The sequence below is a fragment of the Haloechinothrix aidingensis genome (assembly GCF_013450155.1).
In the GTDB taxonomy this organism is placed as follows: domain Bacteria; phylum Actinomycetota; class Actinomycetes; order Mycobacteriales; family Pseudonocardiaceae; genus Haloechinothrix; species Haloechinothrix aidingensis.
This window is the reverse complement of record NZ_JACCKD010000008.1, coordinates 165,801-223,010: the sequence shown is the minus strand read 5'-3', so window position 1 is coordinate 223,010 and position 57,210 is coordinate 165,801. Positions and strand designations below refer to the sequence as shown.

At 67.7% G+C, this 57,210-nt stretch carries 52 protein-coding genes, 1 tRNA gene and 2 pseudogenes (2 of these 55 running past the window's edge); 29 read left to right on the top strand and 26 right to left on the bottom strand.

Annotated elements, in window-relative coordinates; translation table 11 throughout:
- On the top strand, positions 1-41 hold the end of the coding sequence (locus tag H0B56_RS20110; RefSeq protein ID WP_180894653.1) for a GAF and ANTAR domain-containing protein. 715 nt of this gene lie to the left of the window's left edge; 41 of the gene's 756 nt are visible here — the last part of the coding sequence; its start codon lies off the left edge, out of view; the stop codon is at positions 39-41.
- Between the two features lie 73 nt (positions 42-114).
- Here the strand turns inward: H0B56_RS20110 and H0B56_RS20105 are convergent, their stop codons facing one another.
- The 7 genes from H0B56_RS20105 to H0B56_RS20075 all read right to left on the bottom strand — a co-directional run bounded on the left by H0B56_RS20105 (position 115) and on the right by H0B56_RS20075 (position 5,591).
- A complete protein-coding gene (locus tag H0B56_RS20105) occupies positions 115-510 on the bottom strand; it encodes a hypothetical protein (protein ID WP_180894652.1) in 396 nt (131 codons plus the stop codon).
- A gap of 281 nt (positions 511-791) precedes the next feature.
- The gene (locus H0B56_RS20100; protein ID WP_180894651.1) at positions 792-1,778 is read right to left on the bottom strand and encodes an N-acetylmuramoyl-L-alanine amidase; all 987 of its coding nucleotides are present in this window, start codon (positions 1,776-1,778) and stop codon (positions 792-794) included.
- Entirely contained in the window at positions 1,778-2,653 is an 876-nt protein-coding gene (locus H0B56_RS20095) for an HhH-GPD family protein (RefSeq protein WP_180894650.1), read from the bottom strand. Before H0B56_RS20095 ends, H0B56_RS20100 begins: the two co-directional genes overlap by 1 nt.
- Positions 2,654-2,720: 67 nt before the next feature.
- The gene (locus tag H0B56_RS20090; RefSeq protein WP_180894649.1) at positions 2,721-3,212 is read right to left on the bottom strand and encodes a carbonic anhydrase; all 492 of its coding nucleotides are present in this window, start codon (positions 3,210-3,212) and stop codon (positions 2,721-2,723) included.
- A 153-nt stretch (positions 3,213-3,365) separates the two neighbouring features.
- A complete protein-coding gene (locus H0B56_RS20085) occupies positions 3,366-4,481 on the bottom strand; it encodes a LacI family DNA-binding transcriptional regulator (RefSeq protein ID WP_180894648.1) in 1,116 nt (371 codons plus the stop codon).
- 118 nt (positions 4,482-4,599) lie between these two features.
- A complete protein-coding gene (locus H0B56_RS20080) occupies positions 4,600-5,025 on the bottom strand; it encodes a VOC family protein (protein WP_180894647.1) in 426 nt (141 codons plus the stop codon).
- Positions 5,022-5,591: a DinB family protein gene (locus H0B56_RS20075; protein ID WP_180894646.1), complete on the bottom strand. Its 570-nt coding sequence runs from the start codon at positions 5,589-5,591 to the stop codon at positions 5,022-5,024. Before H0B56_RS20075 ends, H0B56_RS20080 begins: the two co-directional genes overlap by 4 nt.
- Before the next feature lie 62 nt (positions 5,592-5,653).
- On the opposite strand from H0B56_RS20075, the gene H0B56_RS20070 reads away from it, so the two are divergent.
- From H0B56_RS20070 to H0B56_RS20055, 4 genes are all read left to right on the top strand, one after another.
- Entirely contained in the window at positions 5,654-6,613 is a 960-nt protein-coding gene (locus H0B56_RS20070) for a WYL domain-containing protein (RefSeq protein ID WP_180894645.1), read from the top strand.
- A 199-nt stretch (positions 6,614-6,812) separates the two neighbouring features.
- Positions 6,813-7,805, top strand: a complete 993-nt coding sequence (locus H0B56_RS20065) for a metal ABC transporter solute-binding protein, Zn/Mn family (protein WP_180894644.1) — start codon at positions 6,813-6,815, stop codon at positions 7,803-7,805.
- On the top strand, positions 7,802-8,617 hold the full coding sequence (locus H0B56_RS20060) for a metal ABC transporter ATP-binding protein (protein WP_180894643.1): 816 nt from the start codon (positions 7,802-7,804) through the stop codon (positions 8,615-8,617). Before H0B56_RS20065 ends, H0B56_RS20060 begins: the two co-directional genes overlap by 4 nt.
- On the top strand, positions 8,617-9,537 hold the full coding sequence (locus tag H0B56_RS20055; RefSeq protein ID WP_180894727.1) for a metal ABC transporter permease: 921 nt from the start codon (positions 8,617-8,619) through the stop codon (positions 9,535-9,537). Before H0B56_RS20060 ends, H0B56_RS20055 begins: the two co-directional genes overlap by 1 nt.
- Here H0B56_RS20055 and H0B56_RS20050 read toward each other — a convergent pair.
- The 3 genes from H0B56_RS20050 to H0B56_RS20040 all read right to left on the bottom strand — a co-directional run bounded on the left by H0B56_RS20050 (position 9,500) and on the right by H0B56_RS20040 (position 12,960).
- A complete protein-coding gene (locus tag H0B56_RS20050) occupies positions 9,500-10,729 on the bottom strand; it encodes a DUF445 domain-containing protein (protein ID WP_180894728.1) in 1,230 nt (409 codons plus the stop codon). The two genes, H0B56_RS20055 and H0B56_RS20050, sit on opposite strands and share 38 nt — an antisense overlap.
- Before the next feature lie 88 nt (positions 10,730-10,817).
- The gene (locus tag H0B56_RS20045; RefSeq protein ID WP_180894642.1) at positions 10,818-12,050 is read right to left on the bottom strand and encodes a DUF445 domain-containing protein; all 1,233 of its coding nucleotides are present in this window, start codon (positions 12,048-12,050) and stop codon (positions 10,818-10,820) included.
- A 430-nt stretch (positions 12,051-12,480) separates the two neighbouring features.
- Positions 12,481-12,960, bottom strand: coding sequence for a VOC family protein (locus tag H0B56_RS20040; RefSeq protein ID WP_180894641.1), 480 nt, complete (start codon positions 12,958-12,960; stop codon positions 12,481-12,483).
- 393 nt (positions 12,961-13,353) lie between these two features.
- Between H0B56_RS20040 and H0B56_RS20035 the strand changes: the two genes are divergently transcribed.
- On the top strand, positions 13,354-13,917 hold the full coding sequence (locus H0B56_RS20035; RefSeq protein ID WP_180894640.1) for a dihydrofolate reductase family protein: 564 nt from the start codon (positions 13,354-13,356) through the stop codon (positions 13,915-13,917).
- Positions 13,918-14,461: 544 nt separating this feature from the next.
- On the opposite strand, the gene H0B56_RS20030 is transcribed toward H0B56_RS20035, so the two are convergent.
- The 7 genes from H0B56_RS20030 to H0B56_RS20000 form a co-directional block, all read right to left on the bottom strand.
- Positions 14,462-15,106, bottom strand: a complete 645-nt coding sequence (locus H0B56_RS20030) for a dihydrofolate reductase family protein (protein WP_180894639.1) — start codon at positions 15,104-15,106, stop codon at positions 14,462-14,464.
- A gap of 572 nt (positions 15,107-15,678) precedes the next feature.
- A complete protein-coding gene (locus tag H0B56_RS20025; RefSeq protein WP_180894638.1) occupies positions 15,679-17,112 on the bottom strand; it encodes an MBOAT family O-acyltransferase in 1,434 nt (477 codons plus the stop codon).
- A 135-nt stretch (positions 17,113-17,247) separates the two neighbouring features.
- On the bottom strand, positions 17,248-18,204 hold the full coding sequence (gene rlmB / locus H0B56_RS20020; protein ID WP_180894637.1) for a 23S rRNA (guanosine(2251)-2'-O)-methyltransferase RlmB: 957 nt from the start codon (positions 18,202-18,204) through the stop codon (positions 17,248-17,250).
- Positions 18,204-19,607, bottom strand: a complete 1,404-nt coding sequence (gene cysS, locus H0B56_RS20015) for a cysteine--tRNA ligase (RefSeq protein ID WP_180894636.1) — start codon at positions 19,605-19,607, stop codon at positions 18,204-18,206. Before cysS ends, rlmB begins: the two co-directional genes overlap by 1 nt.
- A gap of 104 nt (positions 19,608-19,711) precedes the next feature.
- Positions 19,712-20,185 carry a 2-C-methyl-D-erythritol 2,4-cyclodiphosphate synthase gene (gene ispF, locus H0B56_RS20010; protein ID WP_180894635.1) on the bottom strand — a complete coding sequence of 158 codons (474 nt, stop codon included), beginning with the start codon at positions 20,183-20,185 and terminating at the stop codon, positions 19,712-19,714.
- Positions 20,182-20,880 carry a 2-C-methyl-D-erythritol 4-phosphate cytidylyltransferase gene (ispD, locus tag H0B56_RS20005; protein ID WP_180894634.1) on the bottom strand — a complete coding sequence of 233 codons (699 nt, stop codon included), beginning with the start codon at positions 20,878-20,880 and terminating at the stop codon, positions 20,182-20,184. The genes ispF and ispD overlap by 4 nt, the downstream gene beginning before the upstream one ends.
- 50 nt (positions 20,881-20,930) lie before the next feature.
- Positions 20,931-21,422 carry a CarD family transcriptional regulator gene (locus tag H0B56_RS20000; protein WP_089301821.1) on the bottom strand — a complete coding sequence of 164 codons (492 nt, stop codon included), beginning with the start codon at positions 21,420-21,422 and terminating at the stop codon, positions 20,931-20,933.
- Positions 21,423-21,756: 334 nt separating this feature from the next.
- Here H0B56_RS20000 and H0B56_RS23075 point away from each other — a divergent pair, with 334 nt between their 5' ends.
- The 3 genes from H0B56_RS23075 to H0B56_RS19985 all read left to right on the top strand — a co-directional run bounded on the left by H0B56_RS23075 (position 21,757) and on the right by H0B56_RS19985 (position 24,867).
- The gene (locus H0B56_RS23075; RefSeq protein ID WP_180894633.1) at positions 21,757-22,371 is read left to right on the top strand and encodes a copper chaperone PCu(A)C domain-containing protein; all 615 of its coding nucleotides are present in this window, start codon (positions 21,757-21,759) and stop codon (positions 22,369-22,371) included.
- A 64-nt stretch (positions 22,372-22,435) separates the two neighbouring features.
- Positions 22,436-23,818 (top strand): DNA repair protein RadA, encoded by a 1,383-nt coding sequence (radA, locus tag H0B56_RS19990; protein WP_180894632.1) that lies wholly within the window; start codon positions 22,436-22,438, stop codon positions 23,816-23,818.
- A 125-nt stretch (positions 23,819-23,943) separates the two neighbouring features.
- The gene (locus tag H0B56_RS19985) at positions 23,944-24,867 is read left to right on the top strand and encodes a DMT family transporter (protein ID WP_180894726.1); all 924 of its coding nucleotides are present in this window, start codon (positions 23,944-23,946) and stop codon (positions 24,865-24,867) included.
- 124 nt (positions 24,868-24,991) lie between these two features.
- Here H0B56_RS19985 and H0B56_RS19980 read toward each other — a convergent pair whose 3' ends face one another.
- Positions 24,992-25,906, bottom strand: a complete 915-nt coding sequence (locus tag H0B56_RS19980) for an SDR family oxidoreductase (protein ID WP_180894631.1) — start codon at positions 25,904-25,906, stop codon at positions 24,992-24,994.
- A gap of 172 nt (positions 25,907-26,078) precedes the next feature.
- Here H0B56_RS19980 and H0B56_RS19975 point away from each other — a divergent pair, with 172 nt between their 5' ends.
- From H0B56_RS19975 to pdxR, 3 genes are all read left to right on the top strand, one after another.
- Entirely contained in the window at positions 26,079-27,161 is a 1,083-nt protein-coding gene (locus tag H0B56_RS19975) for a WD40/YVTN/BNR-like repeat-containing protein (protein ID WP_180894630.1), read from the top strand.
- A 5-nt stretch (positions 27,162-27,166) separates the two neighbouring features.
- Positions 27,167-27,442: a MoaD/ThiS family protein gene (locus tag H0B56_RS19970; RefSeq protein ID WP_180894629.1), complete on the top strand. Its 276-nt coding sequence runs from the start codon at positions 27,167-27,169 to the stop codon at positions 27,440-27,442.
- A 155-nt stretch (positions 27,443-27,597) separates the two neighbouring features.
- Positions 27,598-29,073, top strand: a complete 1,476-nt coding sequence (gene pdxR / locus H0B56_RS19965; protein ID WP_180894628.1) for a MocR-like pyridoxine biosynthesis transcription factor PdxR — start codon at positions 27,598-27,600, stop codon at positions 29,071-29,073.
- Positions 29,074-29,083: 10 nt separating this feature from the next.
- Here the strand turns inward: pdxR and H0B56_RS19960 are convergent, their stop codons facing one another.
- On the bottom strand, positions 29,084-30,097 hold the full coding sequence (locus H0B56_RS19960; RefSeq protein WP_180894627.1) for a YeiH family protein: 1,014 nt from the start codon (positions 30,095-30,097) through the stop codon (positions 29,084-29,086).
- Positions 30,098-30,168: 71 nt separating this feature from the next.
- Here H0B56_RS19960 and H0B56_RS19955 point away from each other — a divergent pair, with 71 nt between their 5' ends.
- The 6 genes from H0B56_RS19955 to H0B56_RS19930 all read left to right on the top strand — a co-directional run bounded on the left by H0B56_RS19955 (position 30,169) and on the right by H0B56_RS19930 (position 38,304).
- Positions 30,169-31,068, top strand: coding sequence for a LysR family transcriptional regulator (locus H0B56_RS19955; protein ID WP_180894626.1), 900 nt, complete (start codon positions 30,169-30,171; stop codon positions 31,066-31,068).
- 144 nt (positions 31,069-31,212) lie between these two features.
- Positions 31,213-32,583, top strand: coding sequence for an aspartate aminotransferase family protein (locus H0B56_RS19950; protein WP_180894625.1), 1,371 nt, complete (start codon positions 31,213-31,215; stop codon positions 32,581-32,583).
- A gap of 56 nt (positions 32,584-32,639) precedes the next feature.
- A complete protein-coding gene (gene ald, locus H0B56_RS19945) occupies positions 32,640-33,752 on the top strand; it encodes an alanine dehydrogenase (RefSeq protein ID WP_180894624.1) in 1,113 nt (370 codons plus the stop codon).
- A gap of 34 nt (positions 33,753-33,786) precedes the next feature.
- Entirely contained in the window at positions 33,787-35,538 is a 1,752-nt protein-coding gene (xsc, locus tag H0B56_RS19940) for a sulfoacetaldehyde acetyltransferase (protein WP_219632947.1), read from the top strand.
- Between the two features lie 126 nt (positions 35,539-35,664).
- A complete protein-coding gene (locus tag H0B56_RS19935; protein ID WP_343063972.1) occupies positions 35,665-36,729 on the top strand; it encodes a phosphotransacetylase in 1,065 nt (354 codons plus the stop codon).
- Between the two features lie 48 nt (positions 36,730-36,777).
- A complete protein-coding gene (locus H0B56_RS19930; protein WP_180894623.1) occupies positions 36,778-38,304 on the top strand; it encodes an APC family permease in 1,527 nt (508 codons plus the stop codon).
- A 57-nt stretch (positions 38,305-38,361) separates the two neighbouring features.
- On the opposite strand, the gene otsB is transcribed toward H0B56_RS19930, so the two are convergent.
- The 3 genes from otsB to H0B56_RS19915 form a co-directional block, all read right to left on the bottom strand.
- Entirely contained in the window at positions 38,362-40,896 is a 2,535-nt protein-coding gene (gene otsB, locus H0B56_RS19925; RefSeq protein WP_180894622.1) for a trehalose-phosphatase, read from the bottom strand.
- A 22-nt stretch (positions 40,897-40,918) separates the two neighbouring features.
- Positions 40,919-42,340: a trehalose-6-phosphate synthase gene (locus tag H0B56_RS19920; RefSeq protein ID WP_180894621.1), complete on the bottom strand. Its 1,422-nt coding sequence runs from the start codon at positions 42,338-42,340 to the stop codon at positions 40,919-40,921.
- 86 nt (positions 42,341-42,426) lie between these two features.
- Positions 42,427-43,941 carry a threonine/serine exporter family protein gene (locus H0B56_RS19915; protein WP_180894620.1) on the bottom strand — a complete coding sequence of 505 codons (1,515 nt, stop codon included), beginning with the start codon at positions 43,939-43,941 and terminating at the stop codon, positions 42,427-42,429.
- Positions 43,942-44,329: 388 nt separating this feature from the next.
- Here H0B56_RS19915 and H0B56_RS19910 point away from each other — a divergent pair.
- From H0B56_RS19910 to H0B56_RS19890, 4 genes and pseudogenes are all read left to right on the top strand, one after another.
- Positions 44,330-44,402: transfer RNA gene (locus H0B56_RS19910), tRNA-Thr, on the top strand.
- A gap of 130 nt (positions 44,403-44,532) precedes the next feature.
- A pseudogene (locus H0B56_RS23070) lies at positions 44,533-44,834 on the top strand (helix-turn-helix domain-containing protein); the annotation flags it as partial.
- A gap of 978 nt (positions 44,835-45,812) precedes the next feature.
- Positions 45,813-48,518, top strand: coding sequence for an ATP-dependent DNA helicase (locus tag H0B56_RS19895; protein WP_180894617.1), 2,706 nt, complete (start codon positions 45,813-45,815; stop codon positions 48,516-48,518).
- Positions 48,519-49,741: 1,223 nt separating this feature from the next.
- Positions 49,742-50,515, top strand: a complete 774-nt coding sequence (locus tag H0B56_RS19890; RefSeq protein WP_180894616.1) for a DUF5131 family protein — start codon at positions 49,742-49,744, stop codon at positions 50,513-50,515.
- Here the strand turns inward: H0B56_RS19890 and tcmP are convergent.
- Complete coding sequence (tcmP, locus tag H0B56_RS19885) at positions 50,493-51,674, bottom strand: three-Cys-motif partner protein TcmP (protein WP_246361370.1); 1,182 nt, start codon at positions 51,672-51,674, stop codon at positions 50,493-50,495. The genes H0B56_RS19890 and tcmP overlap by 23 nt on opposite strands.
- A gap of 1,295 nt (positions 51,675-52,969) precedes the next feature.
- Here tcmP and H0B56_RS19880 point away from each other — a divergent pair.
- The 5 genes and pseudogenes from H0B56_RS19880 to H0B56_RS23060 form a co-directional block, all read left to right on the top strand.
- Complete coding sequence (locus H0B56_RS19880) at positions 52,970-53,236, top strand: BrnT family toxin (RefSeq protein ID WP_180894614.1); 267 nt, start codon at positions 52,970-52,972, stop codon at positions 53,234-53,236.
- Positions 53,237-53,241: 5 nt separating this feature from the next.
- Complete coding sequence (locus H0B56_RS19875; RefSeq protein ID WP_180894613.1) at positions 53,242-53,640, top strand: hypothetical protein; 399 nt, start codon at positions 53,242-53,244, stop codon at positions 53,638-53,640.
- A 596-nt stretch (positions 53,641-54,236) separates the two neighbouring features.
- Positions 54,237-54,554 (top strand): hypothetical protein, encoded by a 318-nt coding sequence (locus H0B56_RS19870; protein ID WP_180894612.1) that lies wholly within the window; start codon positions 54,237-54,239, stop codon positions 54,552-54,554.
- Positions 54,555-54,708: 154 nt separating this feature from the next.
- Entirely contained in the window at positions 54,709-54,870 is a 162-nt protein-coding gene (locus H0B56_RS19865) for a transposase (RefSeq protein WP_180894611.1), read from the top strand.
- Between the two features lie 10 nt (positions 54,871-54,880).
- Positions 54,881-55,009, top strand: a pseudogene (locus H0B56_RS23060) (IS110 family transposase); the annotation flags it as partial.
- A gap of 84 nt (positions 55,010-55,093) precedes the next feature.
- Here H0B56_RS23060 and H0B56_RS19855 read toward each other — a convergent pair.
- Positions 55,094-56,068, bottom strand: coding sequence for a GlxA family transcriptional regulator (locus H0B56_RS19855; RefSeq protein WP_180894610.1), 975 nt, complete (start codon positions 56,066-56,068; stop codon positions 55,094-55,096).
- Between the two features lie 74 nt (positions 56,069-56,142).
- Between H0B56_RS19855 and H0B56_RS19850 the strand changes: the two genes are divergently transcribed.
- Positions 56,143-56,379, top strand: a complete 237-nt coding sequence (locus H0B56_RS19850; RefSeq protein WP_180894609.1) for a hypothetical protein — start codon at positions 56,143-56,145, stop codon at positions 56,377-56,379.
- A 437-nt stretch (positions 56,380-56,816) separates the two neighbouring features.
- On the opposite strand, the gene H0B56_RS23335 is transcribed toward H0B56_RS19850, so the two are convergent.
- A complete protein-coding gene (locus H0B56_RS23335; RefSeq protein ID WP_281373709.1) occupies positions 56,817-56,939 on the bottom strand; it encodes a hypothetical protein in 123 nt (40 codons plus the stop codon).
- 14 nt (positions 56,940-56,953) lie between these two features.
- On the opposite strand from H0B56_RS23335, the gene H0B56_RS19845 reads away from it, so the two are divergent.
- Positions 56,954-57,151, top strand: coding sequence for a hypothetical protein (locus H0B56_RS19845; RefSeq protein WP_180894608.1), 198 nt, complete (start codon positions 56,954-56,956; stop codon positions 57,149-57,151).
- On the opposite strand, the gene H0B56_RS19840 is transcribed toward H0B56_RS19845, so the two are convergent.
- Positions 57,148-57,210 carry the end of a cytochrome P450 gene (locus H0B56_RS19840; RefSeq protein ID WP_246361369.1) on the bottom strand. Its footprint extends 1,236 nt past the window's final position, so the window shows 63 of its 1,299 coding nt (coding positions 1,237-1,299); its start codon lies off the right edge, out of view; its stop codon occupies positions 57,148-57,150. The genes H0B56_RS19845 and H0B56_RS19840 overlap by 4 nt on opposite strands.

Sequence of the window (57,210 nt, the reverse complement as noted above, 5' to 3'; positions counted from 1 at the left end):
AGGCCGACGAGGTGGCCCGGTTCCAGGCGCGGCACCGGTGAATCAACGGGTCACACCCGTTCGCGCATCCCCCCGTCGACCCACGGCTCAGGTGTCTGCCGGCGCGAGGTGCGGCTATGACCGCTGAGCGGAGTCGGCCCGGGCGCCCATGCGCCAGCGGAGGGCCCGATCGAGCTGCGCGGACGTCAGGCCGGCGCGTCTGGCGAACTGATCGAGGGTCATGCGATGAGTGCGCCAGTACGCCGATACGCGTTGTACCCTCCGTGCCCAGAGCTGCTCATCGACCCACGCCCTGGTACCCCTCTCTACCAGCGCTTCGGCATGCTCGGTCGAGCACGCGTAGGTGACGCGGCGGCCGTCCTGGTCCCGATCATCCGGGTGCAAGTAGCCGGAGTCAGGAACCGTCACCTCGACGTACTCGTCCGCCGTGAGTCGTTTCGCGCAATGCTCGCAGGCCACCATCGAGAGCCGTGCCGTCGTACTGGGGGCCGGTAAGTCGGGGATGATCATGCCATACCTCCGGCGGAATCACGCACGTATTGACATACGGTGGCCGCCGGGGTCCGGAGCGACGCTCCTTGAAGTGACGAGCACAGTTGGCAAGGCCCATCGACAACGCTCATCCATTATAGCCTCGCGAGCCGGCACTGTATACGTGTACCGGGGCTGTCCGATGTGCCTGAACTCGGCGGATCCGCCGGTGCGGTTCGGCCGGGCCGGGAGGCAAGCGCTCGCTCGCCTCCCGGCCGAGTGATCACGCTCGGCCAGGCTCGCGGTCGTGCTCCGCACCCTCAGCGGGAGCGGGGGACCAGCCGGGCCAGGTGGTCCTTCCAGCCCACAGTGGAGCGCTGGTCGGTGACCAGCTTCGGCCACAGGTCCGCGCCGAGCATGCCCAGTTCGTCGGCGTGCGCGCTACCGCAGCAGGACCGGTCCAGCGTGCCGTGCTCGCGGGCGAGGTCCGCGACCGCGTCGCGTGTCGCGGAGTCGAAGATCCCGTGCGGCTGCACGTCCCTGGCACCCCTCGCGCGCAGCAGGCGCTGGGCGGTCCGCACGTCCTCGCCCTGGTCGCCCGGCCGGAGCAGCGGCCACTCGGTCTGGCTACCCACCGGCTTGCCCAGCCGGTCGCCGACCTCCTGCCGTAGCTCGTCGAGGCGGGCGTAGAGGACGTCCCCGGGACACTGCGTGCTGCTGAAGTCGCGGTGCCCCTTGATCAGCTCCGGTGCGATGTCGTACCGGTAAGCGATGTAGGTGACGAGATCGCTCAGCGCGTCCCACAGCGGCTCCGGTACGTCCTCGTCCCGGTAGTCGCCCTCGCATTCGATGCCGACGACCTCGTGGTTGTGCTCGGCGACGTTGGTGCCGTGCACGTGCTGCCTGCCGCGGCGCACGACCTCGAGGCTGCGGTGGCGCCCTTCGGTGAGGTACCCGCCCTTGCTGGCTGTGAACTGCTGGCCGGTGTCGATCCAGCCGCGCCCGTCCATGTGGAAGTTCTGGATGGCGCGGGAGATCTCGAACGCGCTGCCGCGGGAGGTGTCGGTCGAGCTGTTCGGCTTCACGGTGTGGTGCACGACGATGTAGGTGGGCGGGTGGTCGAGCACCGGGACCGGTTCCGCCGGCTCGCGGGCCTCCCAGTGCGTGGTGGTGTACACGGCTGGTTCTCGTGCCGTGGTGCCCGCCGTGCTCGCCGCCGGCACCTGCAGCGCGGTCGCGCCGACCGCCGTCGCGGTGAGACCGCCACGCAGCACCCACCGGCGGGTTCGTCGTGCGCCTGTGCCCATCATTGCTCCCCTGGCAGGGCGAACCTTCCGTCCTCTACCTGTTCGACCAGCCCATCCGCTAGCAGGGAGTCTAGGCACCGATCCCGCTGTCCGTCCTGTGGCCACACCGTGTCGAGGCGAGTTTTCGGAACGGGCTCATCGGTGTCCCGCAGGACGTCGAGCAACAGCCCGCGCACCTGCCTGTCGGTACCGGCGAAGCGCTGCACCGGCTTCGCGGGTCCGTCGTAGGCCGGCCGGCCCGCGCGCTGCCAGGCGCAGTCCGGCAGCAGCGGGCAGTCCTGGCAGCGCGGTGCGCGCGCGGTGCAGACCAGGGCCCCCAGTTCCATCAGGGCTGAGGAGAATCGCGCCGCGCGGCTGTCCGGAGTGGGCAGCAGCGCGTCCACATCGGCGAGGTCGGCCTTGCTTGCCGATGGTCCCGCGTCCGCGGAGCCGTGTACCGCCCGCGCGACGACCCTGCGGACGTTGGTGTCCACAACCGGAACCCGTTTGCCGTAGGCGAACGCGGCGACCGCGCGGGCGGTGTAGGTGCCGATGCCGGGCAGGGCCTCCAGCGTGGGCACGTCCTGCGGGACCACGTCACCGTGCTGCTCGGCGATGGCGGCCGCGGCCTCGTGCAGGCGCAGTGCCCGGCGCGGGTAGCCGAGCTTGCCCCATGCTCGCAGCACCTCGCCCTGGCTCGCGGCGGCGAGCGCCGACGGTACGGGCCAGCGATGCATCCACTCCTGCCAGACCGGCGACACCCGGGCGACCGGTGTCTGCTGCAACATGATCTCGCTGACCAGGACGCCCCATGCCGAGCAGTCGGGTGAGCGCCAGGGTAGGTCGCGCGCGCTGTGGTCGTACCAGTCGAGGAGGGTGTCGGTGTCGATGCTCATGGTAGGAGCGATGGTAGCCGGGCTCCCCTGACAGCCCGCCGGCGCTCCGGCCGGTCGCGGGCGGCGGTCAGCCGACCTCGGTGAGCTTCCCGGAGTGCACGTCGAGGACGAACCCGCGCACCAGGCCGGTGTTCGGGAGGAAGTCGCTGCGGCGGACGCGTTGCACGGAACGGCGGACGCTGCCGTGCACGTCGTCGAAGGCCTCCACGGCCCAGGTGGGGCGCAGCCCGGTGTCGGCCTCGAGCTCGTCCTTGAAGCTGTCCTCGGTGACCGTGTTGAGCCCGCAGCTGGTGTGCTGCACGATGACGACCTCGCGGGTCTGCAGCTTGCGTTGGCTCAGCGCGAGCGAACGGATCGTGTCGTCGGTGACGACGCCGCCCGCGTTACGCAGGATGTGTGCCTCACCCCGGTTCAGCCCGAACAGGTCAGGGACGCTGATACGCGTGTCCATGCACGTCACGATCGCCACGTGCAGTGCGGGCACGGGAGAGGAGTCCGCTGCCGGTTCGGCCTCGGCGCGTGCCTCGCTGCGGGCGATCAGCTCGTCGGTCGCTGTCACCGGAGTTCCTCCACGTTGCTGTTGTCCGGTATGGCTTCGACTACATATTGCAGCCCGTTGCGCGCGTCCCGGCAACCGTTTTAGACCTAGGTCATGTTCACCGGCGCATAACCCGGATCGGGACACGCCCCGCGACGGTGCCGTGCTGTGCGGTCAGGGGCCGAACCAGTGCTGCTCGGTCGTGCGCGGCTGCGCCGACGTCGTGCCGATCTTCAGCTCGGTGTCCAGCGTGATGACCTGGGCCGAGCCCGGCACCGTGCTGGTCTTGCGGGCGGGGTTGAGTAGCAGGCTGCCCGCGGCGTGCCCCTTGTCCTGGACGGGCTGGTGCACCGTGGTCAGCCCGGCTCGTTGCGCGTCGGCGATCCCGTCGAAGCCGGTGATGGTGAGGTCGGCCGGGACACGCAGCCCCCTGCGATGGGCCTCCTCGAGCGCGCCGAGCGCGAGGATGTCCGAGGTGCAGATCAGCGCGGTGACTTCGGGGTTGGCGTCGAGGAGCTCCGCCGCCGCGGTCGCGCCGTCCGAGACGGTGTGGTCGAAGCGTTCGATGACGGGCACCGTGGACCACTCGACACCCACGTTGCTGAACGTGGTGGCCAGTGCGTTGAGGCGGGTGCGCTGGGTGTGGTAGTGCGCCTGGTGCTGCCGCGACAGCGGCGCAGGCCCGTCGTTGCGGTCCTGGGACAGCCGCATGCACAGTACGCCGATCGAGCGGTGTCCGAGCTCGACGACGTGGTTGGCCATCGCGGTCATGGCGGCGGCGTCGTCCGGACCGACGCGGTCGACGCCGTCGATCAGCGGCTGGTCGATGATCACGGTGGGGACGGGGCGTTGCAGGACGCCGGAGAGGTGGGGGTCGTCGTCCGGGACGGAGTACACGACGAAGCCGTCCACCCCGGCCTTGTGCACGGTGGAGACGTCCTCGTTTCCGGGGCCTGCCGGGAGCAGCTGCAGTCCGGTGCCGGAGTCCTCACATGCCAGTGCGATACCTTCGAGAACCCCGAGCGCCACCGGGTCGCGGAAGGCGTAGGACAGGTTCTCGGTGAGCAGCAACCCGATGGCGCCTGCCTTGCGGGTGCGGAGGGAGCGAGCGACCGGGTCGGGCCCCGGGTAACCCAGCTGGCGCGCGGTTTCGAGCACCCGGCGGCGTAGTTCGGGGGAGAGCTGGTCGGGCCGGTTGTACGCGTTGGAGACGGTGGTGCGTGACACGCCGAGCTCGGCGGCGAGCGACGCCAGTGTCGCCTGCCGTCTGGTGCGTATCGGTCGGCTCATGTCTGGAACCGTAACGGTTCAGAAGGCGTTCCAGAAGCCAGACCCGCGTGATTCGTTCCCATAGGGTTATGCACAAGCCGGCAGACGGGGGATGGGTCTCCCGCCTGCCGGCGCCCTCCTACTGGAGGCAGAACTCGTTTCCCTCGGGGTCGGCCATGACCACGCAGTAGCCGATGACCTCGTCGACCTCGCGGAGCCTGGTCGCCCCGAGCGATCTCGCCCGCTCGACAGCGGTGGCGACAGCGGCCTTGCGGTCGTCGAGCGGGTCCGCGTGGTTCGAGACGTTGACGTCCAGGTGCACCCGGTTCTTGGCGCTCTTCGGCTCGGGCACCTTCTGCAGGAACACGCGAGGGCCGTGGCCTTCGGGATCGGTGATGGCATAAGCCCTGTCCCGCTCGTCGGCGGGCAGGCCGACGGAGTCGAGGAACGCGTCCCAGCTGTCGAAGCCCTCCGGGGGCGGTTGCTCCCGGTAGCCGAGAATCTCGGCCCAGAACGCGCCGAGAGCTCTCGGGTCGTTGGCGTCGAAGGTGATCTGCATGCTCATGGGGTGTCTCCTCGTCGTTGCCGGAAGAGGTCCCGGAGCAGCAGGATCTCCGCCCCGTGGTGGATGGCCTCCCGGTTGATGTGCAGTACGAGCTCCAGCATCGGACGCGCGGCCCACTCGCCCTCGGCCTCGCCGGCCGGTGCCGCGAGCGCGGCCCCGTCGAGCCCGCGTACGCCCGCCTGCCATGCGGCGTACGCCTCGTCGAGCTGACGCAGTGCCTCCCGCGCGCTTCCCGCGTAGGTAAAGCTCTGGTAGTCCACGGCGGGGCCACCGAAGTGCGATGCGGCCCGGACCCCGAACACTCCCACGATCACGTGCCCGAGCCGCCAGGCGATCGTGGTCACGGGTGGTGGGTCGGGTTCCGGGAACGCGAAGTCGATGGTGTACTCCCCGCTTCCCCCGGTGATCGGAGCTTGGCTCGTTCCCCGTGGCCGTACGTTCCAGCAGTCCGGGACCGGCTCCCAGAAGTACTCCTCGTCGGTGAGCCCGTCCAGCCGCGGCCGCAGGTGTTCTTTCCAGTGCCAGTCGAGCTGGCGATGCAGCTGGTATGCGGTGTCGGTGTCCATGGTGAGCACGTTAGACGCGATTGCGGACAGTTCCGGTCCGCAATCGGTGCCAGAATGGTGTCGTGCAGACCACGGCTGCCCGGTTGCTCCAGTTGCTGTCGCTCCTGCAGACGAGGCAGGAGTGGTCGGGCGCGGACCTGGCCGCCGAGCTCGGTATCACGCCTCGCACCGTGCGGCGGGACATGAACCGCCTGCGGGAGCTGGGCTACCCGGTGACGGGGCGGACCGGTGAGCACGGCGGGTACCGGCTCGGCCCGGGGGCCAGAATGCCGCCGCTGTTGCTGGACGAGGACGAGGCCGTAGCCGTGGCGGTAGCCCTCGCCTCGTCGCCCGGCGTGGCGGGCTCGGGCGACCGTGACTCGTCGGTACGTGCGCTCGGCAAGTTGGAACAGCTGCTTCCCAGGCGGCTCAGGAGCCGGGTCAGCGCCGTGGCCACCACGACCTCGGCGGTGACCCCGCACGGTGCGACCGTCGGCACCGCGACCATCGCGCTGATCGCGGGGGCGTGTCACCGGTCCGAGGCGCTGCGCTTCAACTACCGCGACGGTGCCGGGGTCGACACCTCCCGGCACGTCGAGCCCTACCGTCTCGTCCTCGCCGGCCGCAGGTGGTACCTGCTCGCCTGGGACGTGGACAGGCAGGACTGGCGGACGTTCCGGGTGGACCGTCTTGCCGAGCCGCGGCCCACGGGGCGGCGGTTCAGCGCGGTCGAGGCTCCGGATGCGGAGGCCTACGTCCACGAGTCGATCTCGATCCACCCGTACCGGTACCGCGTGCGCGTCCGGCTGTACGGCCCGGCCCCGACGCTGGCTGAACGCGTTCCGGCCGAGGCCGTGGTGCTGTCCGCCATCGACACCGAGACCTGTGAGCTGGTCGCGGGAGCGGACTCGCTCGACGTCGCGGCCATGCACATCGCGGTGCTCGGCGTGGACTTCGATATCCATGAGCCCGCCGAGCTGCGCGCCCACGTGTCGGCACTGGCCGAGCGGCTGGCCCGTGCGGGCGCCGGTGCGCCGGGCTGACGGCGTGGCGCGTTCCTCGGCCAACCGCGCCTGCGCCGGTGACCTGGCAAGTATCGCGGTCGCCCGCACAGGCTGTTGCGCCAACTCGGCATCGTCATCCGAATGAGGTACGCTGAATTGACAACCGTTTCCATTAATGCGCGTAGCCGGGTCGTCGGGGCGGTACCGGCACGCACCCGGACTGATGGAGTATGCAGTGGTGACCAGGATTGAACGCGTGGGCCGTGTGCGGGCAACGGCCGTGACGGTGAGCGTGGTGGCGCTCGCCGCCGCGGCGTGTGGCACGGACGAGGGCGGTGCGGCCTCCGGCGGGGACACGGTGCCGGTCGCGGCGTCCACCGACGTGTGGGGCAGCGTGCTCGACGCCGTGGGGGGTGAACATGTCGAGGTCACGTCGATCATTACCGACCCCGCGCTCGACCTGCACTCCTACGAGAGCACGCCGGAGGACGGGCTGATCATCGCCGAGTCCAGTCTCGTGCTCTACAACGGCGGGGGATACGACTACTTCGCCGAGCAGTTCGTCGAGCAGGAGGACGGCTTGGTGGCGGTGGATGCCCTCGAGCTGTCCGGCCATGCCCCGGACGAGGACGGCGACGAGCACGAGGACGAGGGTGAGCACGAGGAGGGCGACGAGGGCGAGCACGGGCATCACCACGACCTGCGCGTGAACGAGCACGTGTTCTACGACCTCGAGACCGTCCGGACCGTCGCCGGGACCGTGGCCGATGAGCTTGGAAAGCTGCGGCCCGAGAACCGGAAGGAGTTCGCCGAGAACGCTGCCGCGTTCGGTACCGAGCTCGACGAGCTCGCCGGGCAGGCGGAGAAGCTGGGCGAGGCACACCCCGACCTGACAGTACTGGCCACCGAGCCGGTCGCCGAGTACCTGCTGGAGCTGGCCGGAGCCGAGGACATCACCCCGACCGAGTTCACCGACGCCATCGAGACGCAGTCCGACGTGTCGGCCGCCGTGCAGGACGAGGTGCTCACGGCGCTGGAGAGCGGCGACGTCGACGTCGTGATCAACAACCCGCAGACCGAGTCGCCCGTCACCCGCCAGCTCGTGACGGAGGCGGAGAGCGCGGGCATCCCGGTCGTCGACATGACCGAGACGTTGCCGGACGGCGTTTCCGGCTACGCTGAATGGATATCGAACCAGCTGGACACGCTGGCGACAGCGGTGGAGGAATGACGGCAACAGCGGTTGAGATGCGGGACGCGGGCCTGGCGTTCGGGAAACGGTCCCTGTGGTCGGGCCTCGATCTCGACATCGGTGCGGGCGAGTTCATTGCGGTGCTCGGACCCAACGGGTCGGGGAAGAGCAGCCTGCTCAAGGTCCTGCTCGGGCAGCTGAGCCTGTCCGCGGGGTCGGTCCGCTTCCCCGCCCTGCAGCACCGCAGGCGTGGCCCGGCGATCGGGTACATCCCCCAGCAGGGCACGACCGAGGAGGCGCCCGCCGTCCGGGGGGTCGACCTCGTTGGGCTCGGACTCGACGGCCACCGGTGGGGACTGGGACTGCGTGGCAAGCGGGAGCGTGACCGGCGGGTGGCCGAGGCGGTGCGGGCTGTCGGTGCGACGCCCTTCGCCGAGCAGCCGATTACGCGCCTCTCCGGTGGGGAACGGCAGCGCCTGCGCGTGGCCCAGGCCCTCGTGGGCGAGCCGAGCGTGCTGCTGTGCGACGAGCCGCTGCTCTCCCTGGACGTGACGCACCAGGGGGTGGTGGGTGAGCTCATCGAACGCCGCAGGCGCAGTGCGGGCACGGCGGTCGTGTTCGTCACGCACGAGATCAACCCAGTGTTGCCGTATGTCGACCGGGTGCTCTACCTGCATGACGGTGACTTCCGGGTCGGCACGCCGGACGAGGTGATGAACTCAGCGACACTGTCCAGTCTGTACGGAACGAAGATCGAGGTCGTCCGGTTGGCGGGCCAGATCCACGTGGCCGGAGCGCACGTCGCGCTTTGCGAGGACGAGCCGCATCACGTCGAGGAACGGGTGCTGTGATGGAGAACCTTTTCGACATCGAGCTCACGCTGCGGCTGCTCGGCCTGGACTTCGTGCGGCACGCGCTGCTCGCCTCCGCGCTGCTCGGACTGGTGGCAGGCGCGCTCGGGCCGTTGATCGTCATGCGCCGGATGGCGTTCGCCGTGCACGGCACGGCGGAACTGGCCTTCACGGGCGCCGCGGCCGCGCTGCTACTCGGGATGGTGTTCGAGGGCGTGGCCGTCGAGTACGGTGCGATCGCCGGTGCGGTCCTCGCCGCGCTGCTACTCGGCATCCTCGGCGGCAGGTCCGCGGAGCGCGACTCGGTGATCGGCGTCGTCCTGGCGTTCGGTCTCGGGGTCGGGGTGCTGCTGCTGTGGTTGTACCCCGGTCGCGCGCATACGCAGCTGGGCCTGTTCATCGGCCAGGTCATCTCGATCGACCGCACCAACCTCGCCGTGTACGCGGTGAGCACGGTGGCCGTGCTCGGGGTGCTCGCGCTGCTGTACCGGCCGTTGCTGTTCGCGAGCGCGGACCCGGTCGTGGCGGCGGCGCGCGGGGTGCCGGTGTCGTTGCTGACTCCGCTGTTCGCGGTGCTCGTCGGCATCGCGACGGCGCTGGGGGTGCAGACGGTCGGGATGCTGCTGGTGCTGGCCTTGCTTGTGACGCCGGCGGCAGCGGCCTGCCGGGTGACGTCCAGCCCCACGCGTGCCATCGTGCTCGCGATCGCCTTCGCCGAGCTCGCTGTGCTCGGGGGAATCGTGCTTTCCCTGGCTCCCGGGGTGCCGATCAGCGCGTTCGTCACGGCGATCTCGTTCGCCATCTACCTGTCCTGCCGGCTGGTGGAACACCTGCGCGCCAGGGTGCGCAGGCGGAAGGATGCGGACGCTTCGGAGGGGGCCGCTACGGCAGGAGCAGCAGCGCCTGCAGCTGGCCGATGAGCCCGCCGATGACCCCGCCCGTGACGGTCAGTCTCCACTCGTGCCTGCGAAACGCCGGGCGGAGCAACGCCTCGTAGTCTCGCGGGCCGAGCAGGCGGGTGCGCCGTTCGACCAGGCCCGCGATGTCGGCTGCCTCGCTGAGGTAGCGCTCCGCGTGCCGTGCTGTCTCCTCGAACCGCGCCATGGCCTCGGTGGCGGCGGCGTAGGCGATCCGCCGCGCGCGTTGTTCACCGATCGCCAGCGTGGTCACCGGACGTGCCTGGTCGGCGTGCTCGGCGACGGCCGTGGCCGCGACCCGGTACAGCATGACGAAGACCCGGTCGGACTGCGGCCCGCGCAGCAGGGCGTGCATGAGCGTGCCGGTGGTGAGCACCTCGCGGGCGATCACCTCGGCGTAGTCCGCCGCGACCCGATCCTGCCTGCGGTGGAAGTGCCCGTGCAGGCGTACGGGTCCGAATCGGACGGGTGTGCTGGGGCGGAACACCATGGTTATGGCAAGCCGGTTGGTCGCGAACCCGATCGCGAACCCGATGACCGGCATGATCAGCGGCTCCTTGGTCACCGCGACGGCGACGGACTGGACGAGTCCGAAAAGGAATCCGAAGTAGAGTCCGGAACGTGCCATGTAGCTCAGTTCCGGAGCGCAGAGGTCACGCAGGATGCGCACCAGCACGCCGGGGTCGCGGCTGAGACGCTCGATGGCGATGTGCTGAAGGTCGAGCACATCGCCCGCGTTGTCGCGGAGTTGCTCGAGGAGGTCGGCGACCATCGCGGGAGCGGCGGCCTGCACCCGCTTGACCACCAGGTCCTGTGCCATCGGCGGCAGCGACTCCCACAGCCGTGGCTGGGTCTCGGCGAGCACGTCGCGGCAGATGTGATCGATCGCGTGCAGCAGCGGCTGCTCGATCTCCCTGGTGAGCCGGTTCGGGTCGACGGCGGCCATGACCTCACCGGGGTCGAGCAGCTTCCGGGTCAGCAGGTCGGCGGCGACGGCCGCGATGCCTGCCCTGTGCCGGGGCACCACCCCTTGCCAGCCGAGGAATGGCCGGACCCCGGTGAACTCCAGGGGGCGGAACATCATCTCGACGGCCACCCGGTTGGTGACGTAGCCGATCAGCGCGGCGATGAAGGGGATGGCGGCATAGACCGGCCAGTGCCCGGCGAGGTCGGTGACGACGGCGTCGACATTCACCTCGCTGCCTCCCTTGTAGCCGAGCTGCTCGCAGGTAGGACAGTATCCGGCAGGCGCAGGCACGGACCCGGCACCCCGCTGGTGGGTGTCAGTGCAGCATAAGCAGGACTTGCAGCTCGCCGACGAGCCCGCCGATCACGGCACCGACCATGATGAGCTTCCACTCGTCCTGGCGAAACGCCGGGCGGAGCAAGGCCTCGAATTGCATCGGCCCGAGGCCGCGCATCCGCTCGACGATGGTGTTGCGCACGTCCAGCGCACCGACGGCGTAGTCCTCCGCGTGGTGCACGGTCTCCGGTAGCCGGTCCATGGCCTTCGCCGCGGCGGCCCGCTTCATGTCCTGGAAGCGCCGCGTGCCGACGCCGAACGCCACGACCGGCTTGACGGCGCCTGCCTGGCCGTCGACGGTGCGCTGCACCTCACGCTGGATCATGTCGAAGAGCCGGTCCGACTTCGGGCCGCGCAGGATGGTCTCGAGGATGTTGGGCACGGTGATGATCCGCGAGGCGATCATGTCCCCGTAGTCGGCGGCTACCTGGTGGCGGCGTTTCTGGAACACGCCCTGCCAGCGGTAGACGCCGAGGAACGTCCTCGGCTCGCGCGGCAGGAAGATCATCTTCAGTGCGAGCCAGTCGGTGACCCAGCCGATGACGAACCCGGCGGCCGGCATGACGAGCGGTTCCTTCGTCAACGCCCACACGAACAGTTGGACGACGCCGAGCGCGAAACCGAAGTAGATCCCGGATCTGGCGATGAACCGCATCTCGGTCCGCGAGATGTCCCTGATCAACGAGTTCAGCAGTGCCTTGTCCCGCGCCAGGTTGGTCACCACCATGTGCTTGAGGTCGAAGACGTCCTCGATGTTGTCGGCGACCTGACGCATGATCTTGGTGATCGACCTGGGGGCCTCCGCGCGCACCCTGGCCAGCAGCATGCGCCGGGCGTTCGGCGGCAACGCCTCCCACACGTGCGGCTGGTACTGCTCCATCACCTCCCTTGTGATGTCGTCGACCGCCTCGAGCAGCGGCCCTTCGATCTCTTTGACGACCTGTTCGGGATCGAGGCGCGCGAAGATCTCCTTCGGGTCGACCAGGTCCCTGGTGAGGGTCTCGGTGGCGATGGCAGCCATCCGCTCGGCGTTGGCCGGTAGCACCCCTTGCCAGCCAAGGAAGGGTCTGACGCCGACGAACTCCAGGGGACGGAACATCATCTCGATCGCTACGCGCTTGGTGATGTAGCCGATCAGCGCGGCGATGAACGGGATGGCGGTGTAGACCGGCCAGTGCTCGGCGAGGTCGGCGAGGATGGCATCGGTGTCCACCTGGCGCTCCTTCGTCGCAGCCTCACGAGGCCGAGGTCCCGCCCGGCTATGCGGCGATCGTAGTACCGCGGCGGTGCCACCGGTCGGGCGGGAAGTTCGCCACCGTATGCGGCCCGCGGAGCAGGCACGTGGCGACTCCGGGTGGCCTCGCCGATCCCCCGTCCAGCGGTGTGGGCGCGCTGCCGGCGACAGGTAGTTTCGTACGCATATGGCGGTTGTCCATATACGTACGGTGACGGAGGCGCACATGGGTGGATGTGGATGTTGTGGTAAGTGCTCGGGCCCGGGCTGCGGCTGTTGCGGAAGCTGCGGCTAGCCGGCCCCGGGTAGCCACCGAGACGGGCGCGGGGTGGCGGCTCGCCGGGTGCCGCGACAGGATTGTGCGGCTCCGGGCGAGCCGCCACGGACCTACCAGGGCGTGGCCGCGCGCTCAGTTTCCCGCGTAGGCCTTCTGGAGCGCCGCGATGTCGAGCTTGGTCATCCCGAGCATCGCCTCGGTGGCGCGCTTGGCCTTCTCCGGGTCGGGATCGCTGACCATGTCCTCGAGCACGGCAGGGATGACCTGCCACGACACTCCGTACTTGTCCTTGAGCCAGCCACACTGCACTTCGGTGCCACCCTCGGTGAGCGCGTTCCAGTAGTAGTCCAGCTCGTCCTGGTCGTCACAGTGGATCTGGAACGAGACGGCCTCGTTGAACGTGAACTGTGGACCGCCGTTGAGCCCGACGAACTTCTGACCGTTGAGCTCGAACTCGACGGTCACGACCGAGCCTGCCGGCCCGGGACCGGCCTCGGTGTAGCGGGCGATCTTTCCGATCTTGGAGTCGGCGAAGATCGAGGTGTAGAAGTTGGCCGCCTCCTCGGCCTGGTCGTCGAACCACAGACACGTCGTTAAGCCCCTTGCGGTCATCGCTACCTCCTCTGCGCGCGAACAACGTCACCGGTACAGACCGATCCGCGGGCGAGAACTCATCGGTGACGGGCGGCAGCCGGCAGGCGAGGTGATTCCACGCGACGGACGGCGCTGTCGGAGATGTTGGACGCGGTCTACGGCACAGCGAAGCACGGATAGGCCATCGTGCAGAATTTCGGGCAATCCACGGGCGACCAGCCTCGGCTATCGGCTGGTCAAGCAGGACGAGTTCGACCCGACATCGGCGAGGTTTCCGATCTCACTCCGGAGCGCTACAACGCTGCGGCCAGCCGACGCTCGGCCGGTCGGCCCGCAGCGTGGCCCGACCGATGAGTTTTGCGCGCCGTGCTGGTCTGTACACCGAATACCGACTCACGGGAGGCTGACGCAATGCGCAAACTTGCCGTTGGCATGAATCTGAGCCTGGACGGCTACATCGCCGCGCCGGGCGGCGACCTCGGCTGGAGCGTGCCGAGCGACGAGCTGTTCCAGTGGTGGTCCGACCGGGTGGGCGCGACGGGCCTGGCGCTGTACGGGCGCAGGCTGTGGGAGACGATGAGCTCCCACTGGCCGACCGCCGACACGCGGCCGGGTGCCACACCGGCGGAGATCGAGTTCGCCGGCCGCTGGCGGGACATGCCGAAGGTGGTGTTCTCCTCGACGACCAGCACGGTCGACTGGAACGCCCGCCTGGTCACCGGCGACGCGGTCACCGAGATCACCAGGCTCAAGGCCGATGACGGCGGCCGCATGGACATCGGCGGTGCCACACTCGCCGCGGCGGCCATGCGGGCCGGGCTGATCGACGAGTACACGATCGTCACCCATCCGGTCCTGGTGGGCGGCGGCACGCCGTTCTTCACAGCCCTGGACAACTGGGTGAACCTGAGCCTGGTGGAGACCCGGACGTTTCCCGACGGCGTGATGCTGACCAGGTACGAGACCAGGCGCTGATTTCCGCGGGCGGTCCTGAGCGTCGCGCGGCTGCGGGGTCTACCTACTCGTCCCACTGCGACACGTCTCCCTACCGGTCAACGACGGACAGCCTCAGGCATCGCCATGATCGCCCCTGAATGCGAAAAGCCCGCCCCGACCTTCGGCAGGTGTTCGCGACCTGGCAGTCAGAACTGGTAGTAGTGGGTCAGACAATGGTTCTGACCTGCAGGAACGAAGATCATTGAGCATGTCAGGCCGTCGTCAGGCCGCATCGGCGAGGTTGTTACGGCCCTGACCAAATACCGAGTCGACAGCTCGGCGCGTACGTTCCTCGCCCGACGGCAGCAGTTGCGTGTATGTCTTCAACGTGAAGCCGGGGTCGCTATGACCCAGGTAGCTGGATAGCGCCGTGATCGTCTCCCCGGCGTCCAACAAGGGCGCCTACGGCGTCGCTACGCGATGAGCAAAGCTCACCCTTGACCCGGCCGACACGGCGCTACGGATCGGCAAGGGCGAAGGGGACGGGAAAGTGTGGCAACTACCGATAGACCTTACGATCTTCTCATCGGCGCCAGAAGAAGTGGTGGACGACTCCGCTCGAACTCGGCACGCGTTCGAGGTGGAATCGGTCGGTCAGCTCATCCGGGTGAGTCCACAATTGCAGCCCACGGCTGACCTCGTATGGGGCGACAGCCACGTGCATCTCGTCGACGAGGCCGGCATCGAGGAACGCGCGCACGGTCGTTACTCCGCCGCCAATGCGCACGTCGTTGTCGCCTGCGGCCGCTTTCGCCTGTTCCAGTGCGTCGTGCGGGCTCGCTTGCAGGAAATGGAACGTCGTATCAGCAAGGGTGAATGACGGCCGCGGGTAGTGGGTGAGAACGAACACCGGCGTATGAAACGGTGGCTCGTTACCCCACCAGCCCTGCCACTCGTGATCTGGCCATTCGCCACGGATGGGGCCGAACTTGTTGCGACCCATGATCTCGGCTCCGATGCCGCGCGCATAGTCGCGCTCGACGTAGTCATCGATCCCACGCGTGCCGACGACGTCACTATGGTTCATCCAGCTACCGGTCGCGAAACGCCAGGCCATCAGATCCTTGGGGTCCACATGCCCGAACGGTCGCTTGTGGTCCTGATCCTCTCCAGCGCCGATCCCGTTACTGGTGACGGTGAAGCACTGCACTCGGACCCGCTGCGTCATGATCTACCCCCTGAACGACTCGAAATTGTTGGGATGGGCGGCAGTCCACTTGGCTGGGCGCCCTGACTTTGATGGAGGACAGAGGCCTTCGGTCCATTGAACTCCCACACGAGGTCGTCGTTGACGCACGAGACGATCTGAGCACCGTCTCCGGTTGCGAAGCCATACGTATATGCCTGGACGCTCTGCTGCTTACTCAGCACGGTCACCTCCTACTGCTCAAGTCTTTCAAGGTAGACCGCCCCTGTGACCAAGACTCATCGGTACTTCTGTTACCGACTCGCGAAGACGTTCGCAAGGGAACCCTCACCCAGATCGATCTTCGAGCGCCGGGCAATCCACGGGCGACTAACGTCGGCAATTGGCGGTCAACAGCGGACACTCTCAGTTCAGCGCCGCTTTCCAGTGCCGTCATCCTGGTTCCCAAGCTGAGAACGCTTGTAGGTGGCTTGACAAGTCTCCAGGCCGTCGGAGGGTGCTTAGTGCCACGAACCCGCGAGAAGTGTCGAGACCCATACGTGCAGTTCAGCGCGCTAGTGAGTCGAGTATCGGCAGGTCTTCGCGACCGGCCGTCAGAACTGGTAGTACAGGAACGGCGTGAACGTGCCGGCAGCGATGAGTACCGCGGCGTAGCCGAGGCCGACGGTCATCACGCTGGTCCGCAGCACTGCGGCGTGCCGTGACCGCGACGCTTCGATCAGCGGGCCCGTCACCGGCTGGCCGGGCAGGACCATGGTCATCGCCGCGGCAAGCAGGATGACCAGGCGCTGGTTGGTCAGTGCGGTGTCGACCGCCTCGTTGAGCCCGGCCAGGTCGGGGGTGAGCATGTGGCCGAGCATCACGAGTGCGGTGCTCAGGTCCTCCGCGCGGAAGAAGACCCAGCCGACGATGACCAGCACCATGGTCAGTGCCCGGCGGGCCGCTCGCGCGCCCGCGCCGGCGGGCGTGGTGTCGCGGCCGAGCCTGCGTTCGGCGATCAGCAGCGCGCCGTGATAGGCGCCCCAGACGACGAACGTCCATCCGGCACCGTGCCACAGGCCGGTCAGGATGAACACGATCCACAGGTTGCGGTAGGTGCGCACGGCACCGGAGCGGTTGCCGCCCAGCGGGATGTAGACGTAGTCGCGGAACCATCGGGACAGCGACATGTGCCAGCGCCGCCAGAACTCCGTCACGGTCACCGAGGAGTAGGGGCGTGCGAAGTTCTCCGGCAAGCGGAAGCCGAACATCCTGCCCAGCCCGATGGCCATGTCTGAGTAGCCGGAGAAGTCGAAGTAGAGCTGCAGTGTGTAGGCGAGCGCGCCGACCCAGGCGAGGGCGAAGGTCATCTCGTCGCCGGGGGTGGCGAACGCGGCGTCGGCCACGGGGGCCAGCGAGTCGGCCACGATGACCTTCTTGCACAGTCCCAGTGCGAAGCGGGGGAATCCCGCCGCGATGTCGTCGAGCCGGTGCTGGCGCTGCTGCGGCAGCTGGTCGGCGATCTCCCGGTAGCGCACGATGGGACCGGCGATCAGCTGCGGGAACATCGTGATGTAGGTGGCGAAGGTGATGAGGTTGCGCGCGGCGCGGCGTTCTCCCCTGTAGACGTCCACAGCGTACGAGATGTGGTGGAAGGTGTAGAAGGAGATCGCGATCGGCAGCGCGATGTGCAGAACGGGAAAGTCCGCACCGAACAGTCGCGCGAAACCCGCCAGGGTCTCGGTGGCGAAGCCCGCGTACTTCCAGATCACCAGGATGGCGACGTTGAACGTGAGTACCCCGACCAGCAGCCACCGGCGACGTGCCGGGTTGCTGTCCCACCGGTCCGGTTCCAGTAGCGGCCCGATCAGGTAGTTGACTACCAGGGCGAACAGCAGTAGCAGTGTCGTCGAACCCGCGCCTGCCGCGTAGAAGATCAGGCTGCCGGCCGTGATGATCGCGTTGCGCCAGCTCCGGGGGCAGACCAGGACGGCGACGAGCACGGCGGGCACGAAGTACCACAGGAACAGTGGTGATGCGAACGACATGCCTGGCCCCCTGTACGCGCCTCAGCACGTAGACCCTAGCGGAGCCCCGCTTCCCCTCCGCCCGGTGCCGGTCCCGTGTGCTGAATGACGCTTTCAGTCCGCTATGTGGAGTGAAAGCGTCATACAGCACGAACGTCAGGTGCGGCCTGCGGCTCGTCGGCGGCGGGCCACCTCGGCGAGGAGGACGCCGGTGGCGACAGATGCGTTGAGCGACTCCACACCCGGTGCCATCGGGATGGAGACGGTCACGTCGCAGTTCTCGCGAACCAGCCGGGACAACCCCTTGCCCTCGGAGCCGACCACGACGACCACCGGCTCTGTGGCGACCTCGAGCGCGTCGGTGTCCACCGACCCGTCCGCGTCCAGCCCGACGATCATCAGGCCCTCGGAGGCCCAGGAGCGCAGCTGCCGCGTCAGGTTCGTCGCCACCCCCACGGGTGTGCTCGCCGCGGTGCCCGCGCTGGTACGCCAGGTCACGGCCGTGACGCCGGCGCTGCGGCGGCCGGGCAGCAGCACCCCGTGCGCCCCGAACGCCGCAGAGGACCGGATCACCGCACCCAGGTTGCGCGGGTCGGTGACCCCGTCCAGCGCCACGAGCAGCGGTGCGTCCCCTGACTCGTTGGCGCCGCGCAGCAGCTCCTCCGGTGTGGCGTAGTCGTAGGGCGGGACGGCCAGGCCGATGCCCTGATGAACGGCCCCGCCGGTCTTCTGGTCGAGCTCACCGCGCGAGACCTCGAGGACAGCGATATCGGCGTCCGCGGCCATCCGCACGGCCGTGGTGAGCCGGTCATCGGGATCCGCGCCGGACGCCACGTACAGCGCGTTGCCCGGCACACCGGCACGCAGCGCCTCGACGACGGGGTTGCGCCCGGCGATGATGTCGGGGCCTTCCGGCTTCTTGGCCTTCGACTTCTCGGCCCGCTCCTTGGCCTCGGCGCGCCGCTGCGCCGGATGGCCCGGCCGCATATCGGCTTTCGGGGTCGGTCCCTTACCTTGCAGCCGCTTGGGCTTCTGCCCGCCGGAACCGACCACCTGCCCCTTCTTGGTGCCTGGTTTGCGGACCGCGCCGCGCCGCCGTGAGTTGCCTGCCATCAGATGTCCTTGCTCGAGTCTTTCAGTGTCCACGTCGGACCATATGCGGTGTCCTCCACCGACACTCCCGCGTCGGTCAGCACATCGCGTAGCTCGTCGGCGCGGGAGAAGTCACGCTGCCTGCGTGCCTCCTCGCGGTCGGCGAGCAGGCGTTCCACCAGGGTGGCCAGCGCCCTCCCTGTCGAGGCGTCCCCGGCGGCATCGTTCTCGCCGAACTGCGACAGCGGGTCGAGGCCGAGCACCCCGGTCATCGCGCGAACCGCGGCGGCGTGCGTGGCGACCTGCTCGCTGACGCCGGAGTCCAGCGCGGCGTTGCCCTCGCGCACCGTGTTGTGCAGCACCGCGAACGCCTGCGGGGTGGCGAGGTCGTCGTCGAGGGCTGCCGCGAACTCCGCGGGTACCGCGCCGGCTTCGATCCGCCCGACCCGGTCCCGCGCGCGGCGCAGGAACTGCTCGATCCTGCGGTAGCCCTGGGCGGCTTCGGACAGCGCGGCATCCGAGTACTCGATGGTGGAGCGGTAGTGCGGCTGCACGAGGTAGTACCGCAGCTCGGCAGGCCGTGCCTTCTCCAGCAGCGCGGGGATGGCAAGCACGTTGCCGAGCGACTTCGACATCTTCTCCCCTGAGAGGGTCACCCAGGCGTTGTGCAGCCAGTACTGCGCGAACGGGTCACCGGCCGCGTGCGACTGGGCGCGCTCGTTCTCGTGGTGCGGGAAGATCAGGTCGATCCCGCCGCCGTGGATGTCGAACTCGTTGCCGAGGTAGGTCGTCGCCATCGCGGAGCATTCCAGGTGCCAGCCGGGCCTGCCCGGCCCCCACGGGGTCGGCCACGCCGGTTCGCCCGGTTTCGCGCTCTTCCACAGCGTGAAGTCCCGGGGGTCACGCTTGCCGTCCGCGGCCGACTCGCCTTGCTGGACCTCGTCGGGTTGCTGGCCGGAGAGCGTGCCGTAGTCGCCGAAGGTCTCCACGGCGAAGTAGACGTCCCCGCCGGAGGCGTAGGCGTGCCCGCCGTCGATGAGCCGGGTGATCAGCTCGATCATCTGCGTGATGTGCCCGGTGGCGCGTGGAACGGCCGACGCGGGCAGGCAGCCGAGGATGTCGAACGCGCTCTCGAACGCGCGTTCGTGCGTGGCCGCCCATTCCCACCAGGGGCGCCCAGCTGCCTCGGCCTTAGTGATGATCTTGTCGTCGATGTCGGTCGTGTTGCGGACGAAGAACACGTCGAGTCCGTTATGGATCAGCCACCTGCGCAGCACGTCGTAGTTCAACGCGCCCCTTACGTGGCCGATATGTGGCGTATCTTGCACCGTGGCGCCACACAGGTACATCGACGCGGTCCCGTTGCGCACGGGCCGGAACTCGCGAAGTTGCCTGGTCGCGGTGTCGTAGAGGTGAAGAGCCACGTGGTAGAGGGTACGGGAGAGGTCCGAGCGCGCGCGTGGCGGTGTGGCCGGCAGCCGCTGCTGCCTCGCTGGTCGGCCGGGCACGCCGGTCGCCGGAGAGTGGGTCAGCCCGGGGAGAACAGCAGCGCGGTGGCGATGGCGGCGAGACCCTCGCCCCGCCCGGTCAGGCCCAGCCCGTCGGAGGTCGTACCCGACACGCTCACCGGCCCGCCCAGTGACCGGGACAGCACCCCCTGCGCCTCGGCGCGGCGCGTGCCGATCTTGGGTGCGTTGCCGATGACCTGAACGGTGGCGTTCCCGACGGTCCACCCCGCGTCGGCGACCCGGTTGCTGACCTCGGCGAGCAGGTCCGTGCCGCGCACTCCTGCCCAGCGGTCCTCGCCGGTGCCGAAGACGGCCCCCAGGTCACCCAGGCATGCCGCGGACAGCACGGCGTCGCACAGCGCGTGCGCGGCCACGTCGCCGTCGGAGTGCCCGGAGCAGCCGTCGGCCTCCTGCCACAGCAACCCCGCGATCCAGCAGGGGCGGCCGGGTTCGACGGGATGCACGTCGACGCCCTGCCCTACGCGAGGAATCATGACGTGACCTCCTGGCCGGCCAGCACCGCCTCGGCGACGGCGAGATCGAACGGGGTGGTGATCTTCATGGCGCGCACGTCTCCCGGCACCGTCCGGACAGCGATCCCGAGGCGTTCGACGAGCCCGGCGTCGTCCGTGGCTTCGGGATCGGTGGACGCGGCCTGTTCGGCGTGAGCCCGCCGCAGCACGCCCTCCGCGAACCCCTGTGGGGTCTGTACCGCGCGCAGCGCGCTGCGATCAGGTGTGGCAGTAATCACATCGTGTGAGTCGACGACCTTCACGGTGTCCGTGACGGGCACGGCAGGCACGGCGGCCTCGGCCCCGTCCTCGAGCCCGGCGAGGACGTTGGCGACCACTGTGGTGGGAGTGAAGGCGCGAGCGGCGTCGTGCACGAGCACGCCGTCACAGGAGCCGGGCTCGATGCTGTCGAGCGCGAGCCGCACCGACGACGTACGGTCCGCCCCGCCTGCCACCACACGGCAGGACTCACCGAAGGCCCGCACCGCCGCGGTGAACGGCTCGACTTCCTGGGGCGGGGCCGCCACGACAACGGCCTGCACGCGACGTGAGTCGAGCAGGCCCCGGACGGCGCGCGTCAGCAGCGGCACGCCCTTGACCGGCACCAGCGCCTTCGACGTGGCCGCGCCGAGCCGAGCGCCCCGCCCCGCCGCGGGTACGATCGCGACGATCCTCATCGACGCCTGCGTACCACGCCGGGCCGCAGCTCGCTCGGGTGCACCGCGTGTTACGCCAGTGCGGTGTCGAGCACCTCGTCGAGCAGCTTCTCGGCCTTGCCCTCGTCGGTTCCCTCGGCGAGAGCCAGCTCGCTCACGAGGACTTGCCGTGCTTTGGCCAGCATCCGCTTCTCACCGGCGGAAAGGCCTCGATCCTTCTCACGCCGCCAGAGGTCACGCACCACTTCGGCCACCTTGTTCACATCGCCCGAGGCGAGCTTCTCCAGGTTGGCCTTGTACCGTCGGGACCAGTTCGTTGGTTCCTCGGTGTGCGGCGCGCGCAGAACATCGAAGACGTGGTTCAGATCATCATCATTGACCACGTCACGGACACCGACGATCTCGGCATTATCCGCGGGAACGCGCACGGTCAGGTCGCCTTGGGCGACCTTGAGGACGAGGTACTGCTTCTCCTCGCCCTTGATCACGCGAGTCTCGATGGCTTCGATTAGCGCGGCACCGTGGTGCGGGTAGACGACAGTCTCTCCGACTTTGAAAACCATGTGTCCTCTGCCCCTTTCGCTGTGCCTATCCTAGCACGGTGTGTGGTGGCCCCCATAGGCCCCTGGCCTTTGTCCTCGCAGGTCAGCGCCCTTGTGTGACCGTCGAAGGGGTTGACAACTCGGCTTTTGTTGTGCTCGCGCAGGTAGCGCGTCGTCGCGGGGATCGCCGGGCGTGCCGACCCGGGGCGGGAGTCGGTTGCCGCTTCGGTCAAGCTAGGCTTTCGGGTGAACGCGTCAGCTCGTTGACGTTCGCACCCGCCGTGGGAGCCCGCGACGCGCGGCAGGCGCGGTCGGTGACGACGGACAGCTTGATACGAGGAAGGACTCCGGAGCAGTGGGCCAGCACAACAATCGCTTGTTCGGTTCGCGTCTCGCCGTGCGTGCCGGGCTTGCCTGCGGTTCCGCGCTACTCCTCGCCGGTTGTGGTGCCGGGCAGATCACGCAGACCGACTCCCAGCTGCCCGCGGTCGACGGCGGTGGAGCACGCACGGACTCCATCGTGGTCAGCAACGCCACGTTGGCGTTCCCCGAGGGCGAAGACCAGCATCACTACGCTGGTGGGTCCGATGCTCCGGTGAACATGCACATCGCCAACCGCGGCGACGAGCCCGACGAGCTGGTCTCGGTCAGCACCGATGTGGCGAGCGACGTCACGATCGAGGGCGACGCCACGGTGCTGCGTAACGGGGCGCTGTTCGTCGTCGAGCCGGGCCGGCTCGACGAGTCCGGGGAGACCGTCCCGGCCGCGGACGACGACGGCCTGGTCCGTAACAAGGCCGCGGTCGTGTTGAACGACCTGGAGCACCCCGTGCGCCCCGCGCAGAGCGTGACCCTGACGTTGACGTTCCGTGAGGCAGGCACCATCGAGGTGCTCGCACCGATCGCGCCTTCCCCGCACGATCGGGTCGTGGAGGTCTCCGACGGCGAGGACGGTGGCGGAGGCCACTAGCAGGCTCGCCGACCTCCGGGACTGGCCCGGAAACAGTCGGTTCCATCGGATACGGTGGGCGGCTGTGGCGAGAAAGGGCGCGCAACACCGCTGTACGGAGTGCGGCTACGAGGTGGCCAAGTGGGTGGGACGCTGCCCGGAATGCCAGGCGTGGGGAACGATCACCGAGCAGGCCGCGCCTGCGGCAGCGACCGCCAAGGTCGCCGCGGGTGCGCCGTCCTCCCCGGCGAGGCCGATCGGCGAGGTCGATCTGGACGCGGCGCGGGCCCGGTCGACCGGAGTCGCGGAGCTGGATCGCGTGCTCGGCGGCGGGCTGGTTCCCGGTGCCGTGATGCTGCTCGCGGGCGAGCCAGGAGTCGGCAAGTCGACTCTGCTGCTCGAGGTCGCCTACCGGTGGGTGGCGGGCGCGGCAGGTTCGACCCGGCCGTCGCTGTACATCACCGGCGAGGAGTCGGCGGGGCAGGTCCGGTTGCGGGCGGAGCGGACCGGGAACCTGCACGAGTCGATGTACCTGGCCGCGGAGAGCGACTTCTCCGCCCTGCTCGGCCATGTGGATGCGATCGATCCCGGGCTGCTGATCGTCGACTCGGTACAGACCATGAGCTCGCCCAAAGTGGATGGCACACCCGGTGGGGTCGCCCAGGTGAAGGACGTCACGGCGGGCCTGGTCGCGCTGGCCAAGGAGCGTGGGCTGCCCGTCGTGCTCGTGGGGCACGTGACCAAGGAAGGCTCGGTGGCGGGGCCGCGCGTGCTGGAGCACGTCGTCGACGTGGTGCTGCACTTCGAGGGTGAGCGCCATTCCACCCTGCGGATGGTGCGCGGGGTGAAGAACCGCTTCGGTGCCGCTGACGAGGTCGGCTGCTTCGAGCTGCGCGACGAGGGCATCGTGGGTATCAGCGACCCGTCCGGGCTGTTCCTCAACCCGCGGGAGCAGTCGGTACCCGGCACGGCGATCACGGTGACGATCGAGGGCAAGCGCCCGCTGCTCGCCGAGGTGCAGTCGCTGATGACGCAGTCGGCGTTGACGCATCCGAGGCGGGCTGTCAGCGGCCTGGACTCGGCACGGGTGTCGATGGTGCTCGCGGTACTCGAAGGGCGTGCACGCAAGGCCGTCGGCAGCAAGGACGTATACGCGGCCACCGTCGGGGGCATGACGGTGGTCGAACCCGCTGCCGACCTGGCGATCGCGCTGGCGATGATGTCCGCCCACAGTGACCGGCCCGTGCCGCGTGGGCTCGTCGCGGTCGGCGAGGTAGGGCTCGCGGGCGAGGTGCGGCCCGTTCGTGGCGTCGGCAGGCGGCTGGTCGAGGCCGCGCGGATGGGCTACACCCGGGCGCTGGTTCCTGCCGGTAGTGAACCCGCCCCGGAGGGGATCCGGGCCGTCGAGGTCGCCGAGCTCGCCGACGCGCTGGAGTACGTGGGGCGCCCCGACCTGAGCGTCGTGTGACGGCGGCGACCGGGGCGGTACCTGCCCCGGTACCGGCACCGTGTGGCAGGCATCGCGACGTCCGAAAACCGCTTGCCCCGGGGTTCGCTGCCCGGCAATGATCGTTGACCGTGTCTACCAACTCCATGGACAAGCGGGCATTGCTGGCGGCAGGCGTGACGGTGACGCTGTGGGCGTCGGCGTTCGTCGCCATTCGCAGCGCGGGACACCACTACGATCCGGGGGCGCTCGCCCTCGGCAGGCTACTCGCGGGATCGGCAGTGCTCGGCCTGATCCTGCTCGTGCGCCGCGAGGACCTGCCGCCCCGCGCGGCGTGGCCGGGGATCGCCGCCGCGGGCGTGCTGTGGTTCGGCGTGTACATGGTCGCGCTGAACTGGGGTGAGCAGCACGTCGATGCGGGAACGGCCGCGATGGTCGTCAACATCGGCCCGATCGTGATCGCGGTGCTCGGTGGGTTGCTGCTCAACGAGGGGTTCCCGGTCCGGCTGCTCGCGGGGATGGTGGTGTCCTTCGCGGGCGCGATCGTGGTCGGGGTGTCCATGTCGGACGAGGGCCGCGCCTCGGTGCTCGGGGTGCTGCTGTGCCTGCTCGCGGCGCTGACCTACGGCGCGGGTGTCGTCTGCCAGAAACCGGCCCTGCGGCACGCGTCCGCGCTTCAGGTCACGGCCTTCGGCTGCATGTTCGGGGCCGTGGCCTGCCTGCCGTTCTCCGGCCAGTTGCTCGCGCGGGTCGCCGAGGCTCCGGCCTCGGCGACGCTGAACATGCTCTATCTCGGGGTGTTCCCGACGGCGCTGGCGTTCACCACCTGGGCGTACGCGCTGGCCCGCACGACGGCGGGCAGGATGGGCGCGACGACCTACGTGGTGCCCGCGCTGGTGGTGCTGATGTCGTGGGCCGTGCTCGGCGAGGTGCCCGGCTGGTTGACGCTGGCAGGCGGGGTGCTCTGCCTCGCCGGGGTCGGCGTGTCGCGGTCGCGTGGCAGGACCACGCCGCCTGCCCGACCGGAGGCGGCGGTGACTCCCGCGGCACCGGGCGGCCCGACCAGGTAGCGGATCGGGCCCGCGGGCAGTTCGACATACGACGACGGACGGCGGCGTGCGGACCGGCTGCGGTAGGAGGGCAGCGGGCGATCACCGCATCCCTGACCGGGACCGCACTGCGGCTCAGGGCGGGTCAGCGGTAGCCGGTCGTGTCTGCCGGTTTGCCCTTGCTCTGGACTTCGTCCATGTAGCGCCAGGCGTCGGGGCGGCTGCCGTCGGTGTCGGTGAGGCCGTAGACCTCGGCCAGCCTGCCGGATGACAGGGTCTGACCGGTCCAGCGCGACACGTCCGGGTCCGCCGCGAGGGCCGCCGCTGCGCGGCCGACGAGAACCGGGGATTCCGAGATCGCGAAGTGGGGTTCCTCGCCGGTCGCGTCGCGCCAGTTCTCCTCGGTCACACCGAAGTGTTCCAGCATGGCCTCGGAGCGCAGCCACCCCGGAGTCAGCGCGAGCGCGGTGCCGCCGTAGGGGCGCAGCTCTTCGGACTGCGCCAGCGCCATCCGCTGCACCGACACCTTCACCAGGTCGTAGAACAACCCCGCATCGGCCCGGTAGCTGGCGTTGAACTCCGCGGTTCCGTCGGTCATCTCGATCACCAGCCCGCCCGCGCGGCCGATCAGCAGCGGCAACGCGAAGTGGCTGGTGATGGCGTGGGTGTCGATCCCGAGCCGCAGCATCCGCAACCCGCCCTCGAGCGAGTGCTCCCACAGGTTCTGCCCGAACTCCAGGTAGAGGTCCCCACCCCAGATGTCGTTCACCAGCACATCCAGCCGGCCCTGCTCGCGATCGACCCGCGCCACCAGCGCTGCCACCTCATCCGGCACCAGGTGATCCACCCGCACCGCGACACCCGTACCGCCCGCGGCGGTGACCAGCTCCGCGGTCTCCTCGATCGTCTCCGGCCGGTTCATCTCGGAGCGCCGTTGCAGGGTCGTGCGGCCCGTGGCGTAGACCGTCGCTCCCAGCCGGCCCAGCTCCACCGCGATCGCCCGGCCTGCCGCCCGCGACGCTCCCGCGACCAGCGCCACCTTGCCCCTCAGTTCGTCCATGCCGGCAACCCTGCCGCACAGCACCGACAACAACGACCGGTGCCGCCCGTGCTTTCGAGACCCCGGGAATCCGCGCGCGGGCCTGAACTCTGTCGGCTCCCCGGCGTAGGCTCCGGTTACCGCTGCTCGGGAAGGTACGAGCAGGGCGTCAGGACACTGCGGGAGGTAGGCGATGGATGTTCTGCTGGCGATAGGAACGCGCAAGGGACTCTGGCTGGCGCGCAGCCGCGATCGCAGGGAATGGGACGTGACCGGCCCACTGCTGCCGCTCGCCGACGTCAAGGCGGTGGCCATCGATACGCGGCGAGCTACTCCGCGGCTGCTGGCGGGGGCACTCACCAGTCATTTCGGTCCATCCATGGTCATCAGCGACGACCTGGGGAGGACGTGGAGCGAGCCGGACGACGCTCCTGTGGCGTTCCCCGCCGACACCGGCGAGGCGCTGGAAGGCGTCTGGCAGCTGGCCCCTGGGCCGGACGACGAGCCGGAGGTCGTCTACGCGGGAGTCGAGCCGAGCGCGCTGTTCCGTTCCACCGACGGCGGTCGCAGTTTCTCGCTGGTGCGCGGGCTGTGGGAGCACCCGCACCGCACGGAGTGGTTCCCGGGTGGTGGCGGCAAGACGCTGCACACCGTCATCCCGCACCCGCAGGACGCGAACCGGGTGCTGGTGGGGATGTCGACGGGCGGGGTGTATCAGACGACCGACGGCGGCGGCTCCTGGACACCGACCAACTCCGGGATCCGTGCCGACTTCCAGCCGGACGAGTACCCGGAGTTCGGCCAGTGCGTGCACAAAGTAGCGATGGATCCTGGTGAGCCGGACCGGTTGTTCCTGCAGAACCACGGCGACCTGTATCGCAGCGTGAACGGCGGTGCGAGCTGGGAGCCGATCAGTGACAGCTTGCCGGGCGACTTCGGGTTCCCCGTCGCCACGCACCCGCACAGGCCGGGCGTGGTCTACAGCTTCCCCATATCCGCGCGGACGAGGTCCCCGGAAGGTGGGCGGTGCGGCGTGTACCGGTCCGAGGACTCCGGTGACACGTGGACCGGGCCGGGTGACGGGCTTCCGGGACAGGGCTACTACTCCGCGGTGTTGCGTGACGCGCTGTGTACCGATGACGCCGACCCGGCGGGTGTCTACTTCGGATCTCGTCATGGTGAGGTGTACGCCAGTGCGGATGAGGGCGACAGCTGGCGGTTGCTCGCCCACCACCTGCCGGACGTGCTGTGTGTCCGCGCCGCCGTCATAGGGTGATGGGAATGGCGGTTACCGTGCATCTGCCGTCGATGCTGCGCGAGCTCGCCGGAGGCGCGGCGGAGGTCACGGCCTCCGGCGATACCCTCGGCGAGCTGCTCGACGATATCGCTACACGCCACCCCACGCTGGAGCGCAGGCTGCGCGACGAGAGCGGCGTGCTTCGCCGGTACGTGAACTTCTATGTGGACGGAGAGGAGTGCCGGAGGATCGGCGGTGTGCGGGCACCGGTCGGCCGTTCCACGGAGGTCATGGTCATTCCCTCGGTCGCAGGGGGCTGATCCCGGCCGGCGATCAGGGACCTGGTCAGGACGCGCGGAGTATGACACCGTTCAGTGCGAGACCCGCGTCGTCGCGCTGGGATCGCCTCGGCGAAGCGTGCCGGAGCGGGTCGAGCCTGCCGCGTGCACACCAGCAGCGAGATGAGTGTGAGCCGATGGGACGAACCCTTGTCTCGGTCGACCGCGACGGATCCGAGCCGGTCTACCAGCAGCTGCGCAAGGCGCTCGAGCATGCGCTCGCCACCGGGGCACTGGACCCGACGCGAGCCCTGCCCTCCTCCAGGGAACTGGCGCGGGAACTGGGCATCTCCCGCAACACGGCCAACGCCGCGTACCAGGAGCTGCTCGCCGAAGGGTTCATCGAGTCACGTCCGAGGCGCGGGTTGTTCGTCAACCCCGAGATGCTGCCGCACCTGCACCGGGAAGGGGCCGCACCCGAGGAAGGGGCGACCCGCGGCTCCATCGGCGAGTGGTCACGGAGGCTGCGGGACCGTCCGGACACCGACATGCCCGAGATCGCCAAGATCGGGGACTGGCACACCTACCCCTACCCGTTCGTCGCCGGGCAGGTCGATGCCGGGTCCTTCCCCCGCCTGGCATGGTCCCGCGCCTTGCGGGAGGCCCTCGAACAGCCACATCTGCATTACAGCCTGCGCGACGGTATCGACGAGGACGACCCGCTCCTGGTCGAGGCACTGTGCAGGCAGGTACTGCCGACCCGCGGTATCGAGGTCGACCCCGACAACGTGCTGATCACGCTGGGTTCGCAGCAAGGTCTGGATCTGCTGGCGTACACGCTGCTACGCCCCGGGGACGCTGTCGGTGTCGAGGACCCCGGATACCTCGACGCGAGACATATCTTCGCCCGTGCCGGGGCCGAGATCGTTCCGCTCGGCGTGGACGGATCAGGGCTGGTGCCACCATCCAGTCTGGACGGTATCGACCTGTTGCACCTCACGCCGAGCCATCAGAGCCCGACGAACGTCACGCTGTCGATCGGGCGGCGCAAGGAGCTGCTCGCGCAGGCAGACCGTGCGGACACGTTGTTCATCGAGGACGACTTCGACAGCGAATTCCGGTATCAGGGCAGTCCCACCCCGGCGCTGAAGGCTCTGCCGGGCAGCGATCGTGTCGTCTACCTCGGCACGTTCTCCAAGTTCCTCGCTCCCGGACTGCGACTCGGATACCTGGTGGCGGATCCGGAGCTGATCAGGGAACTGCGCGGGCAGCGCCGGTACCGCGTCCGGCACGCCTCTGGGCACATCCAGCGGGCGATGGCGCTGTTCATCGGGGCAGGCGAGTACCAGAAGACGATCCGCAGGCGTCGCACGCAGCTCCAGCGCAAGTGGCGCACGCTGCGGGACGCGCTGAACGAGACGCTGCCGTGGCAGGTGAGCCCACCACCGGGCGGCGTGAGCATCTGGGTGGCCGGGCCGGAGCGGCTGGACGGCGCCCTGCTCGCCGAGCGGGCGCTGGACCTGGGTGTGGTGATCGAGCGTGGCGACATCTTCTTCTCGGCGCCCGATGCCCACCGCAACCACTTCCGGCTCGGCTTCGCCGCCATCCCGCACGACGCCGTCCGCCCGGGCGTGGCCAGACTGGCCGAGGCGGTGGCGGAGCAGCTGGGTTGACGGACACGCCCTACGCGAGCAGGCGCAGCAGGGCACCGCCGGTACCGGCGATCAGCAGGGTGGACAGCAGCCCGAGCAGGAGGGCGCGCGGTCCGGTACGGACGAGAGCGCGCAGCTCGACCGAGGTCCCGAGCCCGAACAGGGCTCCCGCGAGCGCGATCTCGGTGAGCACCTCGGCTGCGGCGAGCGCGGGACCGGGGACCATACCGGTGGAGCGGACGGCCACCATGACGAGGAAGCCGATCACGAACAGCGGGAGCACGGGCGGGCGAGTGCCACCCGTGCCTGCGAGCGCACGCCGTTCGGTGAGGCTCACCCCCGCGACGAGGGGCGCGAGCAGCACGACCCTGCTGAGCTTGACGACGATGGCCGCGGCGACGGCACCAGCCCCTGCTGGCGCGGCCGCGGCGACGACCTGACCGACCTCGTGCACGCTCACCCCGGCCCACTCGCCCAGCCGGTCACCGGTCAGACCGACGGCGGGGCCCGCGAGAGGTATCGCGGCGATCGCGAGGGTGCCGTACAGCGTGACCAGGGCGATCGCGGTCGCCACGTCCTCGTCCCTGCGCCGGACCACGCCCTCCATGGCGGCGATCGCCGAGGCCCCGCAGATGGAGAACCCGGTGGCGACGAGGACCGACAGGCCACGGCCGACGCCGAGTGCCCTGCCGAGCGCGACCGTGCCGAGGAAGCCGACTGCCACGGTCAGCAGTACCGCGAGTACGGTTCCGGGTCCCAGCTCCAGCAGTTGGGACACGGCGAGTTGCAGGCCGAGCAGGACGATGCCGGAGCGCAGGAGCCACCGGGTGGTGTGCTGCAGTGCGGGCCTGGTCGAGGGCGGCAGGACCGGCACGTTGCCTGCGAGCACGCCGAGCAGTACGGCGGCGGTGAGGGTTCCGACCGCGGGCACCGCGAGGTTGACCAGGTATGCCAGACCGGCACCGCAGGCGGTGATCAGGCCGGCGAGCAGTACCCGGCTCGATCCCGTCGTGGCTCGCTGTACGTTGCGCTGGGTGACGCTCATACCGGCAACGGTGGCCGGGATCCGCACGCTCGGGTAGCCGTGAAGTCGGCATGATGTCATAGTCTGCGGTTATGGCCGAACCGCCGGATCTGGAGTCGTTGCGGCTGCTCGTGCTGATCGGTGAGCGGGGCAGCATCGGCAAGGCAGCCGCCGAGTTGGGCTCGTCCCAACCCGCGGCGAGCAAGCGGATGTCCACCCTGGAGCGGCGGCTCGGCCTGGTGCTCGTCGACCGGACACGGCGCGGCGCGACGCTGACTCCGGCAGGTCGGGTGGTCTGTGGCTGGGCGCAACGGGTCCTGCAGGAGCTGGACGGGTTGATCACCGGTGCCGACGCGTTGCGCTCCCGGCGCGACGCCGAGCTACGCGTGGCGGCGAGCATGACGGTCGCCGAGCACCTCGTCCCGGTGTGGATCGGCGAGCTTCGCCGGGAGCACCCCGAGCTGTATGTGGGCCTGCAGGTGACGAACTCGGACACGGTCGCCGAGCTCGTGCGTGCCGGCGAGGTCGACGTGGGGTTCGTGGAGACTCCCGGCGCACCCGCCGAGCTGTCCACCCGGCGGGTCGCCGGTGACCGGCTCGTTGTCGTCGTGGCGCCGACGCACCCCTGGGCGCGCAAGCGCAAGCCGCTGGCCACACGGGACCTGAGCACCGTCCCGCTCGTGGTCCGTGAGCGCGGCTCGGGAACAAGGGAGACGCTGGAACGCGCCATGCACCGGGCGGGTGCCGCTCAGCTCACGCCGCTGGTCGAGCTCGGTTCGACGACGGCGGTGCGCAGTGCGGTGATCGCGGGTACGGGCCCTGCCGTGCTGAGCGAGCTGGCCGTTGCCTCCGATCTCGCGGAGGGGCGGCTGGTCGAGGTCACCGTCGAGGGTCTGGATCTGCGCCGCGCCCTGCGCGTCGTGTGGCCGTCCGGTCGCAAGCTCGTGGGACCGGCCGCGCAGCTGCTCACAGTGGCCACCCGCAAGCGGTGACCGGTACCGGGTGAGCACGGCGACGGTTCGTCGCCGCCGGTGCTGGTACCAAAAAAATCGCAACATTCTGGATCTGGTTCGGGTCCTGTCCCTGGCGCACAGTGGTTGCCATCACAGCAGCCAGGGAGTGCTGGAGGGATACCCGTGAACCAGACAGACACCAGGGCGAAGGCCCAGCGACACCTGTTCCCGCATTTCACGAGGGGCCAGGTGTGGCAGGCCCCCGAGCTCTCCGTGATCACGCGGGGCGAGGGGTGCTACCTCTACGACGATCGCGGTCGCCGTTTCCTGGACGGCCTGTCCGGGTTGTTCTGCGTGAACATCGGGCACGGCCGTACCGACATCCCCGCTGCCGCGGCCAAGCAGATGGAGTCGCTCGCCTACTGGACGAACTGGTCGGCCGCCCATCCGGCCGCGGCCGAGGCGGCGGCGATGATCGCCGACCTCGCTCCGGGCGACCTGGAGACGGTCTTTTTCGTCAACTCCGGTTCGGAGGCTGTGGAGTCGGCGGTGAAGTTCGTGCGGCAGTACCACCGCAGCCAGGGTGAGCCGCGACGCACGAAGATCATCGCCAGGGACATGGCCTACCACGGCACCACCCTCGGTGCCCTCGCGGTGACGGGGATCCCCAAGTACAAGGAGCCGTTCGGCCCGCTGATGCCCGGCGTGCGGCACGTCGCCAACACCCTCGGCGCCACCGTTGGGGAGGGCGGTAGTGCCGCGCAGCTGCCGTGCGTCGAGGAGATCGTCGCAGCCATCGAGGAGGAAGGCCCCGAGACCGTCGGCGCGGTCATCGCCGAGCCGGTGCAGAACGCGCGCGGTGCGCTCGTCCCGCCGCCGGGTTACTGGCAGCAGCTGCGCGAGATCTGCGACCGCTACGGCATCCTGCTCGTCGCCGACGAGGTGATCTGCGCGTACGGCAGGCTCGGTGACTGGTTCGGTAGTGCCAAGTACGGCGTCACCCCCGACCTGATCACCTTCGCCAAGGGAGCGACATCGGGGTACGCGCCGCTCGGTGGCGTGCTGCTGCGCGGCCCGCTCGCATCGCGGCTGATGGACTCCCCGCTGGGCGGAGCGTTCACGCACGGAGCCACCTGGGGAGGCCACCCGGTCTCCACCGCGGTCGCCGTGGCGAACCTGAGCGCGGTGCACGAGGAGGACGTACTCGGCAACGTGCGGCGGTTGGAACCGGTGTTCCAGGCCGGGCTCGACCGGATCGCCGAGGCACACGATTGCGTGGCCGAATGGCGCGGCACCGGCTTCTTCTACGCCATCGAGTTCACCGGCAGCAGGGCATCCGGCCGGGAGCTGACGGAGCGGGAGTCCGCGGAGATCCTCCGCGATGTCATTCCGCCGGCCATGACCGACGCCGGTCTGATCACCAGGCCGGACGACCGTGGCGCCACGATGCTGATGCTCTCGCCACCGCTCGTGGCCGACGAGCAGGTGCTCGACGAATTGCTGCACCAGGTCGACGCGGTCGCCGGAGCCGTCGACCGGTACCTGCGCGGCTGAGCCCGCCGCGCGGCTGCCCCGACAGACCACCAGTCACGAAAGGGAGAGGTTCCGCCATGCGCGTTGGGATACCTCGGGAAGTCAAGAATCACGAGTACCGGGTGGCGCTCACACCGCCGGGCGTGCACGAGCTCGTCGAGCGCGGGCACGACGTGGTCATCGAACGCGGAGCGGGTGCCGGGTCGGCGATCGCCGACGAGGACTTCGCCGCCGCCGGAGCGAAGATCGAGGATTCGGCCGATGCCGTGTGGGAGCAGGCCGAGCTGGTGCTCAAGGTCAAGGAGCCGGTCGAGGAGGAGTACCACCGGCTCCGCGCGGACCTGACCCTGTTCACCTTCCTGCACCTCGCGGCGTCGGCCGACTGCACGGAGGCGTTGCTGCGGGCCGGTACGACGGCGATCGCGTACGAGACCGTGCGCAAGGACGGGGTCTTGCCGCTGCTGTACCCGATGAGTGAGGTAGCGGGCTGCCTCGCCCCGCAGGCGGGCGCGCAGGCCTTGCGGCGTGCCGAAGGCGGGCGTGGCTTGCTGCTCGGCGGCGTCACGGGGGTGAAGCCCGCGAACGTCGTCGTCATCGGGGCCGGTGTCGCCGGGACCAACGCGATCGCCATGGCCGCGGGCATGTGGGCCGACGTGACGGTTCTGGACACCGATGTGGACAAACTGAGGGCACTGGACCGCCGGTACAGCGGGAGGGTCAAGACCGTAACCGCGAACAAGCTCGAGATCGAGAACGCGGTGCGCGACGCCGACCTCGTGATCGGGGCGGTCCTGCTCCCGGGAGCCCGGGCACCCCGGCTGGTCAGCAACCAGCTCGTCAGCGGGATGAAGCCGGGGAGCGTGCTCGTGGACATCTCGATCGACCAGGGTGGCTGCTTCGAGGACTCCCGGCCGACGACGCACGCAGAGCCGACCTTCCGCGTGCACGACAGCCTCTTCTACTGCGTAACCAACATGCCGGGGGCCGTGCCCAACACGTCCACCTACGCCCTGACCAACGTCACGTTGCCGTACGTGACCGCCATCGCGGACAGGGGATGGCGCGCCGCGCTCGCCGAGGACGTCGCGCTGGCCGAGGGCCTCAACACGCATGCCGGAACGCTCACGAACCGGGCCGTCGCCGACACCCACGCGCTTCCCTACCAGCCCACCAGCGACGTCATCGGCTGACAGCCGGAAGAACACCAGCAACAGGAGCGACACAATGCCGCAGAACCACGAACCGGACGCACGGGCCGGGTACGGACCGACGAAGATGACCTCCAGCGAGGCCTTTGTGGAGAGTCTCGCCGCTGAGGGCGTGACCAAGGTACCCGGGATCGTCGGGTCCGCCTTCATGGACGCCCTCGACATGTTCCCCGCCGCGGGGATCGACTTCGTCTCGGTCGCCCACGAGCAGAACGCGGTGCACATGGCCGACGGCTACGCACGGGTCAGCAACGAGCCCTCGCTCGTCGTCTCGCAGAACGGCCCCGGTATCACGAACTTCGTCACCGGTGTGGCCGCTGCCTACTGGGCGCACACGCCGATGGTTGTGGTCACACCGTCCGCGGGCAGCATGGGAACCGGTCTCGGCGGTTTCCAGGAAACCGAGCAGCTTCCGATCTTCTCCAAGATCACCAAATGGCAGGTGCAGGTCAACCGGCCCGAGCGGATGGCAGAGCTGATGCGGCGGGCGTTCTACGTCGCCAAGGCCGAGTCCGGCCCGGTGCAGGTCGACATCCCGCGCGACTACTTCTACGGAGAGAGCGAGTACGAGATCTACCCCTCGGCGACGGTGCGCCGGGGCTCGGGCACGCCCGAGCAGGTCCGCCACGCGGCCACCCTCCTCGCGGAGGCGCGCAACCCCGTCATCGTCTCCGGGGGCGGGGTCGTGCAGGCCGACGGCGTGGCCGAGGTGGCCGCGCTGGCCGAGTACCTATCCGCGCCGGTGACGAACTCCTACCTGCACAACGACTCGTTCCCGCACAGTCACGAGCTGTCCGTGGGGCCGCTCGGCTACCAGGGCTCGAAGGCAGCGATGCGGCTGATCAGCGAGGCCGACGTGGTGTTCGCGGTCGGTTGCAGGCTGGGCCCGTTCGGTACGTTGCCGCAGCACGGCATCGACTACTGGCCGTCGGGAGCCAGGATCATCCAGGTCGATACCGACCACCGCGTGCTGGGGCTCAGCAAGAAGATCCATATGGGAATCGCGGGTGATGCCAAGGAGACGGCGGCCGCGGTGCTGGACGCGCTGCGGGAGAGGCACGGCGAGCGCCCGCGGAACACCGAGCGGATCGCGCGCATCGCCGAGGAGAAGGCGAGCTGGGCCGAGGAGCTCGCGAGCTGGTCGGCCAGGCACGGCGAGCCACTCAGCCCGCGCCGCTCGCTGGCGCTGATCCGGGACGCGCTGCCGGATGACACGATCGTCTCCACTGACATCGGCAATATCTGCTCGGTGTCGAACTCGTACCTGCACTTCGACAATCCCCGCCGGTTCCTGGCGGCGATGAGCTTCGGCAACTGCGGCTACGCCTACCCCACAGCGCTCGGGGCGAAGCTGGCCGCGCCGGACAACCCCGTCATGGCCTACGTCGGCGACGGCGCGTGGGGCATGAGCATGGCCGAGGTGCTCACCGCCGCGCGGCACGACATCCCGGTGGTCGCCGTGGTCTGGAACAACAGCCAGTGGGGCGCCGAGAAGAAGAACCAGATCGACTTCTACGATGACCGCTTCGTCGGAACGAACCTGACCAACCCGGACTTCGCCGAGGTCGCCAAGACCATGGGTGCCGACGGCATCACGGTGGACCGCGAGTCCGACCTGCAAGGTGCGGTGCGCGACGCGTTCGCGCTACGCAAGCCGGTCGTGTTGAACGTCAATGTGGACTCCAGCGAGCTCGGCGAGCCGTTCCGCAGGGACGCGCTGCGGAACCCGATTCGCCATCTCGGCAAGTACGAGCACCTCAACGGGTGAGGTGTCCGTTCCGTGCGATGTCCCGGTGGCGGGGCCGCGACCGGTAACGGGATCGCGATCCCCGCCCCGGAAGCACCGGATGAAGGTCCGAAGTGACCAGTCAGGAACAGCTGGTGGAGGTGTGCCGTGGTAGCCGATGCCGTAGCGGGCCGTTCCGGTGGCGATGAGCTGCTGGCAGGGTGGTGTGCCCGGCTGGCCGCGCACCGCCCGCGGGTCGCGCTCGCCGATGGCCACGACGCGCGGGTGGTCACCGCGGCCGCCGAGCTGGCCGCACACGGGATCACGCCCGTGGTGATCGGTACCCGGCAAGAGGTGACGTCGGCGGCCTCCGCAGCAGGGGTGCGGCTGGGGCCGGACATCGTCACGATGTCCCCGTGCGAGCTCGCCGCCTGCGCGGCGGGCGAGGTGCTAGACGAGCGGCTGTCCACCGCCCCGGCGGAGCGCGCCGCGGAGTGGCGTGCGGACCCGCTGTTCCTGACCGTGGCCACGGTGCCCGCCGGGCTGGCGGACGCCTGTGTGGCGGGTAGTGCGCGACCCACGGCCGACGTGCTGCGCGCGGCCCTGCGGGTGGTCGGTACCGCGCCCGCGGCGAGCTGCGTGACCAGCAGCTTCCTGATGGTGCTTCCCGGCGGGCGGCGCCTGGCCTACGCCGACTGCGCCGTGCTGCCCGAACCCGACCGCGAGCAGCTGGCCGAGGTGGCCGTGGCCACCGGAACGACTTTCCGGTCGCTGACCGGGGAGGAGCCCGCTGTGGCGATGCTGTCGTTCAGCACGAAGGGCAGTGCCTCCCACGCGGGCGCCGACCTGGTGCGGGCGGCGACCGAGCGGGTACGCGAGCGCGAGCCGGGCCTGGACGTGGACGGCGAGCTCCAGTTCGACGCGGCCTTCATCGAGTCGGTCGGGCGTAGTAAGGCGGGGGCGTCCACGGTCGCGGGCCGCGCCAACGTGTTCGTATTCCCGAACCTCGCAGCCGGAAACATCGGCTACAAGATCACCCAACGACTCGCCGGTGCGCAGGCCTACGGACCGATCCTGCAGGGTCTGGCGATGCCGGTCAACGATCTCTCTCGCGGCTGCAGCAGCGCCGACATCGTCACTGTCGCCGCGATCAGCGCACTGCAATCCAGCGCGCCCGCGATGAGGAGCGCGGAGCCGCCTCTATCCGTAACGGCGAGAACGGGACGACAATAGTCCGTGAACTGCGGGGGATCGGCACGGTCCCCGGAGGCGAGGCACACAATGGAACCACGTACGTCATCCAGCGCTGACGCTGGTGCAGGTAAGGCTGGGGGAGACAGAGCGCAACTGTCGAGGACACTCAAACCCGGGTGGGTCTGGGCCATCGCCCTCGGCTCGGCCGTAGGGTGGGGCGCCTTCGTATTGCCGACCGACTGGCTGGCGACCGCCGGCCCGTTGGGTGCCATCCTCGGGTTCCTGATCGGTGGCGCGTTGATGCTGGTCATCGCCGTCAGCTACGGGTTCTTGATCAAGAGCTTCCCGGTGTGCGGCGGGGAGTTCGCCTACGCGCTCAACGGGTTCGGCAGGAAGCACGCGTTCCTGTGCGCGTGGTTTTTGACCCTGGGATACATGTGCATCGTCGCGCTGAACGCCTCGGCGCTGGCGCTGCTGAGCAGGTTCGTGCTGCCGCAGGTCGCCGAACAGGGACGCCTGTTCGAGGTCGCGGGATGGGACGTCTACCTCGGCGAGGTCCTCATCGCCAGCGCGGCGATCGTGATCTTCGCACTGCTCAACATCCGCGGAGCCTCGCTGTCCGGGCGGCTGCAGTTCGTCTTCGTGATGATCATGATCGCGGGCGTGGCGCTGCTCGGGCTCGGGGTGCTGCTGCACTCCGAGTCGCAGTGGTCGAACGTGAGCCCCGCCTTCGCGCTGGATGTGCCGCCGTGGACGGCGGTGCTGGCTATCGTCGCGATCGCCCCCTGGGCCTACGTCGGGTTCGACAACGTTCCACAGGCCGCTGAGGAGTACGACTTCTCCCCGGCGAAGGCGTTCCGGCTGATCGTCTTCGCGATCGTGGTGGCCGCGCTGATCTACTCGGTGATGATCCTGGCGACCGCGAGCGCGATGCCGTGGACCGAGCTCACCGCGGGAGACCCGCGGTGGGGTACGGGCGATGCGATCGCGGGCCTGTTCGGCGGTGCGGGAGTCATGCTGCTCGCACTGTCGCTGTCCATGGGAATCTGCACCGGGCTGAACGGTTTCACCGTCGCCGCGAGCAGGCTGCTGTTCGCGATGGGCCGGGCACGGATGATCCCGCAGGGTTTCGCCCAGCTGCACCCGCGCTACCGGACCCCCTACGTCGGGCTCGCCTTCACCGCGGCGCTGTGCCTGGTGGCGCCGTGGTTCGGGCGGGAAGCGCTGCTGTGGGTCGTCGACATGTCGGCGGTCGGCGTGACCATCGCCTACACCTACACCTGCCTCGCCGCCTTCAAGCGGTTCCGCGGCGTCGACGAGTCCGGGGAGCCTGCCGGGTCCGTGGCCAAGCAGGGACTCAGCCTTGCCGGTGCCGTGATCGGGCTGACGTTCCTCGCGCTTCTGGTCATCCCGGGATCGCCTGCGGCGTTCGGGCCGGAGTCCGCTGTCTCGCTGCTGATCTGGATCGTACTCGGCCTGCTGTTCTACATCGCCAGGATAAGGGAGAACTCCGCACTGTCCGATCAGGAGCTGGACTACCTCGTGTTCGGAGACGGAGGTTCCGGGCAGGCGGCGCAACGCTGCTCGGAGGAGCTGGAACACTCCCGCGCCTGAGGGGTGGCCGGCGGTGAGCGGGGCGGGGACGGCAGGAACCTGCCGTCCCCGCCCCGCTCACGCGTCCCTGGACAGCTGCGCGGCGCAGCGGATCAGGCCGAGATGCGAGTACGCCTGCGGGTGGTTACCGAGGGAACGCTCCGCCAGCGGGTCGTACTGCTCGGGCAGCAGGCCGGTCGGGCCCGTCGCGTTGACCATCTGCTCGAACAGCTCCTCCGCCTCGGTGCGCCGCCCGGTGAGCAGGTACGCCTCGACCATCCATGCCGCGCACAGGTGGAAGCCGCCCTCCTCGCCGGGAAGGCCGTCGTCCCTGCGGTAGCGGTACACGGTGGAGCCGCTGCGCAGCTCGGACTCGATCGCGGTGACCGTGGACTGGAAACGCTCGTCCGTCGGGTCGATCAGCCCGGACAGGCCCACGAACAGCGAGGCGGCGTCCAGGTCGGTGCCGTCGTAGGCTGTGGTGAACGCCTGCACCTCCGGGTTCCAGCCGTTCTCCAGCACGTCGGCGGCGATCTCGTCGCGCAGCGTGTGCCAGTTGGTCGGGATCTCCCTGTCGTAACGGTTGCCGAGGGTGATGGCGCGGTCGATCGTGACCCAGCACATCACCCGCGAGTACACCCGGTGCCGCGGCACGTGCCGCTCCTCCCACACCCCGTGGTCGGGCTCGTCCCAGCGGCGGGTCACCGCCTCGGCCATCGCGCGCACGAGCTGCCAGTCCGCGTCGTGCAGCTCGCCGCGCGCGGCGGCGAGGTCGACCACGAGCTCCACGACGGGCCCGAACACGTCGAGCTGCACCTGGTGGTTGGCGAGGTTGCCGACCCGCACGGGCCGCGAGCCTGCGTAACCGGGCAGCGAGTCGATCACGGCCTCCGCGCCGGACTGGGTCCCTGCGAGCGAGTACAGCGGGTGCAGCCGCTCGGGGCCCGGCAAGGTGGCGAGCACGCCGTGCAGCCAGCGGAGGAACCCTTCGGCTTCCTCGAGGGAGCCGAGCGCGACGAGCTCGCGGACCGTCATCGAGCCGTCCCGGATCCAGCAGAACCGGTAGTCCCAGTTGCGCACGCCACCGATCTCCTCGGGCAGCGACGTGGTCGCCGCGGCGAGGATCCCGCCCGTCTCGGTGTCCGCCAGGCCGCGCAGCGTCAGCGCCGACCTGGTGACCAGCTCGGGCTCCCGCGCGGGCAGCTTGAGGGTCGACGCCCAGTCGCTCCAGTACGCCCCGGTACGCTGCCTGCGCTCGGGCTCGGCCATCTCGTGCGGACCGAGGTCGGTGGTGCCGCACCGCAGCTCGAGCACGACGGGCCGGTCGGGCGTGGGCTGCACCAGCGCGGTGGCCGTGTCGTGCAGGCCGTCGGAGGTGATCTCCCAGCGGATGCCGGGTGAGCGCAGCACGAACGGTTCGGAGGTGCCGAGCACCCGCAGGCCGTCGGACTCCTGCTCGATCCGCACGGGGACGCCACCGAACTCGGGGCGGGGCGCGAACACCACGGAGGCCGCCGCCTCACCGGAGATGCACCGGATCAGGTCGGTGCGGTGCGCGGCGCTTTCTGGCTCCAGGTAGTCCGTCACCAGCAGGCGGGACCACCGGGTCTCCACCGTCATCGTGTTGGGCAGGTAGCGCTGCCCGAGCGGTAACCCGTTGCGCTCGGGTTTGACCGAGAAGTACCCGGCACCCTGCCCGCCGAGCAGGTCGGCGAAGATCGCGGGTGCGTCCGGCCCGGGATGGCACATCCAGGTCAGCTTGGCGTCCGGGGTGAGCAGCGCGACGGAACGTTCGTTGGCCAGCATGGTGAGGCGCTCGATCGGGGGAGCCTGCTCGCCGTAGAGCCAGTTGCGCCGCTCCTCGAGCAGGAACGCGAGGATGGTAGCCACGTCGAACGGGTCGGCGACGCGGTGCGGGGCGATCGACTCCTCTCCGCCGACCTTGATGCCGAGGTCCGGGCCGCTCAGCCGGGCGAAGGCCTTCTCGTCGGTGATGTCGTCACCGAGGAAGATGGCGGCCGTGGCGCCTGCCTGGTGGCGCAGCACGTCCAGCGCGTTCCCCTTGTCCGTCGGCACGACGGACAGCTCCACGACGGCCTTGCCGTCGGTGGTGGTCACCCCGTCCCACGTGCACGGGCCCTCGTGCACGGCGGCGACCACGCGCTCGGCGTCGGCCTCGGAGGTCCCCCGCACGTGCACCGCGATGCTGGCGGGTTTGACCTCCAGCGACGCCCCGGGGACGTCGTGGATGATGCGGTGCAGCTCGCGCTCGACACTGGCGTGCAGCTCGCGCGCCGTCGCGTCGATCTCGTGCACGAACCCGACGTCGAACTCCGAGCCGTGGCTGCCGACGAGATGTACCTCCACCGGCAGCCGGGACAGGGTGGCGAGGTCACGCAGCGCGCGCCCGGAGATCACCGCTGTCGTGGTCTCGTGCAGGCTCGCCAGGGAGCGCAGCGCACCGACCGACTCCGGGTACGGCCGGGCCTGTTCCGGGTTGTCCACGATGGGGGCGAGGGTGCCGTCGTAGTCGCACGCGATGAGCAGGCGCGGTGTCCGCGCGATGTTCACGATGGCTCGCCGCACCTCGGCGGGCAGTGCTTCGGCGGTCAACGCGCCTCCAGGGGGACTTGTGTCAGCTGTGTGCTGGGGGCCCGAGCGCTTCCAGGAACGAGCGTGCCCAACGGTCGACGTCGTGGGTGAGAACCTGACGCCGGAGGGCACGCATCCTGCGCCGACTCTCGGCTTCGTCGAGAGTAATAGCAGCGTGCAGGGCGCCCTTCACCCCGTCCAGGTCGTGCGGGTTGACGAGGAACGCGCTGGTCAGCTCGGCCGCGGCGCCGGCGAACTCGGACAGTACCAGTGAACCACGCTGGTCGTGGCGGCAGGCTACGTACTCCTTGCACACCAGGTTCATCCCATCGCGTAGCGGCGTGACCACCATGATGTCGGCGGCGCGGAAGAAGGCGGCCAGCTCCTGGCGGTTCACCGACTGGTGCAGGTAGTGCACGATCGGCCTGCCGACCCGGCCGAACTCACCGTTGATCCGGCTCACGATGCGCTCGATGTCGGCGCGCATCTCCTGGTAGTGCTCGACTCGCTCCCTGCTCGGTGTGGCCAGCTGGAGGAACGCGACGTCCTCGGGGGCGACGCGGCCTTCCTGGAGCAGCTCGTGCAGCGCGTGCAGCCGCAGGTCGATGCCCTTGGTGTAGTCGAGCCTGTCGACACCGAGCATGACGACCTTGGGGTGGCCCAGCGACTCGCGCACCTCGGTGGCGCGCCTGCCGACGTGGGGGCGGCGGGACAGCGTGTCGAGCCCGGCCGAATCGATGGAGATGGGGAACGCACCGACCCGCACCACGCGATCGTCGACCAGCACCCAGCCGGGCCGGGACCGCACGCCCACGGCTGCCTTGGTCGGGTCGAGGTTGAGCAGTTGCCGTGCCAGCCAGAGGAAGTTCTGCGCGCCACCCGGCCGGTGGAAGCCGACGAGGTCGGCCCCCAGCAGGCCGCGCACGATCTCGGCACGCCACGGCATCTGCATGAACAGCTCGACGGGCGGGAACGGGATGTGCAGGAAGAAGCCGATACGCAGGTCGGGACGCATCTCGCGGAGCATGGATGGCACGAGCTGCAGCTGGTAGTCCTGGATCCACACCGTCGCTGCGTGGCCCGCCACCTTGGCCGCCTGGTCGGCGAACCGCTGGTTGACCCGCACGTAGCTGTCCCACCAGGCGCGGTCGAAGACGGGTCGTTGTACGACGTCGTGATAGAGCGGCCAGAGGGTGGCGTTGGAGAATCCCTCGTAGTACTCGCGTACGTCCGCCGAGGTCAGCGGGACGGGCTGCAAAAGCATCCCGTCCTCTTCGAACGCGTCGACCTCCACGTCCGGCACACCGGGCCAGCCGATCCATGCGCCTTGCCTGGCACGCAGGTACGGCTCGAGAGCTGACACGAGGCCACCTGGACTCTGTGTCCATTTCTGGGTGCCATCGGCCGAGCGCACGAGATCGACCGGCAGCCGGTTGGCCACGACGACGAAATCCGGGCCGTTCACGGAGACCTCCTCTCTTCTGTTGTTTCAGGTAGTTCCCACAGTAGTGGCAGTGGAAGCCGAGGTCGGTCGTCCGACCGGAGGTCGGGTCACTCGATCCTGCGCTTGGCGGGACGTAACGGGCCGGCAAGGCGCGGTCCGGCCAGCTTGCGTTCCAGCCTGCCGAGCTGGGTACGGAGCGGCTGTGCGAGGTACTCACCGAGAACCACGCCTGCGGCAAGCGCCAGCCCGACGGCGATCGCGCGTGCCAGGGTGGCGATGTTGCCGTCCTCGCCGACGGCCGCGTCGTACAGGCCCCGGAACGTCAGCAGGCCCGGCAGCAGCGGCGTGATACCGGAGACCGCGACGACCAGCGGCGCCACCTTGAGTCTGCGCGCCATCAGGCCGCCACAGAAACCGAGCACGGTCGCGGCGAGCACGGTGGCCGTGATCTGGTTGGTCCCGAACAGCCGCATGAGGTTGAACACGCCGGCCCCTACGGCCCCGGCAGCGGCCGCCACCAGCATGGGGCGCATCTTCGAGTAGCTGGCCAGCGCGAAGAAGCCAGCCGTGCTCGCCCCGGCCAACACCAGCAACGGCAGTGCCTCGGGCGGCGGGATGATGACCTCCGGCAGCCCCGTGGTGGGAAACCCGAACAGCACCGCCACGTTCAGGCCGATGACCACACCGGTGATCAGGCCCGCACTCATCAGCGCGACCTCCGTGGCCCTGCCCGCCGCGGTGACGTTGTAGCCGGTGATCGCGTCCTGCACGGTCGATACGGTGGACAGCCCGGACAGCAACACGGTCAGCGCCGCCGCGGCGACGAGCGAGGGCTGCCCGAACCACGCCACGTTGGTCCCGACGGCGGCCATGGCGATCAGGGTGGCGACGAACCCACCGGTGACCTGCTGGAAGAAGATCGGCAGGGCGAACCGGTTGAGGAGCCTGCCGACCCGGTCGATGATGGCGCTGGTGAGAAACGCCAGCAGGGCCGTGACCACTCCGGCACCGATCAGCACCGCGACGCTGGCGGCCATGCCACCGAGGGCGAGCGTGGCGATCCAGCGGGGGTACGGATGGGGTGCGCTCGCGATCCGGCGCAGCTCGGTGTAGGCCTCCTCGGCACTGATCTGCCCGCGCGTGATCCGCGTGATCAGCTGCTCGACCGCGGTGAGCCTGCTGTAGTCGAGGCTGCGGAACCGCACCACGCGCAGCGCGGTGACCGGCGACGTCTCCGTACCCCGGTGGCACGTCACGCTGATCGAGGTGTAGACGACGTCGACCTCACAGTGCGGCAGGCCGAGCGAGTTCGTGACCGCGAGGATGGTGGCTGTGACGTCGGAGGCACCCGCGCCGGTCGACATCTGGATCTCCCCGATGCGCAGGGCCAGGTCGAGCACGAAGTGCACGGTGTGGTCGCTGGGTAGCGCGGGCCCCATCGCGGACTCGGAGGCGGAGCTCGGCTGCTCGCCTGCAGGGGCCTCCAGGATGCTCCACGCGCGGCGCGGCTGGGGCCGCCCCCTGCTCGTCTGGTCACCGGCCGGGTTGTCGGTCGGCGGTTCGAGGATGTGCCACGCCCGCTTGCGGTACTTCTGGGTCTTACCGCGCTGGTTGATCTTCACAAGTCACCTCCTCACGGGCGTGTCGTCTGAACCTGTGCGGTCCATCCTCGATTCTTGGCCACTGTCGGCTTCGGCGCAGCCGCAGATCGGTTGTTCATCAGCCGGACCGCATGCGTCCCGCCGAGGCACGACGTGCCTGGACCGGGGGAGTACGGACCCGGACGGCTTGTTCACGATGAAAGAGAGACGCCCACGACGTGATGAACACGAACGACCCGAACGATGCCGCCACTACCGACGTTCCCGCAGTTCATCGGCCTATCGCCACTCGTCGTTGCGAGTTGGCGCTGTGTTTTCCGTCACTAGCTCGCTTGCGGGTTGTGGAGGGTGTCCATCGTGGTGCGGGTGGGGCGGCTTACCATGGTTGGCGAGCTCGTCAAGGGCTTCCGCCGGCATAGCTCAGTAGGCAGAGCAACGGTCTTGTAAACCGTAGGTCAGGGGTTCGAATCCCCTTGCCGGCTCCGGGTGGGTGTGTGATCTCGGTTGATGCTTGTCTGATCGTGCTCGGTTGAGGCTTGACGCGGTCTCGGTTGATCCTTGACACCCGTTGCGTTTCGTTCTCGGCTATGCCGTGGACGGAAGGAGCGGGCTGTGCTCAGGGAGATCTCTGTGGTTGAACAGCGTTATCACGCGGTTTTGGCCGTGTTGGAGGATGGCCTGTCGGTGGTCGATGCGGCCGCCAAAGCGGGGGTGAGTCGACAGACACTGCATGGCTGGATTGCCCGGTACGCCGCTGGTGGTCTGGAGGAGCTGGCTGAGTGGTCGCATCGGCCTCATGCGTGTCCGCACCAGATGGATGCGGCGGTTGAGGTGGCTCTGGTGGATCTGCGGCGTCTGCATCCGGTTGGGGACCGGATCGGTTGCGCTACCGGCTGGCACGTGACGGCGTGCATGCTGAAGGCGTTACCAGTGTGCCCATCGATCGGTTCACCGCCATCCACGGCAAGATCAACACCGCCAGCAGCAAGCTCGCCACGGCGCAATAATCACTGTTGGTCCTGCAGGGCGCGCTCAGGGCAAGAGCTTCGGCATTCGGCTCGGCTCGCGCCGATTTCCAGCGCCAGTACCGCGTCTCTGAGGCCTACGTGGTCGTTCCCGATGCCGGCTCCAAGTGGTTCCACCTCGAGCGCGCCGCCGAGCAGCCTGGAAACACCAGGTCTCGGGTGACAAGCAGGACATCAAACGGGACATCAGCCGACGCTACCGCAGTCGCGGCCTCGACAGTCTAAGATCCCGTTCCTAAACTGATCTTGTGAGGCGTTGGCTGGTCAGGCGGATCATGCTCCAGGGGACCGTGACTTCGTGGTGTTCGGGGAGGCATTCGTAGTCCCGGGCGCAGCGGCGGTGGCGGATGATCCAGGCGAGGCTACGTTCGACGACCCAGCGCCGCGGTAACACTCGGAATCCGGTGGTGGTACCGGAGCGTCTGACGATCTGACTGGACCGTTGCTGCAGCCCGCGGGGCGGTTCGAAGTGTGAGTAGATTGCCCAGGACGTCGTCACTGCAGACGGCGCGGCCGAGGGTGGCAACCTCGGTGAGGCCGAGCTCCTCGCCGATCCCAAACGCGGCGCACTTGCACAGATCGTGGAAGAGTATGCGCCGCCCGGACTGCACAAGATCGTCCCAGACATCGTGTTCCAGATCGACTCCATTGTCGTCGAGATCGCTTATACGCAGGACGAGCGATGCGTCCTATTGACGATGCCCGAAGTCGATCAACAACGTTTCACTAACAGCCCGTCGCGACACCCGTGCAGGGCGTAACAAGGCGCGCCCTGTCAGCGACATCGGTGCATGACGCAGAACTGGACGATCGAGTCGGCGCCTATGAAGGAGCCTGGTTGAGGATGAGCGGGGCGGTGAGCACCAGATGAGCACGGTCGGCGAGCAGATCCGGAACGCGAACGAGGCGATATGTCGAAACATCGACTCGCTCGCCGACCAGCGGGACCTACTCTCGCAGAATGTCCTCGCTCAGCTCCGCAATCTGGTTGAGGGGGTTATCGTACGCCTCCATGCAGGCGGATCCGACTCAGAGTTCAGTTATGCGGCCGTGGAGCCCGGACTCGCCTTCGTTAGGTCGGACGCCAAGTTCAACTTCCTCGGCAAGTTCCACAAACTCATCCAGATGAGCGCCTCGCACTACACACTGGAAAAGGATACCTCTGAGCGGTTGATGCTGAAGTACTACGAGTACCTGCTCCGCATCCGCACCCTGCTCCAGGACAGCTGCGGGATCGCAGTGCTGGCGAACCTCGAGTCGTTCCCAATCGATCTCGACCCGTCGCTGCGCGAATACCATGAAAAGATCGCCGCGAGGATCGAGGCGGTCCGTTCGACATCGCCGGACAGCAACGCGCGGGATCGGTACTACATCCACAAGACGCGCCCGTTCTTCGTCCGAGGTCGCATCTACTACGAAGTGACCTTCTACCGCGCCATCAACAAGGTTAGCAAGTTCGACCACATCATCGCCTTCACCGACATCGACATGACCGACGAGTACGCGGCCATGCTGACGCTCCAGGGTGATTCGATCGACGTGCTCGACCAGACAGTGCCGATCACGATCATCCGCGAGTGGGAAGTGTCGATCCGCCCCTGCGAGTTCGACAATTTCGCACGACTCTTGGGTATCACGACCAACGTGCGAACCAACTCTTCGGAGTACCGTTACTTGATGCGAAAGCTGACCGCGAGTTCGGGCAACCTGCTCGACCTGATCGATATGCCCGACGACGAGTACCAGGCGGTGAAGGCGGGAGGTACGCCCGACGTCAGCAGCCCGCAGATCTTCCCTGCACTGGATGAAGCACGTCGCATCGTGCGGTCGAACGCTCCGGGTCATAACGTCATTCGGTATCTCATGCTGCGGATGTACAATCAGGTTCTGAAGCTGCAGTACAATTGGGAAGGTTGTGGCCTTCTCTCAGGCCTGAAGCTGCAATACGGATGCAACCCGTTCGATACGATGCCATTCTGCACCTCGCTGCCGGGACACAATCCGCGGTACTGGGATCTCGTCGTGAGCCTCGATGTGACCGGGCGGATTCACGAACTGCTTGCCCGACGTGTCAAGAACAACGTGGAGCGCCACGGAATCATCTACACGCCCGTGAGCGATCTAAACGGGCTCGGAGACGTCAAACAGTTGATATCCGCCCATAACAGCAAGCTCTACCGCAAACACAAGAATCGCCGACTTCGACTGGACAAGAAGCACGTGTTCATCTGTGGCTACGAGGACGACACTGTCACCATCGTCAAGAAGCTCCAGGAGTTCGCGTCGTCCGGGATCGCTGGATACACCCAAGCTGTTGAGCGCTGGCTCGATGAAACACCTCACGACATCGACGACGAGGAGAAGGAGGATGCTCTCAAGCGGTTGTTCAGCCAGTCGCGTGTTGCGTTGATCTACGGCGCAGCCGGGACAGGCAAATCGACGATGGTCGACCACGTTGCCAACTACTTCGACGACAAGTCGAAGCTCTTCCTCGCCCACACCAACCCGGCAATCGACAACCTCAGGCGCAAGGTTACGGCACAGAAATCGACCTTCCGGACGATCACCAGCCAGATCCACCGGAGCTCCTCCGAACCGGAGTACGACCTCCTCGTCATCGACGAGTGCAGTACCGTCAGCAATGACGATCTGATCAAGGTGCTGGACGGGACGTCGTTCAAGCTGCTCGTGCTCGTCGGCGACGTCTACCAGATCGAGTCGATCCAGTTCGGCAACTGGTTCGGCATCATTCGTTCCTTCATCCCGAACACGTCGGTGTTCGAACTGACGACGCCGTTCAGGACCAAGAACGCCTCACTCCTGGGCTTCTGGGACAAAGTCCGGAGGATCGACGACGACATCGCCGAGATAATTGCCCGCAACGGATACTCAAACGTGCTCGACCAGACACTCTTCGAGACCCAATGCGACGACGAGATCATCCTGTGCCTGAACTACGATGGTCTCTACGGCATCAACAACATCAACCGATTCCTCCAGAGCAGCAACCCCGGCGCAGCGACCACCTGGCGCGTCTCCACGTATAAGATCGGCGATCCGGTCCTCTTCAACGAGACCGAGCGGTTCCGACCGGTAATCTACAACAACCTAAAGGGTCGGATCGTCGGTATTGAGGGCGTCCCTGGCCGGATCCAGTTCGACGTCGAGCTCGATCGACCACTCAACGAGATCGACATCGTCAGTGACGAGCTTGAATGGATTGGCGGCTCGACTGTGCGCTTCTCCGTTTACGACTACGATACCAGCGACGAGGACGATGACTCACTGAACACCGTCGTGCCGTTCCAGGTGGCCTACGCCGTGTCAATCCACAAGGCGCAAGGACTCGAGTACGATTCCGTCAAGATTGTCATCACTGACGACAACGAGGATGATATTACGCACAACATCTTCTACACGGCCGTCACTCGGACACGTGAGAACCTACGAATCTTCTGGACGCCAGAGACTCAACACACCATCCTGAATGGTCTCCACAGGAGAACCGATACCAAAGATGTGTCGATTATGTCCGTTCGCCGGGATCTCACTCCAGTACCGGGCTCCTCGTGAACGGCGTTCCGCTTAATCACCCCACGTGCGCGTGTAGCACTGAAAATTGACTGGAGCGCACAACGCAGCTCGCGCTAATGTACGCGATTGTCGTACAGGATGTCGCATATGGTGGCCGCGGCTTCGAGGCATGCGACACAGACTTCAGCCATGGGATTTCCATCAGCGCGCTCTGGAGCGGTGTGTTCGCCCAGGGGGCGGTGTCGTCGCTAGGATTGTCGTTTTGCGGTGTCCGGTACTGCCGCGTATGAAATCTCACCCTGTATGGCGTGGACCAGATCTTAGCTTGAGTTTTAACGTCTGGGTCCCCACCACCCGACCCAGACGTTAAAACTCAAGCCTAGTCGTCAACGCCACTATCTCCTGGGCAAGCGTGACCGTTCCAGCTACGAGCCTGCTTAACTCCTCATGCTCGACATCGCCATCAGCAGCTTCCGCACCATGGACCGCGAGGAGCAGCAATGACTGCTGCCCAGCAGCACGCTCGGGCTTGGCACGTACGTGTCAAAACCACGCCCACGATCCAACATCACATTTCCCCTGATCATCGCCCTTGAGTACGCCTGGACAGCCATCCAGCGCCAACACCCAGAGGTGCCCAACGTCTTGCTCACCCTCGGCTAACGCCGCCGACTTCGCCTGGGACACTTTGCCGCCGCCCGCTAGTAACAGGCGGACCGCCAACGCCTGCCCGAACTGTTCATCGACGGCGAAGGTTTCAACCCGCGGAGGCAGTCGGCAAGCCGCTGCACGAATCCGGCTACTGCCTCGCCCATGCCCGCGATGTCAATGACACCAGCCGCCAAGGCCGCTTCCACAGCCGCCGCTTCAAAGTCCTGGCCGAAGAACTCGGCCTGACCGTCACGCACAGCAACAAGCCCGGCGGAGCCACGTGGCCGTGCCCAACCAGATAGCACAGCGCTACCAGTCCGAGCTACAACAGCTCACTGATGCACTGACTGCCTACCGTCACCGCGAGCCCGAGCACAACACCACCGGAGGAGGTCAAACGAACAGCAATGGCGCGGCCGCACGCTGCGCCTACAACCGCCGCATCAGAGTGGCGTGAACAACACTCGCCGACGACCCCTTCACATGCAGACATGCCACAGCGACTTCCACCTCGATACGTAGTGAAACTGCCGTGGCGCTGGGCATGGCTCAGTGACTATCGGCGATCAAGGTCATAGTGTAACCACTAGTCCACTGAAAGGAACCTTCTTGTGAGTAGCCGATCAAGGATCGAGTGGACCGAAACCACCTGGAATCCCACCACCGGCTGCGACCGCGTATCCGCCGGGTGCGACCATTGCTATGCGCTCACACTGGCCAAGCGGCTTAAGGCCATGGGCTCGGACAAGTACCAAGCCGACGGCGATCCGCGCACCAGCGGGCCTGGCTTCGGTGTGACCACCCATCCCACCGCGCTGCACGAACCGTTCCGCTGGAAGCAGCCCCGGCTGGTCTTCGTCAACAGCATGTCGGACCTGTTCCACGCCAAGGTCCCGATCGAGTTCATCCGCCAGGTCTTCGATGTCATGGCAGCCACCCCGCAGCACACCTACCAGATCCTCACCAAACGCGCCCGCCGCCTGCGCCGCCTCGTACCCGACCTGACCTGGCCGGACAACGTCTGGATTGGCGTTTCGGTGGAAAGCATCGATGTCACCGACCGCATCGACGAGCTCCGTACGGTGCCGGCCGCCATCCGGTTCCTGTCTTGCGAGCCCCTCCTCGGCCCCCTGCCGAACCTGGACCTCACCGGCATACACTGGGTCATCGTCGGCGGCGAATCCGGCCCCCACGCCCGCCCCACGAACCCAGCCTGGGTCACCGACATCCGTGACCAATGTCAACAGGCCGACGTCCCCTTCTTCTTCAAACAATGGGGCGGACGCACACCCAAAGCTGGCGGCCGTCAACTCGACGGCCGCACCTGGGACGAACTTCCCATCCGCAATATTGGTATGGCAGTCAAGTCGCGGGACGCCGTATAGAGTCCCGGTAAAAGTATCGACCTTTACCATCATGATCGACTCGGTTGTGCATGTACAGATGCTTCACTGCTTTTCGTACATGAGTTTCGCGGGCTCCGGTTCCCAGTGTATTCCCGAACACGCTAACAACATTTTCGTATATGCGAATCGACTCCCTTTCCATGAGTAGCGCGTCTATATTGCTGGCAATGATTTCAATCCATTCATTCGAATGACGTCGTTCGTACTCGTCACGGTCGAATGACCACGATTCAGGCTGCGAAAACAGTCCAGTTTGCCCTCGTGGTCCCTCTCGAGATATCTCGGAGTGTTGCCACGACTCTTCCCAGTCAAGTCCTGCATGTCCGATTGAATCAGCAAATAGCCATGCCCCATCCCCGTGGCGCGTGAATAGTGTAAGGACGAAAATCGGTACGTGGCCGGGCCTTCGGCGAACAGGCATGCTTATTGTGTAGTATCCCGTTTCTCGTGCTATACGATCTGCGTACTCCTGCGCCACGTCGAGCGCCACATTTGCTGGCTTGACTCCGGATTCTTTCCCGTCCGGCTCATCAGTATAGCTCTCGCCGACGGTAGCAAACTTATCCTTCCACCAATCTACGCCTAGAAAGCGGTCGAGGCGAACTATAAACTTCTGGTCACTTGGGTCAAGGTCTCGATTCTCGTGCCGAGCCTTCGTGAGCCGAGATCCGAAATTCCATACACTCCGCACGGATACGTGCACGAGAACATCTGTGGGGTCACCGTCTCTTGTTCGCTTATTTAGCAAAGACCTAACTCTGTCAGCGCTCAATGTTGGTCCGAACGGATCGAAGAACGCGAATAGCGCCGTACCGCGACAGTTGTCCAGTATGTGATCGATGTGGTCGTCGATGTCACCGTACAGCGCCGTATACGATTGGCCAGAGCACTTTTCGTTGAGTACTATCTCAAGCCGTTCGAACGTACCACGGTCTTTCTCGACAAATATTGCCTCGACCGCGCGATTGGCGGAAACTGCGTGCGCCGCTTCCATGAGAACTAAGGGAGAACCCGGCTCATCGTTATTGTAACAGCCTGCGCCAGCATAGCCGTCCAGGAAGGTCACTCGTCCCATGGTTAGCTGTCCAGCCTTGCTAGCGAATGCAGGACAGTATCTTCGAAGTAGTCCGTGTTTCATCACTGCTGGCGCTCTGCGCGAGTCAAAGAAGCCCATCGACGCCTCCTCGTTCGGCGGTACTCCATAGCGTGGTTGAGCGGCCACGACTTGTCGATAGGCCACTCGACGTAAACGAATCCGACGGGGCGGGTGCGAGTGTGGTCCGGCCAGTGGGACTGCTGCCTGCTGCGCACGATGAGTGGTTTCGGTCGGAACGTTGGCGGGGCGAGCCACAGGCGACCGAGACCGCTCGAGAAGTGCATTTCGATCCTCGTCTACGAACGCCCGAATTCCGTCAACTACCAACTCCGGTAGTGACCCGCTGCCTGTTAGGCGTTTTGTCAAGGACGCAGACCAATATGTGGTCGAACCGCACGTCGTGTGGCGCGATCATTTCGACCAAGTTCTAACCGCCCTCGCAGGGTGTGGCCTTAGCCGATTAGTTGGTGTCTACCGCACCGTCCGGCCTCTGCGGGCTGCTGGCATCGGTTACGTGCGCGGTAGTGGCCGCTCGATGAATTGGGGCTGAAGGTCGGTATACGAGCGGTGGTCGAGCTCGGCGGCGACCGGGACTGGTGGGGTGGTCGTTAGCCGCCACGCGTGATCCGGATGCGGCTGATTAGCGCACGCGACACAGCTTACCCGCAGTAGCCTATCCTGCTCCATTGCTCGGTACCCCACCGTGTGCAGGTCATGCGGACCGCGCTTGCACGGCGCCGGCAGGATGCCGACGCGGCGGCCGCTGGTATCGCGGCGGTAGTGCACCGGGCCATCGGTTTGTGTGGCGGCTCCGACTCCCCGACACTGTATGTCGCCAGCATACACCAACATTCGAAAGAGTGTTCGGTGTAGGTGCTAGGTCGCATGGATACCGCAGAAGGTTGTCGCGTTTCGGCCGCTCTGCCCAGGAGCTGGTCGGCAGGAGCTGTGATCAGGTTCCAATGCTCGATAAGTGCGTGACCCGTTGTGTGACCCGAAACGGTGATTATCAAGGGGATGGTTGATGGCGGCAGAGCCCGGGCACGGGGCCATCGTTACTGGTAGTGGCTGTGGTTGATGTCGTCGTCCACCCTTGTAAACCGTAGGTCAGGGGTTCGAATCCCTTTGCCGGCTCCGTGTGGGAGCTGGGGGATGCGGCGCGGAAGAGGGTGAACGATCTTGCGTGGCACAGACCGTGGCGCGAGTGTCTGAATTCTCCTGGTTAGCTTCCTTCTATAGCTCGCCAGTGTCGATGCTGGTGCACGCGGAGGGATCCAGCCATCGGGGCTTCTGGTACTCGGCTTGTAAGTGCATTGCGTTTGCAATACACTTAGTGAGTGTGGAAGGGCGTCAAGGACGGCGAGTGGTCCGCCGAGCACATCGCACGTCATGGCGTGACGATGGACGAGGTCCGTGAAGCGATCTTGTATCGCCCGTACTGGATGACCGCAGGTAAGAACGACTCGACCCTGATCTATGGGCGGACGCGCTCGGGTCGGTACCTGTTCGTGGTGGCCGTCGACGATGGCGGTGAGGCGTTCATCGTGACGGCTCGAGACATGACGACTCGTGAGAAGCGCACGTTCAGCCGGAAAGCGAGGTGACGACGATGAGCGATGCGGAGAAGCTGCCCCGCCCGGCCGAGGAGCTGGAGGCGTTGGCGAGTTACTACGACGAGCACGACACCGCCGACGAGATGGAGGGCGGCACGTGGGTCGAGCCGATGGTGACCACATCGCTCCGTCTGCCGCGCGAGGTGTTCGAGCGGCTCAAGGAGGATGCGCGGCGTGAAGGTAAGCGCCACACGGCCTACATCCGCGAGATTCTCGAGCGCAGCGTCCGGGACAGTGCCGAGGAAGCGGACGACCTACAGCAGATCAACAACAAGCTGGACACTCTCCTCGAAGCCGTCACGCCCGCGCGAAAGACCGCATCACGTGCGACGACGAAGAAGACCGCAACTCGTAAGCGCACCGCGGCGCCGGACAACACCAAACGGTCCGCATAGCCATTACCTCGAGGAACTGCGTCCTGGCACGGTGGATCTTGTTTGCGTGCGATACGTGGCGGGACTGCACCCTGCTGATCGCCGGAGACAAGGGGCCAGGTAGTCAGTTGTATACAGAAACGATCCGTGGCCGGACCTATTGTGTCAATTGGGTCCAGGTCTCTTGTCGCGATGCCGACCTGTGACGTCGCGCAGTCTGAGCGCTCGGGCGTGGCACAGCCTGTGGCACGAAACCGGGTCGATCAGCGTGGTTCTTGATGACCACGGCGTCGCGGTGCGTGGCCATCGTCGCTGGTGGTGGCGGTGGTGAACGTCGTCGTCCACCCGTGTAAACCGTAGGTCAGAGGTTCGAATCCCCTTGCCGGCTCCGAGTTTGACCTGGGGCGATGCCGCCGAAGCTTCGGTGGCCTTGCGTGCCGTGACCCGTTCTGTGACCCAGAGTGCCGCCACGGTCGTGGTATGGCTCGATCCAAGAAGTCCCGCAGGCGCCCTGCTGGTGGCACCATCGACGCTCGGCCGAGTGGGGCGTTGCGTGTGCGGGGCGAGGGTGGGTTAGGTCCGGTCGACGAGCTCCGGCACCCGAAGCGAATGCCACGGTGAACCTGCTGCTGGATCGGCACCTGGAGGAGGTGCAGCGGAAGACGAAGAAGCGGTATGAGGAGCTGGTCGCGCTCCATGTGCGCCCGCTGATCGGTGAGGAGAAGGCGGGTCGGGTCGATGGCGAGATCGTTGACTCGCTGTACGCCGAGCTGCGCCGGTGCCGGATCCACTCCCGTATGGCCAACGGTCTGGTCGATCACCGCACGTCCCGGCCGCACGCATGCCGGCCGCTGGCCGGCAACACGATGCGCCAGTGTTGGGCTAATGCACCAGCGGATGCGCGTGGGCGCCTTGCGCACCCCGGGACCTCGTAACTGGGCTGTGTACCAGCTGAATGGGCTCGGCGAGCCGAGAAGGACGTACCGCAGCACGCGCGGCGCCGTGAGCCTTCGACGTGACTTTCCCCGCTGGACCGGACACTCGAGCTGATCGGAGAGTGTCCGGTCCAGCGGGGAAAGTCACCCGGCCGTGATCGAACTGGGCATGTCCAACAGCAAACTCGAAGGCCTGAACTCTGAAACCCGACTGATCAACCACCGCGGCTACGGCCATCACAGCGCAACCGCCCTCATCGCCATGGTCTACCTCTGCACCGGAGGCATCACCATCACACTACCCACACGAACCTGAGGAACCCCTCAAAAAGCGCAGCGAAGGCTTGCTGCATACCCGGGCCGTACTGGCTCTCGCCCGACGACGCATCGATGTGCTCTGGGCAATGCTGCGCGACAAGCGACCGTTCACCACCTCCCCAACGGCCGCGCCTGCTACTTCACCAACTCATGGAGATTCCTTCACGCCAAGAACATTCGGCGTGTCAGGCCCACTAACACCGTTCAACCAACAGACCCAGTTATGCCGGAGCGGTGGGGTCGAGTGTTGCCGCGAACCGCGAGCGGTAGCGCTTCGGTGAGATGCCGACCTCTTGGGTGAAGGCGGTTCGGAACGTCACCGGCGACCCGTAGCCGACCTCGGAGGAGATCCGGTCCACCGTGAGGTCGGTGGTCTCGAGCAGTTCCTTGGCCGCCGCGATCCGTTCCGCGGCGACCCAGCGCATGGGCGTGGTGCCGACGTCCTGCTCGAACCTTCGGGCGAGGGTGCGGGGCGAGAGGTTCGCCGCTCGCCCCAGCTCGGTGAGCGTTAGCGGCCGGCGGAGGTTCTCGCGCAGCCACGCGCGGAGGTTGTCCAACCAGGCGGCGCGGTCCTCCAGCGGCTCGGCGTGGACGTACTGCGCCTGATCACCGTCACGGTGGGCGGCGATGACGAGGTAGCGGGCCGTGTTGTTCGCGGCGCGCTCCCCGTGGTCGCGCCGGATCAGATGCAGGCAGAGGTCGAGGCCCGCCGCCGAGCCGGCACTGGTGAAGATGTCGTTGTCCTCCACGTAGATGGCGCGTGCGTCGAGCTCGACGTTGGGGTACATCCGCTGCAGCAGTGCGGTGTGCCGCCAGTGAGTGGTGGCCCGACGCCCGTCGAGCAGTCCAGCCTCGGCGAGCGCGAACGTGCCGGTGCACAGCGCCACTATGCGGGTGCCCCGGTCGGCGGCGCGCCGCAGCTCGCGAACCAGCCGGGAGCCGACCGATCGCCCCGGTGGCACCGCAGGCACCAGCATCGTGTCGCCCTCGGCCGCGGCGCTCAGCGGCCGCTCAGGGGCCAGCCGGGCTCCGGTGTGGGTGCGAACGCCGCGCAGGTCGCCGCACAGCGTCACGTCGTAGAGCGGCCCGTGCTCGGGGCCCCACTCGTAGCCCAGCGCCTCCAGCGGCATGCCGATCTCGAACAGGGTCATGCCGTCAATGAGCGGGATCGTGATCGTCGGACGCCGTGTCGTCATGATGGCAAAATCCTATCAGGTTGCGTCAATTTTGCCACTTCTGCGGGACGGCGCCGCTTTGCGACTCTTGAGCCATGTACTTCGACGACTTCATCGCAGACCAGACCCTGAAGACCAACGACTCGTCGTCCTCGCACGACGTTCGCGCTCAGCAGCCCATCCGGCGCCTGCTTCACACCCTGTGGAGCGGCGCCCGCCAGGTCGCCTGGGGCATCGACGCGTTCTCCAGCGTCCGGCACGGGATCGACGTACCTCCCGATCACGATGCCCGCAGCCGACGCGCGTCGGAACCCTGCCACCCACGACCTTGAGGGCCAGCCGACGCTTACGACGTCGCTGGTCGGATCGATCAGGACCTTCTGACGGCGACCGCCACACCTAGGGCTTGACACGCAGCGGGCACCGCGGGAGCGCAAATCGGTGCCTCGATGCCTGGAGAGACCGGGCGCGTGGTCATTGTCGCTGGTCGTGGCGGTGGTGAACGTTGGCGCCCACCCTTGTAAACCGTAGGTCAGGGGTTCGAATCCCTTGCCGGCTCCGGGTGCGGTGTCTCAGGACCTCGCGGACGGCCGAACTCTTGTTGATGAGGGTTCGGCCGTGTTCGGCGCCGATGCCCATGCGGCGGGTGCTGGTTGTCGATGGTGACGAACTGGTCGATCAGGGCCTGTGGCTCGGCCGAGGGGACCACGGTACCGGTTGAGTGCTTGATCGCGGCCGTGTCGAGCCGCTCGGAACAGGCTGCGGACAGCTACTGGCTGCCGTGGTCGTGACGCGTGATCGGGCCCGCGAGGTCGGTGCCCTCGCGCTGCCGCGTCCAGATGGCCTGCTCGACCGCGTCGACGACGAACGCGGTACAGCGCCGCCCGATCATGTCGAGCAGTGGGCGTGCGGGAGCGGTGTTCGTGGCAGGTCGCGGGGGTGATCGCACGACCCGGCTCGGTGAGCTGGGCGCACATCGACTCGACACCCCATCGCAGACCGTCGGTCGTGGTGTTCACCGACGTGCTGGCCGATGTGCCGCACGCTCAGCGCTGTGGCCGGTCGAGTTCACAGTCTCCGGACACGCCGGGGCGGTTCGCCTAGTTCGTGTGCGGCTGCAGTGTGACCGGGAGTCCGTCGGCGGGTGTTGGTCCGGTACCCCA

Excerpts from the sequence above, each read along its gene's own strand:
- H0B56_RS20105 (WP_180894652.1), bottom strand. The coding sequence starts at position 510 with ATGATCATCCCCGACTTACCGGCCCCCAGTACGACGGCACGGCTCTCG.
- H0B56_RS20100 (WP_180894651.1), bottom strand. The coding sequence starts at position 1,778 with ATGGGCACAGGCGCACGACGAACCCGCCGGTGGGTGCTGCGTGGCGGT.
- H0B56_RS20095 (WP_180894650.1), bottom strand. The coding sequence starts at position 2,653 with ATGAGCATCGACACCGACACCCTCCTCGACTGGTACGACCACAGCGCG.
- H0B56_RS20085 (WP_180894648.1), bottom strand. The coding sequence starts at position 4,481 with ATGAGCCGACCGATACGCACCAGACGGCAGGCGACACTGGCGTCGCTC.
- H0B56_RS20080 (WP_180894647.1), bottom strand. The coding sequence starts at position 5,025 with ATGAGCATGCAGATCACCTTCGACGCCAACGACCCGAGAGCTCTCGGC.
- H0B56_RS20075 (WP_180894646.1), bottom strand. The coding sequence starts at position 5,591 with ATGGACACCGACACCGCATACCAGCTGCATCGCCAGCTCGACTGGCAC.
- H0B56_RS20060 (WP_180894643.1), top strand. The coding sequence starts at position 7,802 with ATGACGGCAACAGCGGTTGAGATGCGGGACGCGGGCCTGGCGTTCGGG.
- H0B56_RS20055 (WP_180894727.1), top strand. The coding sequence starts at position 8,617 with ATGGAGAACCTTTTCGACATCGAGCTCACGCTGCGGCTGCTCGGCCTG.
- H0B56_RS20040 (WP_180894641.1), bottom strand. The coding sequence starts at position 12,960 with ATGACCGCAAGGGGCTTAACGACGTGTCTGTGGTTCGACGACCAGGCC.
- H0B56_RS20035 (WP_180894640.1), top strand. The coding sequence starts at position 13,354 with ATGCGCAAACTTGCCGTTGGCATGAATCTGAGCCTGGACGGCTACATC.
- H0B56_RS20030 (WP_180894639.1), bottom strand. The coding sequence starts at position 15,106 with ATGACGCAGCGGGTCCGAGTGCAGTGCTTCACCGTCACCAGTAACGGG.
- H0B56_RS20025 (WP_180894638.1), bottom strand. The coding sequence starts at position 17,112 with ATGTCGTTCGCATCACCACTGTTCCTGTGGTACTTCGTGCCCGCCGTG.
- rlmB (WP_180894637.1), bottom strand. The coding sequence starts at position 18,204 with ATGGCAGGCAACTCACGGCGGCGCGGCGCGGTCCGCAAACCAGGCACC.
- ispF (WP_180894635.1), bottom strand. The coding sequence starts at position 20,185 with ATGATTCCTCGCGTAGGGCAGGGCGTCGACGTGCATCCCGTCGAACCC.
- ispD (WP_180894634.1), bottom strand. The coding sequence starts at position 20,880 with ATGAGGATCGTCGCGATCGTACCCGCGGCGGGGCGGGGCGCTCGGCTC.
- H0B56_RS20000 (WP_089301821.1), bottom strand. The coding sequence starts at position 21,422 with ATGGTTTTCAAAGTCGGAGAGACTGTCGTCTACCCGCACCACGGTGCC.
- H0B56_RS19985 (WP_180894726.1), top strand. The coding sequence starts at position 23,944 with ATGGACAAGCGGGCATTGCTGGCGGCAGGCGTGACGGTGACGCTGTGG.
- H0B56_RS19980 (WP_180894631.1), bottom strand. The coding sequence starts at position 25,906 with ATGGACGAACTGAGGGGCAAGGTGGCGCTGGTCGCGGGAGCGTCGCGG.
- H0B56_RS19975 (WP_180894630.1), top strand. The coding sequence starts at position 26,079 with ATGGATGTTCTGCTGGCGATAGGAACGCGCAAGGGACTCTGGCTGGCG.
- H0B56_RS19970 (WP_180894629.1), top strand. The coding sequence starts at position 27,167 with ATGGCGGTTACCGTGCATCTGCCGTCGATGCTGCGCGAGCTCGCCGGA.
- pdxR (WP_180894628.1), top strand. The coding sequence starts at position 27,598 with ATGGGACGAACCCTTGTCTCGGTCGACCGCGACGGATCCGAGCCGGTC.
- H0B56_RS19960 (WP_180894627.1), bottom strand. The coding sequence starts at position 30,097 with ATGAGCGTCACCCAGCGCAACGTACAGCGAGCCACGACGGGATCGAGC.
- H0B56_RS19955 (WP_180894626.1), top strand. The coding sequence starts at position 30,169 with ATGGCCGAACCGCCGGATCTGGAGTCGTTGCGGCTGCTCGTGCTGATC.
- ald (WP_180894624.1), top strand. The coding sequence starts at position 32,640 with ATGCGCGTTGGGATACCTCGGGAAGTCAAGAATCACGAGTACCGGGTG.
- xsc (WP_219632947.1), top strand. The coding sequence starts at position 33,787 with ATGCCGCAGAACCACGAACCGGACGCACGGGCCGGGTACGGACCGACG.
- H0B56_RS19930 (WP_180894623.1), top strand. The coding sequence starts at position 36,778 with ATGGAACCACGTACGTCATCCAGCGCTGACGCTGGTGCAGGTAAGGCT.
- H0B56_RS19895 (WP_180894617.1), top strand. The coding sequence starts at position 45,813 with ATGAGCACGGTCGGCGAGCAGATCCGGAACGCGAACGAGGCGATATGT.
- tcmP (WP_246361370.1), bottom strand. The coding sequence starts at position 51,674 with ATGAAACACGGACTACTTCGAAGATACTGTCCTGCATTCGCTAGCAAG.
- H0B56_RS19875 (WP_180894613.1), top strand. The coding sequence starts at position 53,242 with ATGAGCGATGCGGAGAAGCTGCCCCGCCCGGCCGAGGAGCTGGAGGCG.
- H0B56_RS19855 (WP_180894610.1), bottom strand. The coding sequence starts at position 56,068 with ATGACGACACGGCGTCCGACGATCACGATCCCGCTCATTGACGGCATG.
- H0B56_RS19850 (WP_180894609.1), top strand. The coding sequence starts at position 56,143 with ATGTACTTCGACGACTTCATCGCAGACCAGACCCTGAAGACCAACGAC.
- H0B56_RS23335 (WP_281373709.1), bottom strand. The coding sequence starts at position 56,939 with ATGATCGGGCGGCGCTGTACCGCGTTCGTCGTCGACGCGGTCGAGCAG.